At 71.8% G+C, this 52,874-nt stretch carries 67 protein-coding genes and 1 pseudogene; 33 read left to right on the forward strand and 35 right to left on the reverse strand.

Annotation, left to right across the window (positions count from 1 at the left end; all coding sequences use genetic code 11):
- Nucleotides 1-371 precede the first annotated feature (371 nt).
- The 7 genes from ABEB07_RS27460 to ABEB07_RS27490 all read right to left on the reverse strand — a co-directional run bounded on the left by ABEB07_RS27460 (nucleotide 372) and on the right by ABEB07_RS27490 (nucleotide 6,811).
- Nucleotides 372-2,075, reverse strand: coding sequence for a hypothetical protein (locus ABEB07_RS27460; RefSeq protein WP_345670760.1), 1,704 nt, complete (start codon nucleotides 2,073-2,075; stop codon nucleotides 372-374).
- 101 nt (nucleotides 2,076-2,176) lie between these two features.
- Complete coding sequence (locus tag ABEB07_RS27465; protein ID WP_345670761.1) at nucleotides 2,177-2,590, reverse strand: hypothetical protein; 414 nt, start codon at nucleotides 2,588-2,590, stop codon at nucleotides 2,177-2,179.
- Between the two features lie 78 nt (nucleotides 2,591-2,668).
- Complete coding sequence (locus ABEB07_RS27470; protein ID WP_345670762.1) at nucleotides 2,669-3,910, reverse strand: DUF2637 domain-containing protein; 1,242 nt, start codon at nucleotides 3,908-3,910, stop codon at nucleotides 2,669-2,671.
- Between the two features lie 139 nt (nucleotides 3,911-4,049).
- Complete coding sequence (locus tag ABEB07_RS27475) at nucleotides 4,050-4,823, reverse strand: ATP-binding protein (RefSeq protein WP_345670764.1); 774 nt, start codon at nucleotides 4,821-4,823, stop codon at nucleotides 4,050-4,052.
- 71 nt (nucleotides 4,824-4,894) lie between these two features.
- Nucleotides 4,895-5,887, reverse strand: a complete 993-nt coding sequence (locus ABEB07_RS27480) for a hypothetical protein (protein WP_345670766.1) — start codon at nucleotides 5,885-5,887, stop codon at nucleotides 4,895-4,897.
- A complete protein-coding gene (locus ABEB07_RS27485) occupies nucleotides 5,884-6,147 on the reverse strand; it encodes a hypothetical protein (protein ID WP_345670767.1) in 264 nt (87 codons plus the stop codon). The genes ABEB07_RS27480 and ABEB07_RS27485 overlap by 4 nt, the downstream gene beginning before the upstream one ends.
- 61 nt (nucleotides 6,148-6,208) lie before the next feature.
- Nucleotides 6,209-6,811, reverse strand: a complete 603-nt coding sequence (locus tag ABEB07_RS27490; protein WP_345670768.1) for a hypothetical protein — start codon at nucleotides 6,809-6,811, stop codon at nucleotides 6,209-6,211.
- Nucleotides 6,812-7,242: 431 nt separating this feature from the next.
- Between ABEB07_RS27490 and ABEB07_RS27495 the strand changes: the two genes are divergently transcribed.
- Nucleotides 7,243-7,875 (forward strand): ParB N-terminal domain-containing protein, encoded by a 633-nt coding sequence (locus tag ABEB07_RS27495; protein WP_345670769.1) that lies wholly within the window; start codon nucleotides 7,243-7,245, stop codon nucleotides 7,873-7,875.
- A gap of 24 nt (nucleotides 7,876-7,899) precedes the next feature.
- The gene (locus ABEB07_RS27500; RefSeq protein WP_345670770.1) at nucleotides 7,900-8,541 is read left to right on the forward strand and encodes a hypothetical protein; all 642 of its coding nucleotides are present in this window, start codon (nucleotides 7,900-7,902) and stop codon (nucleotides 8,539-8,541) included.
- Between the two features lie 125 nt (nucleotides 8,542-8,666).
- Here ABEB07_RS27500 and ABEB07_RS27505 read toward each other — a convergent pair whose 3' ends face one another.
- Nucleotides 8,667-9,158, reverse strand: coding sequence for a hypothetical protein (locus tag ABEB07_RS27505; RefSeq protein ID WP_345670771.1), 492 nt, complete (start codon nucleotides 9,156-9,158; stop codon nucleotides 8,667-8,669).
- 132 nt (nucleotides 9,159-9,290) lie between these two features.
- Between ABEB07_RS27505 and ABEB07_RS27510 the strand changes: the two are divergent.
- From ABEB07_RS27510 to ABEB07_RS27520, 3 genes and pseudogenes are all read left to right on the forward strand, one after another.
- Nucleotides 9,291-9,845 (forward strand): annotated as a pseudogene (locus ABEB07_RS27510) (glycoside hydrolase family 25 protein); the annotation flags it as partial.
- 21 nt (nucleotides 9,846-9,866) lie between these two features.
- The gene (locus ABEB07_RS27515; RefSeq protein ID WP_345670930.1) at nucleotides 9,867-10,172 is read left to right on the forward strand and encodes a peptidoglycan-binding protein; all 306 of its coding nucleotides are present in this window, start codon (nucleotides 9,867-9,869) and stop codon (nucleotides 10,170-10,172) included.
- A gap of 63 nt (nucleotides 10,173-10,235) precedes the next feature.
- Nucleotides 10,236-10,721, forward strand: coding sequence for a single-stranded DNA-binding protein (locus tag ABEB07_RS27520; protein ID WP_345670772.1), 486 nt, complete (start codon nucleotides 10,236-10,238; stop codon nucleotides 10,719-10,721).
- Between the two features lie 322 nt (nucleotides 10,722-11,043).
- Here the strand turns inward: ABEB07_RS27520 and ABEB07_RS27525 are convergent, their stop codons facing one another.
- From ABEB07_RS27525 to ABEB07_RS27535, 3 genes are read right to left on the reverse strand one after another with little or no spacing between them, the layout of a single operon-like run.
- On the reverse strand, nucleotides 11,044-12,651 hold the full coding sequence (locus ABEB07_RS27525; RefSeq protein WP_345670773.1) for a hypothetical protein: 1,608 nt from the start codon (nucleotides 12,649-12,651) through the stop codon (nucleotides 11,044-11,046).
- The gene (locus tag ABEB07_RS27530; RefSeq protein WP_345670774.1) at nucleotides 12,648-13,034 is read right to left on the reverse strand and encodes a hypothetical protein; all 387 of its coding nucleotides are present in this window, start codon (nucleotides 13,032-13,034) and stop codon (nucleotides 12,648-12,650) included. The genes ABEB07_RS27525 and ABEB07_RS27530 overlap by 4 nt, the downstream gene beginning before the upstream one ends.
- On the reverse strand, nucleotides 13,018-13,719 hold the full coding sequence (locus ABEB07_RS27535; protein WP_345670776.1) for an RNA polymerase sigma factor: 702 nt from the start codon (nucleotides 13,717-13,719) through the stop codon (nucleotides 13,018-13,020). Before ABEB07_RS27535 ends, ABEB07_RS27530 begins: the two co-directional genes overlap by 17 nt.
- A 238-nt stretch (nucleotides 13,720-13,957) precedes the next feature.
- Here ABEB07_RS27535 and ABEB07_RS27540 point away from each other — a divergent pair, with 238 nt between their 5' ends.
- Entirely contained in the window at nucleotides 13,958-14,221 is a 264-nt protein-coding gene (locus ABEB07_RS27540) for a hypothetical protein (protein WP_345670777.1), read from the forward strand.
- 212 nt (nucleotides 14,222-14,433) lie between these two features.
- Here the strand turns inward: ABEB07_RS27540 and ABEB07_RS27545 are convergent, their stop codons facing one another.
- Together ABEB07_RS27545 and ABEB07_RS27550 are read right to left on the reverse strand one after the other, a co-directional pair.
- Nucleotides 14,434-15,546 (reverse strand): helix-turn-helix domain-containing protein, encoded by a 1,113-nt coding sequence (locus tag ABEB07_RS27545; protein ID WP_345670778.1) that lies wholly within the window; start codon nucleotides 15,544-15,546, stop codon nucleotides 14,434-14,436.
- Nucleotides 15,543-15,818 (reverse strand): helix-turn-helix domain-containing protein, encoded by a 276-nt coding sequence (locus tag ABEB07_RS27550; protein WP_345670779.1) that lies wholly within the window; start codon nucleotides 15,816-15,818, stop codon nucleotides 15,543-15,545. The genes ABEB07_RS27545 and ABEB07_RS27550 overlap by 4 nt, the downstream gene beginning before the upstream one ends.
- Nucleotides 15,819-16,073: 255 nt before the next feature.
- Here ABEB07_RS27550 and ABEB07_RS27555 point away from each other — a divergent pair, with 255 nt between their 5' ends.
- Together ABEB07_RS27555 and ABEB07_RS27560 are read left to right on the forward strand one after the other, a co-directional pair.
- Nucleotides 16,074-16,301: a type II toxin-antitoxin system CcdA family antitoxin gene (locus ABEB07_RS27555; RefSeq protein WP_345670781.1), complete on the forward strand. Its 228-nt coding sequence runs from the start codon at nucleotides 16,074-16,076 to the stop codon at nucleotides 16,299-16,301.
- Entirely contained in the window at nucleotides 16,298-16,615 is a 318-nt protein-coding gene (locus ABEB07_RS27560) for a type II toxin-antitoxin system PemK/MazF family toxin (RefSeq protein ID WP_345670783.1), read from the forward strand. The genes ABEB07_RS27555 and ABEB07_RS27560 overlap by 4 nt, the downstream gene beginning before the upstream one ends.
- Nucleotides 16,616-16,662: 47 nt before the next feature.
- Here the strand turns inward: ABEB07_RS27560 and ABEB07_RS27565 are convergent, their stop codons facing one another.
- Nucleotides 16,663-17,121, reverse strand: coding sequence for a hypothetical protein (locus ABEB07_RS27565; protein WP_345670784.1), 459 nt, complete (start codon nucleotides 17,119-17,121; stop codon nucleotides 16,663-16,665).
- A 428-nt stretch (nucleotides 17,122-17,549) separates the two neighbouring features.
- Here ABEB07_RS27565 and ABEB07_RS27570 point away from each other — a divergent pair, with 428 nt between their 5' ends.
- From ABEB07_RS27570 to ABEB07_RS27595, 6 genes are all read left to right on the forward strand, one after another.
- Complete coding sequence (locus ABEB07_RS27570; RefSeq protein WP_345670785.1) at nucleotides 17,550-18,080, forward strand: hypothetical protein; 531 nt, start codon at nucleotides 17,550-17,552, stop codon at nucleotides 18,078-18,080.
- The gene (locus tag ABEB07_RS27575) at nucleotides 18,077-18,658 is read left to right on the forward strand and encodes a toxin-antitoxin system, toxin component (RefSeq protein ID WP_345670787.1); all 582 of its coding nucleotides are present in this window, start codon (nucleotides 18,077-18,079) and stop codon (nucleotides 18,656-18,658) included. The genes ABEB07_RS27570 and ABEB07_RS27575 overlap by 4 nt, the downstream gene beginning before the upstream one ends.
- 9 nt (nucleotides 18,659-18,667) lie before the next feature.
- The gene (locus ABEB07_RS27580; protein ID WP_345670788.1) at nucleotides 18,668-19,834 is read left to right on the forward strand and encodes a DUF6545 domain-containing protein; all 1,167 of its coding nucleotides are present in this window, start codon (nucleotides 18,668-18,670) and stop codon (nucleotides 19,832-19,834) included.
- The gene (locus ABEB07_RS27585) at nucleotides 19,831-21,237 is read left to right on the forward strand and encodes an FAD-dependent oxidoreductase (protein WP_345670789.1); all 1,407 of its coding nucleotides are present in this window, start codon (nucleotides 19,831-19,833) and stop codon (nucleotides 21,235-21,237) included. The genes ABEB07_RS27580 and ABEB07_RS27585 overlap by 4 nt, the downstream gene beginning before the upstream one ends.
- A 138-nt stretch (nucleotides 21,238-21,375) precedes the next feature.
- Complete coding sequence (locus ABEB07_RS27590; protein WP_345670790.1) at nucleotides 21,376-22,287, forward strand: ParA family protein; 912 nt, start codon at nucleotides 21,376-21,378, stop codon at nucleotides 22,285-22,287.
- Nucleotides 22,284-23,186, forward strand: a complete 903-nt coding sequence (locus ABEB07_RS27595; protein WP_345670791.1) for a hypothetical protein — start codon at nucleotides 22,284-22,286, stop codon at nucleotides 23,184-23,186. Before ABEB07_RS27590 ends, ABEB07_RS27595 begins: the two co-directional genes overlap by 4 nt.
- A gap of 84 nt (nucleotides 23,187-23,270) precedes the next feature.
- On the opposite strand, the gene ABEB07_RS27600 is transcribed toward ABEB07_RS27595, so the two are convergent.
- The 21 genes from ABEB07_RS27600 to ABEB07_RS27700 all read right to left on the reverse strand — a co-directional run bounded on the left by ABEB07_RS27600 (nucleotide 23,271) and on the right by ABEB07_RS27700 (nucleotide 40,339).
- Complete coding sequence (locus ABEB07_RS27600; RefSeq protein ID WP_345670792.1) at nucleotides 23,271-25,835, reverse strand: DEAD/DEAH box helicase; 2,565 nt, start codon at nucleotides 25,833-25,835, stop codon at nucleotides 23,271-23,273.
- Nucleotides 25,835-26,332, reverse strand: coding sequence for a hypothetical protein (locus tag ABEB07_RS27605; protein ID WP_345670793.1), 498 nt, complete (start codon nucleotides 26,330-26,332; stop codon nucleotides 25,835-25,837). The genes ABEB07_RS27600 and ABEB07_RS27605 overlap by 1 nt, the downstream gene beginning before the upstream one ends.
- 79 nt (nucleotides 26,333-26,411) lie before the next feature.
- On the reverse strand, nucleotides 26,412-27,149 hold the full coding sequence (locus ABEB07_RS27610) for a hypothetical protein (RefSeq protein WP_345670794.1): 738 nt from the start codon (nucleotides 27,147-27,149) through the stop codon (nucleotides 26,412-26,414).
- A gap of 189 nt (nucleotides 27,150-27,338) precedes the next feature.
- Nucleotides 27,339-27,647 (reverse strand): hypothetical protein, encoded by a 309-nt coding sequence (locus tag ABEB07_RS27615; RefSeq protein WP_345670795.1) that lies wholly within the window; start codon nucleotides 27,645-27,647, stop codon nucleotides 27,339-27,341.
- A complete protein-coding gene (locus ABEB07_RS27620; RefSeq protein WP_345670797.1) occupies nucleotides 27,637-27,891 on the reverse strand; it encodes a hypothetical protein in 255 nt (84 codons plus the stop codon). Before ABEB07_RS27620 ends, ABEB07_RS27615 begins: the two co-directional genes overlap by 11 nt.
- Nucleotides 27,888-28,421, reverse strand: coding sequence for an Lsr2 family DNA-binding protein (locus ABEB07_RS27625; RefSeq protein ID WP_345670798.1), 534 nt, complete (start codon nucleotides 28,419-28,421; stop codon nucleotides 27,888-27,890). Before ABEB07_RS27625 ends, ABEB07_RS27620 begins: the two co-directional genes overlap by 4 nt.
- A gap of 205 nt (nucleotides 28,422-28,626) precedes the next feature.
- The gene (locus ABEB07_RS27630) at nucleotides 28,627-28,902 is read right to left on the reverse strand and encodes a hypothetical protein (RefSeq protein WP_345670799.1); all 276 of its coding nucleotides are present in this window, start codon (nucleotides 28,900-28,902) and stop codon (nucleotides 28,627-28,629) included.
- A gap of 116 nt (nucleotides 28,903-29,018) precedes the next feature.
- Complete coding sequence (locus tag ABEB07_RS27635; RefSeq protein WP_345670800.1) at nucleotides 29,019-29,471, reverse strand: hypothetical protein; 453 nt, start codon at nucleotides 29,469-29,471, stop codon at nucleotides 29,019-29,021.
- A gap of 71 nt (nucleotides 29,472-29,542) precedes the next feature.
- Nucleotides 29,543-30,061 (reverse strand): hypothetical protein, encoded by a 519-nt coding sequence (locus ABEB07_RS27640; protein ID WP_345670801.1) that lies wholly within the window; start codon nucleotides 30,059-30,061, stop codon nucleotides 29,543-29,545.
- A gap of 66 nt (nucleotides 30,062-30,127) precedes the next feature.
- The gene (locus ABEB07_RS27645; RefSeq protein WP_345670802.1) at nucleotides 30,128-30,907 is read right to left on the reverse strand and encodes a deazapurine DNA modification protein DpdA family protein; all 780 of its coding nucleotides are present in this window, start codon (nucleotides 30,905-30,907) and stop codon (nucleotides 30,128-30,130) included.
- A 240-nt stretch (nucleotides 30,908-31,147) separates the two neighbouring features.
- Nucleotides 31,148-31,720 (reverse strand): hypothetical protein, encoded by a 573-nt coding sequence (locus ABEB07_RS27650; RefSeq protein ID WP_345670803.1) that lies wholly within the window; start codon nucleotides 31,718-31,720, stop codon nucleotides 31,148-31,150.
- Between the two features lie 98 nt (nucleotides 31,721-31,818).
- Nucleotides 31,819-32,547, reverse strand: coding sequence for a hypothetical protein (locus tag ABEB07_RS27655; RefSeq protein ID WP_345670804.1), 729 nt, complete (start codon nucleotides 32,545-32,547; stop codon nucleotides 31,819-31,821).
- 84 nt (nucleotides 32,548-32,631) lie between these two features.
- Nucleotides 32,632-33,081, reverse strand: a complete 450-nt coding sequence (locus ABEB07_RS27660; RefSeq protein ID WP_345670805.1) for a hypothetical protein — start codon at nucleotides 33,079-33,081, stop codon at nucleotides 32,632-32,634.
- 89 nt (nucleotides 33,082-33,170) lie between these two features.
- On the reverse strand, nucleotides 33,171-33,614 hold the full coding sequence (locus tag ABEB07_RS27665) for a hypothetical protein (protein ID WP_345670807.1): 444 nt from the start codon (nucleotides 33,612-33,614) through the stop codon (nucleotides 33,171-33,173).
- A gap of 82 nt (nucleotides 33,615-33,696) precedes the next feature.
- Complete coding sequence (locus tag ABEB07_RS27670; RefSeq protein WP_345670808.1) at nucleotides 33,697-34,641, reverse strand: hypothetical protein; 945 nt, start codon at nucleotides 34,639-34,641, stop codon at nucleotides 33,697-33,699.
- Between the two features lie 90 nt (nucleotides 34,642-34,731).
- Nucleotides 34,732-35,103 carry a hypothetical protein gene (locus ABEB07_RS27675; protein WP_345670809.1) on the reverse strand — a complete coding sequence of 124 codons (372 nt, stop codon included), beginning with the start codon at nucleotides 35,101-35,103 and terminating at the stop codon, nucleotides 34,732-34,734.
- Between the two features lie 105 nt (nucleotides 35,104-35,208).
- Nucleotides 35,209-35,634, reverse strand: a complete 426-nt coding sequence (locus ABEB07_RS27680; RefSeq protein ID WP_345670810.1) for a hypothetical protein — start codon at nucleotides 35,632-35,634, stop codon at nucleotides 35,209-35,211.
- A gap of 233 nt (nucleotides 35,635-35,867) precedes the next feature.
- A complete protein-coding gene (locus tag ABEB07_RS27685) occupies nucleotides 35,868-36,833 on the reverse strand; it encodes a hypothetical protein (protein WP_345670812.1) in 966 nt (321 codons plus the stop codon).
- Between the two features lie 312 nt (nucleotides 36,834-37,145).
- A complete protein-coding gene (locus ABEB07_RS27690; protein WP_345670813.1) occupies nucleotides 37,146-39,251 on the reverse strand; it encodes a hypothetical protein in 2,106 nt (701 codons plus the stop codon).
- A gap of 165 nt (nucleotides 39,252-39,416) precedes the next feature.
- The gene (locus ABEB07_RS27695) at nucleotides 39,417-39,869 is read right to left on the reverse strand and encodes a hypothetical protein (protein ID WP_345670815.1); all 453 of its coding nucleotides are present in this window, start codon (nucleotides 39,867-39,869) and stop codon (nucleotides 39,417-39,419) included.
- A gap of 140 nt (nucleotides 39,870-40,009) precedes the next feature.
- Complete coding sequence (locus ABEB07_RS27700) at nucleotides 40,010-40,339, reverse strand: hypothetical protein (RefSeq protein ID WP_345670816.1); 330 nt, start codon at nucleotides 40,337-40,339, stop codon at nucleotides 40,010-40,012.
- Nucleotides 40,340-40,705: 366 nt separating this feature from the next.
- Between ABEB07_RS27700 and ABEB07_RS27705 the strand changes: the two genes are divergently transcribed.
- The 19 genes from ABEB07_RS27705 to ABEB07_RS27795 all read left to right on the forward strand — a co-directional run bounded on the left by ABEB07_RS27705 (nucleotide 40,706) and on the right by ABEB07_RS27795 (nucleotide 52,872).
- A complete protein-coding gene (locus tag ABEB07_RS27705) occupies nucleotides 40,706-41,053 on the forward strand; it encodes a hypothetical protein (RefSeq protein WP_345670817.1) in 348 nt (115 codons plus the stop codon).
- 55 nt (nucleotides 41,054-41,108) lie between these two features.
- Nucleotides 41,109-41,345, forward strand: a complete 237-nt coding sequence (locus tag ABEB07_RS27710; RefSeq protein ID WP_345670818.1) for a hypothetical protein — start codon at nucleotides 41,109-41,111, stop codon at nucleotides 41,343-41,345.
- A 67-nt stretch (nucleotides 41,346-41,412) separates the two neighbouring features.
- On the forward strand, nucleotides 41,413-41,859 hold the full coding sequence (locus tag ABEB07_RS27715; protein ID WP_345670819.1) for a hypothetical protein: 447 nt from the start codon (nucleotides 41,413-41,415) through the stop codon (nucleotides 41,857-41,859).
- Between the two features lie 66 nt (nucleotides 41,860-41,925).
- The gene (locus ABEB07_RS27720; protein WP_345670820.1) at nucleotides 41,926-42,348 is read left to right on the forward strand and encodes a hypothetical protein; all 423 of its coding nucleotides are present in this window, start codon (nucleotides 41,926-41,928) and stop codon (nucleotides 42,346-42,348) included.
- Nucleotides 42,345-43,148, forward strand: a complete 804-nt coding sequence (locus ABEB07_RS27725) for a M48 family metallopeptidase (RefSeq protein ID WP_345670821.1) — start codon at nucleotides 42,345-42,347, stop codon at nucleotides 43,146-43,148. The genes ABEB07_RS27720 and ABEB07_RS27725 overlap by 4 nt, the downstream gene beginning before the upstream one ends.
- A 97-nt stretch (nucleotides 43,149-43,245) precedes the next feature.
- Nucleotides 43,246-43,479 (forward strand): hypothetical protein, encoded by a 234-nt coding sequence (locus tag ABEB07_RS27730; protein WP_345670822.1) that lies wholly within the window; start codon nucleotides 43,246-43,248, stop codon nucleotides 43,477-43,479.
- 192 nt (nucleotides 43,480-43,671) lie between these two features.
- Nucleotides 43,672-44,061 (forward strand): hypothetical protein, encoded by a 390-nt coding sequence (locus ABEB07_RS27735; protein WP_345670823.1) that lies wholly within the window; start codon nucleotides 43,672-43,674, stop codon nucleotides 44,059-44,061.
- A gap of 73 nt (nucleotides 44,062-44,134) precedes the next feature.
- Nucleotides 44,135-44,674, forward strand: coding sequence for a hypothetical protein (locus ABEB07_RS27740; RefSeq protein WP_345670824.1), 540 nt, complete (start codon nucleotides 44,135-44,137; stop codon nucleotides 44,672-44,674).
- A 94-nt stretch (nucleotides 44,675-44,768) separates the two neighbouring features.
- The gene (locus ABEB07_RS27745) at nucleotides 44,769-45,608 is read left to right on the forward strand and encodes a hypothetical protein (RefSeq protein ID WP_345670825.1); all 840 of its coding nucleotides are present in this window, start codon (nucleotides 44,769-44,771) and stop codon (nucleotides 45,606-45,608) included.
- A 100-nt stretch (nucleotides 45,609-45,708) separates the two neighbouring features.
- Nucleotides 45,709-45,879 carry a hypothetical protein gene (locus ABEB07_RS27750; RefSeq protein ID WP_345670826.1) on the forward strand — a complete coding sequence of 57 codons (171 nt, stop codon included), beginning with the start codon at nucleotides 45,709-45,711 and terminating at the stop codon, nucleotides 45,877-45,879.
- An 82-nt stretch (nucleotides 45,880-45,961) separates the two neighbouring features.
- The gene (locus ABEB07_RS27755) at nucleotides 45,962-46,369 is read left to right on the forward strand and encodes a hypothetical protein (RefSeq protein WP_345670827.1); all 408 of its coding nucleotides are present in this window, start codon (nucleotides 45,962-45,964) and stop codon (nucleotides 46,367-46,369) included.
- Nucleotides 46,370-46,501: 132 nt separating this feature from the next.
- Entirely contained in the window at nucleotides 46,502-47,332 is an 831-nt protein-coding gene (locus ABEB07_RS27760; RefSeq protein ID WP_345670829.1) for a hypothetical protein, read from the forward strand.
- An 86-nt stretch (nucleotides 47,333-47,418) separates the two neighbouring features.
- Nucleotides 47,419-48,237 (forward strand): hypothetical protein, encoded by an 819-nt coding sequence (locus tag ABEB07_RS27765; protein ID WP_345670830.1) that lies wholly within the window; start codon nucleotides 47,419-47,421, stop codon nucleotides 48,235-48,237.
- Nucleotides 48,238-48,300: 63 nt separating this feature from the next.
- The gene (locus tag ABEB07_RS27770) at nucleotides 48,301-48,792 is read left to right on the forward strand and encodes a hypothetical protein (protein WP_345670832.1); all 492 of its coding nucleotides are present in this window, start codon (nucleotides 48,301-48,303) and stop codon (nucleotides 48,790-48,792) included.
- 75 nt (nucleotides 48,793-48,867) lie between these two features.
- Entirely contained in the window at nucleotides 48,868-49,254 is a 387-nt protein-coding gene (locus ABEB07_RS27775; protein ID WP_345670833.1) for a hypothetical protein, read from the forward strand.
- Nucleotides 49,255-49,354: 100 nt separating this feature from the next.
- Nucleotides 49,355-49,549 carry a hypothetical protein gene (locus ABEB07_RS27780; protein WP_345670834.1) on the forward strand — a complete coding sequence of 65 codons (195 nt, stop codon included), beginning with the start codon at nucleotides 49,355-49,357 and terminating at the stop codon, nucleotides 49,547-49,549.
- 1,148 nt (nucleotides 49,550-50,697) lie between these two features.
- Entirely contained in the window at nucleotides 50,698-52,020 is a 1,323-nt protein-coding gene (locus tag ABEB07_RS27785; protein WP_345670835.1) for a DNA cytosine methyltransferase, read from the forward strand.
- A 92-nt stretch (nucleotides 52,021-52,112) separates the two neighbouring features.
- Nucleotides 52,113-52,448 (forward strand): hypothetical protein, encoded by a 336-nt coding sequence (locus tag ABEB07_RS27790; protein ID WP_345670836.1) that lies wholly within the window; start codon nucleotides 52,113-52,115, stop codon nucleotides 52,446-52,448.
- A 10-nt stretch (nucleotides 52,449-52,458) separates the two neighbouring features.
- Complete coding sequence (locus tag ABEB07_RS27795; RefSeq protein ID WP_345670837.1) at nucleotides 52,459-52,872, forward strand: hypothetical protein; 414 nt, start codon at nucleotides 52,459-52,461, stop codon at nucleotides 52,870-52,872.
- The last annotated feature ends 2 nt before the right edge of the window (nucleotides 52,873-52,874 follow it).

A 52,874-nucleotide genomic window follows, 5' to 3' on the forward strand; every position in this document is an offset into this window, starting at 1 on the left:
GGCGCGCGCGGGCGGGACCGCGCGCGGTTCGGCAGGGCGCGAGGCGCGGTGCGCGGGAAAGCTGATCGGGGTCGGATCGGCGCGCGCAGGGTCGGCGCGCGGTAGGGCGCGCGCTCCTGCGAAGGCGCGGCGCGCCCGGATCGGCGCGCGCCCGGGTCGGCGGGGCCCCTTGGGCGCGCGCCTGTATGAACGCGCCGTCGAGCGCGCGCCGATCCGGGCGCGCGCCTGGGCGCGGCGCGGGCGCGCCCGGAAGGCAGGGGGAGCGGCGCGCGCCGGCCGAGCGGGGCGCGCCGAGACGAGGTGAGGTGACGCGCGCGGGAAGGAGACCGCGCTCCGGGAAGCGCACCCGCAGGGGCCGGGCGCGCGTCACATCACTTCCCGGCAGGCGCCCCGTCGAAGTAGGCCGCGAACTTCTGCCGGATCTTGACGTCCGGCATCGGCGCGGTCCGGTACACCTCCGCCAGATCCTTGTGCCCCTCCTCGATGAGCTGCTGGATGAGGGGAGGTCGCTGCGCCTGGAGGTAGTCCCGAAGGCCCGTCAGGGGTGGTTCGCCCTCTTCGGTGATCGGCCCGAGGTGTTCACCGAGAGTCATCATCTTCAGGCGGGCCTGGACGTCGGCCTCGTCCATCAGGACCTGCCTGGCGATGACCTGCTTCCGGCTCGGCTGGGTCTTGTGGGGCGGCTGGGGCGTGGGCGGCGGAGTGGCTGCGGGAACGTCCTGCGGCTCCTCGGCGGCGCTGGTGTCCTCCGGGGACTCGTCCGGCGGCGGCTCCTCGTCCTGCGGGTCCGGCGGCGGGGGCGCGTCGTCGTCGTCCGGCGGCGGCTCCTCGTCGTGGGTCTGGTGCTCGCGGGCCTGCTCCGGCTTGGCCGGGGCCGGGGAGGGCCCGGGCCGGTCCGGCTGCTGCTTGTGCTGGGCGGGGCCCGGCTGCTCGGTGTTCCCCTCCCGCTTCTTCTTGGCGGCGCGGTCGCGGATGTCCTGGAGCGAGCGGGAGATCAACGCGTCGGCGCTCAGCTCTCCGAACCAGCTGACGGTCATGACCGCGCGCAAGGTATCGGTGCCCCACTGTTTGCGGATGTTCGCGAGAGCGGCCTCCGGGTCGGTCTGGTTGAGGGCCTGGGTGACCAGCTTGTACGCCATGTCCCCGGTGAGCCCCGGCCGCTGGTCCGGCTGCGGCTGCCGACGAGCCTGGTTCTGCTGCTGGGAGGGCTGCGGCCGCGGGCCCGGGAGGTTCTCGGTCAGGCACGCCTCAGGCCGGGACTCGATGACCTGGCGAGCGGGGGCGGCGTGCTCGTAGCCGATTCGCCGCAGGAGGTGGTCGAGCCCGGCGAACCGGTAGACACGCCCGGGCTGGACCTCGTACTCCATGGTGCGGACGCCGGTGACGTACGCCTCGCCGACGGCGTGGAACTCCACCACGGCGTCAACGGCAGCGCGGAGGTTCTTCTCCGCCTTGATCCGGCGGGTGGTGTGGCGGGTGGGCTTGTCGTTCTCGTAGGCGGTGACGATCTCCTGGCGGGCGATGATCACCGTGGGACCGGCGTGGCGGCGCAGCAGCCACAGGAACTCGCCCCACTGGTCCTTGGCCCAGTTCCACAGGTCGCGGTCCGTGTCGAGGTACGGGTCGTCGAGCCGGGCTCGCCGGCGGCCGTTGGCTTGGGCCCGGCGGTCGGCGCGGGCGCGGCTGATGCGGTTCACCGCGTCGCTGAGGAGATCCCACAGGGCCGTGACGTCGTCGACGACGATCATGTTGCGCTTGCCGTCGCGGGCGGGCTGCGCGAGCATCCAGCGCACCGCGTCACAGATGTCCGTGAACGTTCCGTCGTGGGGGACGATCTCGTACCGGGCGCCGGGGATGCGGCCGTAGTAGTCGGCGGTGCCGGACGTGCCCCCGATCTGAAGCCAGTAGGTCATGCCGATCAGGTCGGAGCCGGAGGCAACTGCCGCCTCGTGCCGCTTCCCCGTGTGCTCAAGGCCGGTGAGCAGGACGATGGGCGGGTTCGGGCGGTTGGTGGGCTTCCTGGATCTGCGCTCGCGCAGGGGCGCGGTGATGCCGGGCATCTGGGTGTTCCTCACTTCGTGGCTCCCCGGGTTGCTCTCCCGGAGAATGCGACGGCGGAGGCCTTAGCCTCTCGCCGTTCCCTTCGACTTACTATTCTACCCTGCGGGCGGCCGGATCAGTGCCGGTTCAGCAGATCGGTGACCGGGCTTGAGGACTCGGGATCGTGGTCCTCGCGGTGCCGGGAGTACCAGGCGTCCAGCGCCTCGGCTCCGGCGGCCGCGGCCTCCATTCGGTCCTCAGGCAGGGCTGCCCACTCGGCCACGGACTCGTCGTACTCCTCGCGCACCGTGGCCTCGTCGCGGCGGCGCAGGGCCTGCGTGATCTCTTCCCACGATGCGCCGGCCAGGCGTTCGGCGAGGACGACCAGGTCGACGACGTCCGCGGCCATCTTCCGCAGCAGGCGAGCCTGCTGGATACGTTCTGCCGGGCTGGCGGGTTCTGCGGTGGCCGCGACCGTCTGCCGGGCGAGGTCGGACAGGTCGCGGGCGGCGCGGGCGGCGGTGATCCGGGCCAGGATCTCCGGTGTCATGAAGGGGTCCGATCATGCAGGCGGCGGGCACCCCGGGGGCGCCCGCCGCTTCGGTAGTACAGGTAGAAGCAGGATGCCTTACGGGGTGCCTGCCGTCACCGGGTGGCCGAACGCGGCGAACACGTCGGCAGGGGTGGCCCTCGGCGGCAGGTCGACGCCGCGCTCGGCCGCGTACGTCTTGATGAGCCGCTGGCGCACCTTGCGCCCGTTGCCCTCGCTCTGCCCGAGGACGGCGGCGATCTCCTTGCCGGTCAGCGGGCCGTCCGGCTCGAACACCTCGCGGTACCCGTTGTCGAGCACGTCCTTGATGATCACGTACAGCTCATCCTCGGTGCTCCACGGCGGGATGGTCCGCTGCCCTTGTGGCTGCGGCTGCGGCTGCGGCTGCGGGGGCACGGTGGCCGTGACGTGCGGCCTGTGCACGCGCACCACCGCAGGAGAGGCGGCCGCGGGCGGCGTGGGCGGCGGCGGGAGCGAAGCCGGCGCCGCGACGACAGCGCCGATGGCAGGCGGAGCCTCGGCAGGCTCGACGGGCGGGGTGAAGATGCCCAGGTCGATCTCCGCCGCGCGGAGTCCGTCCGCGGCGGTCTCCGCGAGGGGGACGCCGGCGCTGACGAGTCGGAGCGGCAGCAGCGACTCCACCGGGGCCTTGCGGCGCCACGCCCGGCCGAACTTGCTGCGCAGCTTCGCCTGGTAGACCAGCCGCTCCTGCTCCAGCTTGAGGACCTGGTCGTACGACGCCAGATCCCACAGGTTCATGCGGCGCCACAGTAGGAAGGTGGGCAGCGGGGAGAGCAGCCAGCGCTTCCACCGGACCTTCTCCAGGCGGCGGCGCCGGCCGGTCGCGGCGCCGATCCGTACGGCGTATACGTGGGCGGCGATCTCGGAGACGCCGACCCACAGCAGCGACATCGCGCCGTGCGCCACCTTCGCCCACAGGGAGTGCCCGGCCGCGACGTTCAGCGCGCAGGTGATCAGGCTCAGTGCCCAGGGGACGAACCGCACCCAGGCGAGCGCCATGTCCAGCCGGATCAGGAAGAGGTTCGCCGCGGTGAAGACGGGGATGGCGGAGTCGATGGCGACGGGCAGCACCCAGGGCTTGGCGAAGTCCCAGGCGGCGGCGGCGTCCGACACGCCGTCGAAGGAGGCGTAGAAGCCGATCGCGCCGACAGTGATGCCGCCGAGAACGGTCAGGGCCGCCCCGAAGCGCTCCCAACGCGTGAGGGGCGGCACGCCGGAGGCGCCGAGTGGGTCCGGGCCGGGGAGCGGGCCCGGCGGGTGATGGCCCCGGCGGGCGTGGGAGAACGGCAGCAGCTTCAAGACCTTCCCTCTCGTTCGTGTCGCCCGGTCGGCTTATGCTCATGGCCTTCCGGGTCGATCAAACGATATAGCGTCTTCCGGCTGCCGCGCCGGAACCGTGCCTGCTCCCCCCCTCAGCGGCAGGCCGTACAGGGGTGCTTCACCAGTCGAGGGGTGTCGCCGGCTTCCGCCGGTCCGGGCCCAGGATCTTCGCGACGTGGGCGGAGGATTCGAGCCGGGACAGCAGCCGCTCCCCCAGGATGTCGACCACACCCAGCCCCGGATGGTCCTGCGTCCGGCGGCTGCGCAGGTTCGTGGTGTACGCCGTGGGCCGCCCGGCCGAGATCCGCGCGTCGATGAGGTCGACGGTCTCCCGCCGCGCGAACTCGGTGGCGGTCATGTCCATCTCGCCGCACAGCTCATCGAGGATGAGCAAGTCGCAGGTGACGAACATCTTGCGGACCTCCCAGGCCCTCAAGTTGCGCGGCGCGGAGTCCGGACGACGCCACGTCAGGTACGTCGAGTGCTTCACGACCAGGGTGTCGATCCCCCGCAGCACGGCCTCATTGCCCACCGCGAAGGCCGCGGCGGTCTTCCCGGTGCCGATGTTCCCCGGGATGATCATGTTGAGGGTCTCCGGCCGGGCGCCCGACCGCTTCGCCTCCAGCAGCGAGTCGACCCAGTTCCGCAGCGTGTTCGGCTTCTGGTTCGCGTCCAGCTTGAGCGGGCCGGTGAAGAACCGGAATCCCAGGTACTCCTGGTGGGCGGCGTCCTCAACGCTCCGCTCCCAGGCGAGCCGTCGCGCGCGGGCCTTCGGCACAGCTACGTCCTCCCAGAGTTCGACCTCCGACCTGTCGGTGCGCCGGTCGGGCACACCGAGCTTGGACATGTCGGCACCGCCGCGGCGCAGGATCGCGGCCACGTGATCGGTCACGGCGCCCGCTTGGTTCAGGCCGCGCTCAGGGGCAGGGACGATCGGGGCATCCGCAGTGAGAGACATCGACATCACGCTCCTTGCCGGCTGACCACGCCGAACGAAGCGTCGTCCGAGTCGTCACGGGGGCTGTCGGTCGTGGCGCCGTCCGGCGTGCCCCATGTGCCCTGGTCGCTGTACGGCACGCGTCCGGTGGGCCGGGTGGGGGTGATGTGGTTCGTGGCGATGCCGAGGGCCCTTTGCCACTGCTGCGCGCTGGGCAGGTGCTGCCGCGCTTCGCGCAGGGCGTCCGCGCACTGGCGCTGCGTGTAGCCGGCGCTGAGGGCCTTGCGGACCTGGCTGCGCATGGCGATGTACCCGTTGGTCTTGCCGACGTACTTGCCGAGGTGCTTCTCGGCGTCCTCCCACCACCACTTCGCGACGGCTTCGGCGGCCTTGTCCAGGGCGGCCTTCTCCTCGGCCTTCTTCTGGGCTGCGGCCTGCTTCTCTGCGTCGTCGGCGGCCTTCTGCGCGGAGGACCGCCGGGGGCGCCGGGCGGGAGTGGCTGGCGGCTCGTCCTCGGTGGCGGGCTCCTCGTCCGGCGCGGACTCCGGCGCGTCGGCCGGCTCCTCGTCGTCGGGGTCCGGGGGGAAGCCGTCGCTGCCGAGGGTGCCGTCGGGGTACTCGATCATGAACGAGCCGTCGTCCTGCTCGATCACGGGGACGGCGGGGTCCTTCTTGCTGCTGAAGATCTTGTGGTCGGTGACCCACTGCTCCACCGGCGTCGACGACACGGCCGTGCCCATGGCGCACTTCCCGTCACGCAGGCGGCGGCGCTCCAGCCGGTAGTAGCCTTTCGCGGCGAGTTCGCGCAGCGCGGTGCGGACGGCTTCGCGGCCCTCGCGGCCCTCGCCCTTGGTGAGTTGCTCGGAGCGGACCTGCCACCCCTCCTTCTGGTCCAGCAGATACGTGAGCAGGCCCAGCGCGCGGTAGCTGAGGCGGGTGTCCCTGACGGTGGACGAGGCCATGGTCACGAAGCGGCCCCGATTGATCCGGACGCCGCTGGGGTTGGGCAGGCGGGTCATGCGCGGGCCTCGCTGGTGGTGTCGATCAGGCGGAAGTACGTGTGCTTCACGCGCCGGCCGCCCGCGTCCCGCAGGATGCAGCGCTTGCGCTCGGCCATGCCCGCGGTGTGCAACTCGGTGATGGCGCGGCGCACCTGGTGGGAGTTCAGGCCGAGGCCGGCGCAGATGGACGCGACGTCGACCCAGCCGTCACCGCGGCGCAGGGCGAGCTGGAAGAGGACGCGGTGCGCGCGGTCGGAGAGGTGCGCGGTGGTGGTCATGGTGGTGTGGTCCCTGGGGAGAGGGGCCCGGCCGGGGCAGGCCGGGCCCGGGCGTTGGGTGCTAGTCGTCGCTCGCGCCGGGCTGCGCCCTGGGCAGCAGCTCCGGCGTCTCCCGCAGGTACTCGTCGAGCCGGTGATTCCTGTACGCCGCCAGCAGTACGCCCTTGCCGATCGGCTCGCCCTTGAACGTCTTCCACTTGAAGGTGACGGAGCCGGTGGGCTTCCCGCCGGGCACGAACCTGAGGCCGGGGATCTCCTCGCCGGTGCGCGAGTCGAAGATCGTGCCCGTCTCCGGGTTCCTCACCGCGTGCCTGAGCGCGGCCGTCACGAACGCCGGCTTCGCGGTGATGACGATGTCGATCTCGCCCTTCCTGTCCGCGTAGGCGTCGAACGCGGCCTGGTCGTCGACCTCGAAGCGGGCCCGGGTGGTGCTGACCTTGTAGGTGCCCACCTCCTCGCCGTCGATCTCGACGACGTAGTCCTTCTGCTGCCGCTCCCCGTACTGCGCGACGAGGCGGCCCTTCGGGTCGTCCTTGCGCGGGGTGATGACGCTCGCCTGGTGTTCCTCGATGGCCCGGGCGAGGGCGCCGATCAGGGCGGAGACCGACAGCGGATTCTCGCGGGTCTCGCCGGCCGGGGTCTCGTCGGCGACGTCGTTCGACATCTGGATGTTCCTCTCTTTCCCCGCGCACTGGTCCCGGGGATTCGTGGCATCCCGGACCGGGTGTCGCGGAGGCTTGCATAGAGGTACGACAGCCGCCGTTTTTTGTTACACCTAGGTCCAGGCAGCTGGGTTGCTCTCCCAGCCACCGCAATAATACTACGCCCCGGGGAATCTGTGGGAGGGGGCGACGTTAGCGGCCTGCCGTCCTACGTTCCCCGGCGGCTCTGCACTGCTCGGCGACGTCACCGGACGGTGCAGCGCCCCGGCTCCGCCCCATCCGGAAACAGGGGGCGGGACCGGCCCGGCGGCGGGCGAGGACCGGCCATGACGGCATGTCCCGCTTGCGAGGCGGGGCGCCGCGGTATGAGTCCGCGGGCTCGCAGTCCCACCCGCCGCCGGACACCGCCGCATGGGAGAGGACCGCACCAGCCGTGACCAGGACGACCGCCGCCCCGCGCTACGTCACCTACGTGCCGCTCGACACCCTGCCGCCTGCCCTGCGCAACCCGAAGCGGCACGAGCTGGAACTCATCATCGACTCCATCGCCATGCACGGCCTGGTCGAGATCCCCGTCGTCGACGAGCGCACGCAGCGCACCCTCCACGGCCACGGCCGCCGCGAGTCGCTGCTGGAGATGTGCTCGCGCGGCATGCCCCTGCCCAGCGGCCTCATGATCGACGAGGACGGAAGCTGGCTCGTGCCCGTCCTGCGCGGCTGGGCCTCCAAGACCGAGGCCGAGGCGGAGGCCCTCGCCATCAAGCTCAACCGCCTCCCCGGCGAAGGCGGCTGGGACCCGCGCGAGTTCGCCGCCGTCCTCGAGGACCTCGCCACCAACGAGGCGGAGCTGTTCGACTCGCTGGCGATCCCGCACGACGAGATCGACAAGATGCTCGGCCAGGTCGACCCCGAGACCCTGCCCGGCGCGTTCCGTGAGGATGAGCCGGCCACCCTCCACCTCCCCGACGACGGTGAGCGCGACGGCGCCCTCAGCCCCGACGACGAGGGCCGCGCCCCGCACACGACCTGCCCCGCCTGCGGGCACCTGTTCACCACCGGCCGCTGACCCACGACCGTTTGAGGCCCGCCCATGTCCCCCCGCCGCAAGGAGCGCCGCCCCCAGAGCCGCGCCGGCCGCCCGCGCCTGCTCTCCGAGGAGATCGAGGCGCGCCTTGTCGCGGCCTCCCGCACCGGCGTGGCCGTCGAGCTGGCCGCGGAACTGGCCGGGGTGTCCCGCTCCAGCTTCCTGGCGTGGATGGCGCGCGGCCGCGCCGAGGCCGAGGCCCGGGAGGCAGGCGAGGACCCGGACCCCGAACTGGACGAGTACGCGGCCCTGTACGAGAAGGTGCGCACCGCGCGGGCCACGGCGGCCGCGCGCGCCATGGCGAACATCCGCCGGGTCGCCGACGGCGGGATCGTCACCAAGGTCACCACCCGCCGCTTCCGGGACTCCGTGACCGGCGACATCGTCGAGGAGACCGTGGAGGACCGCACTCCCCCGGACTGGCGCGCGGACGCCTGGTACTTGGAGCGGCAGCACCGCGACCACTACGGCAAGGACGCTCTGGTGGCGGTCGAGATCACCGGCCTGGGCGACATCCCGGCTGGCGCCGACGACCAGCCCGTGGACCTGTCCGCGATCGCCGACCGCCTGGACCGCACTCTGTTCGCGGTCGAGTACCCGCCCGAACTGGAGTCCGGCGACGTCGTCGACGCCGAAGTCATCGACTGACCGCTACTGTGTGAGGCACAGTGTCGCGCGTGCCGGCACGGTGCTCTTGAGCGCCCAAGGAGCGTTGTACTGCACCAGTACGCAGAAGGCCCCGGCCCCCGCGCCGGGGCCGTTCTCTTCTCGGGCTAGCCCGGGTGGCCCTTGTCTCGCAGGTTGGCCATCGTGGGGTCGGCGTTGATCTTCTGCGCGTTGCGCACGGAGCCGAGCACCACGGCGGGCAGTTCGTCCAGCCAGTCGCTGGGCTCCACCATGTGGTGCTGTCCTGCCGTGAACAGGGTCGCCAGCACGCCCATCGCCACCGTCTGCTGGATCGTCTCGCGCGTCCCACCGTCTTGGGGCGTCATGCCGGCCGCCTCGCGGATGGCGTTCCGGGCGTCCTGGGCGGCATACGGATGTCCGGGGCCGGACAGCTTGAGCATCAAGCCCATCGCCTTGCGGCCGAGTCCGTCACCGATCTGGTTCCAGGTAGCGCGGTCCCGTCCGCCCGCCGAGTAGTACTCGGTCGCGAGGTTGAAGCCGTCCACCAGCTCTTTCATCGTGTCGGCGACCTCGCGTAGGAGGCTCTCCACCTGCTTGTCGGTCAGGTCGGGCAACGGCGGCCGCTCTGGGATCTGCATGGCTGTGACGCTACCGATCTCCGCACCGCCTGCGGGCGGCTTTCCCCGACTCCGCCCCCACGGCGCGACGTTAGCCCCTGGCGTCCTGCACGGTGCTGCCTCCTTGCTCACCAGCACCGGAGGCAGCACACCATGACCGTCAAGGGCATCGACATCTCGTCGTACCAGAACACCACGTTCGACACGAAGGACCTCGCGTTCGTCTTCGTGAAGGCGACCCAGTCCACCAGCTACGTCAACCCCAGGATGGCCGCGCAGGCCAAGCACGCGCGGAACGCCGGCGTCGTCGTCGGCTTCTACCACTTCCTCGTCGCGGGGAACATCCAGGCGCAGGCCGAGTACTTCGTGCAGCGCTGCGCCAGCCAGCCCGGCGACATCCTCGCGTGCGACTGGGAGACCGACCCGTCCACCGGCAAGCACCCCTCGACCGCGGAGAAGGACCAGTTCCTCAAGGCCGTGAAGAAGCTGCGGCCGGACCACCGGGTGATCCTGTACTGCAACACGTCGTCCTGGAAGACGATCGACACCACCTCGTACGCGGGTGATGGCCTGTGGATCGCCGACTACGTCACCGCCGGCAAGCCGCGCATCAAGGCGGCGTGGCTGTTCCACCAGTACACCGACGATCCGGTCGACACGAACGTGGCCAGCTTCGGCAGCGCGACCGACCTGCGGGTGTGGGCGCAGGGCCCGCGCACGGCCAACCGTGTGCCGCTGCCCGCCGACAAGGAGCCGAAGCCGAAGCCGACCCCCCAGCCGAAGCCGAAGCCGACGCCGCCGCCGTTCCCGGGCCGCGGCTACTTCGGCCCCGGCAAGAAGAACGCGTACGTCAAGCAGTGGGGCCAGCAGCTCGTGAAGAAGGGATTCGGCAAGCACTACCGCGTCGGCCCGTCCGAGCAGTGGTCCGACGCGGACCAGCTCAACACGAGGGACCTGCAACTGGCCCACAAGGAGCTGAAGGGCGACGCGGACGGCCTGCCCGGCCCGCTCACCTGGCGGATCGCGTTCTCCTGACCCACCTGACACCCCCGGCCGGCCCGCGCACGCGGGCCGGCCCCGTCCCTGAAAGGCCGCCACGTGGCAGGCGAGACCGTCATCACCGTCATCGGCAACCTGGTCGACGACCCCGAACTCCGCTTCACCCCCTCCGGCGCGGCCGTCGCCAAGTTCCGCGTCGCCTCCACCCCGCGCACCTTCGACCGGCAGACCAACGAATGGCAGGACGGCGAGAGCCTGTTCCTGACCTGCTCGGTGTGGCGGCAGGCGGCGGAGAACGCCGCCGAGTCCCTCGCACGGGGCATGCGTGTCATCGTGCAGGGCCGCCTCAAGCAGCGCTCCTACGAGGACCGTGAGGGCGTCAAGCGCACCGTGTACGAGCTGGACGTCGAGGAGGTCGGCGCGAGCCTGCGCAACGCCACCGCGAAGCTCACCAAGACCGGCGGCGGCGCGCAGCGGCAGGCCGGTGCGGCGCCCGGCCGTTCCGCCGCTGGCGACCCGTGGGCGTCCTCAAGGGCGGACGGGCCGTGGGCGAGCGCCGGCGCGACCGACGAGCCGCCGTTCTGACCCGCTACCGTCTCGGCTCGGCCGGTGGGCACAGCTGGTAGTCCGGGCACCGGGTAGGGGATCCTCCCGGCGTGGTGTGAGCCTGTGCGCTTCCGCACCAGGGGCAGGGAAGTACGGGGTCGCTCTGGCCGCCCTCGTGGTCGCAGTACCCGGCGTCGCCGAACCTGGCGTTGCTGAAGACGACGACAGCCGGGCGGCCGCAGGTACACAGTTCGCCGGGCGCGGCTCTACGTTCGGTGGAAACGCTCACGCGCTGAGTGTGTCAGATCAGATGGCGCCAGGCCCCCGGATCATGCGGTCCGGGGGCCCTCGCACGGGTGGATCAGGCGGCGACGGTCCAGGCCGAATCCAGGATGAGCAGGTCGTCGTCCTGGTCCGCGCTGTCGGACGGCACAGCCGTCCCGTCCGCGGTCCGTACGGGCGTCTCCTCGCCGGGCGGGGCCGGTGTCTGCTCGGCCGGCTCCTCGTCCGGTGCGGGCGTCGCCGGCGGCGCGGGGTTTTCCTGCGCGGGCGGCGCGGGTGTCTCCTCGCCGGGCGGCGCCGGGGTCCCCTGGGCGGGCGGTGGCGTCTCGGGCGGGCTCGGCGCCGGAGAGGCCGGCGGCGTCGGCTGCGCGGGCGGGGACGCTATCGGCGTCTCCGGCTGGCTCGGCGCCGGGGCGGGCGTCGACGGCTCGGACGTCGGCGTCGTGGTCGGCGCCGGGCGCGGCGCGGGGTCCGGGCTGCTCGGCTGCGCCGGGGCCGGACTGCTCGGCGAAGGCGACGCCGGGGGCGCCGGGTCCGGGCGGGGCGCCGTCGTCTTCGTGTCGGCCGGCTCCATGGCCGGCACGACGGCCGGGGCGGTCTGGCCCGGCGGCAAGGACGGGCCGATGCCCGCGGCGAGCGCCACGATGTCGTCCTGCTGTTCGCTCCACGTCGTCGCCGTGTCCAAACCCAGGACGAGCCGGGCCGCCACGATGGCGGGAGCGTCGTTGCTCATCGCCACGGCCGGGCGGGCGATCAGCTGGTGGACCTGCTGACTGTCCAGGCCCAGGGTGCCCAGGGTCAGCGCGGCCAGCCGCGGGGGCAGGGGCGTCGCCGCGCCCATCGCGGTCATCCGCCCGCTCTTGACGCGGTCCGCCTCCACCAGCAGCTTCGCGTAGTCCTCGATCCGCTGGTGGTCGGTGCCCCACAGCGCGTACCGGCCGTGCAGGTGCAGGTCCGGGTAGAGCTGCTGTGTCCCGTCCTGCCGGGCCCAGGTGCGGGCGTACGCGGCGTCGTAGAAGATCCGCAGGCCGATGCGCTCGCTGCCGTAGCTGAACAGGAAGATGGTGCTGTCGGGGCCGGTGGCGGCCTTGGTGGACATCACCACGCCGTCCGAGTCGGTGCACTCCGCGGCGAGGGTGCTCGTCGTCTCGCAGTCGATGTTGCTGGAGCCGGTGAACGTCTCGAACCGGGAGTCGGCGAACGGCGCCTTGGGGCTCACGTCGTCCGTACCGGCATCCGGCGTGCTCGCGCGGGCCTGGCCCACGTTCGCCGTGTCCACGACGTTCGTGTACCGGCCCAGGGCCCAGCTCGCGGCGAGCGCGGGAAGCAGCGCGGTGGCCAGGACGGCCCGGCGCCGCCTGCGCCGGGACATCACCTTGCCGCTCTCCTCGGCCGGCTCCGGCTGCGGCGTTGGGGCGGGCGGGTGCTCCACGCTCGGCGGGGCGGGCTCGGTCAGCCCGAGCAGGTCGTCAAAGTCGCGGAGCTCCGGGCACTGCTCGCGGATCATCCGTTCCGCGGCCTCGTGGGGCAGGCCGGGCATCACGTTGAGCAGGTTGCGCACGGCGCTGCTGAACGTCTGGGGCCGCAGGCACAGCGTCCGCGTGCCCTCGTGGGTGATCAGCAGCGCGTCGGTGAGGTACTTCTCGCTGACGTCGATGGCGATCTTGTGGGCGGGCGGGGTGCTCAACTGCGCAGGTCCTTCGAGCGGTGCGCGAGTATCTCGGCCGCCTGCCGGGTCGCCGCTTCGAGCCGCTCGGGGGTGATCTCCTCGAGGTCGGACACGACGAGCTGGCCGCCGTCGGGCAGCGCGACCTCTTCGCGGTGCAGTTCGACGTCCAGGCCGTCGTCGGCCCCGGCGCCTTCACGGGTCTGGAGCGGGTTCAGGGTCCGCAGGAACATGGCCATCATGGCGTCGTGGGTCTGCTGGATGCGCGCCGGGTCGCGCCGGTAGCCGGGCGCCAGCGCGCCGGCGGCGGCCAGGGCCCGCCGTGTCTCGGGGTCGTGGGGGATCGGTCCGCCCTCAAGAGCACGCTCAAGACGCTCGGATGCCTGATCAGCGCGTCGCAACATGCTGCGCCCTCTCCCTTGTGCTGTTCTCAACCCGGACACCGACGACGTTCCCTCTACCCACTGCGATGGTCAGTAGCTCCTCCACGAGTTCGGCGGAAGAGTCCCCCTGCGGGAGGATCTGCGCCAGCCGGCGCAGCGACCGTGAGGTCAGGGTACGGACCGCGCCCGGGCTCTTGCCCATGATCTCGGCGGTGTCCGCGGGGCTGCATCCGTCGAAGAAGCGCAGCCGCAGGCAGGTGCGCTGATCGGGCTTCAGCTTGTTCAGGTGTTCGGCGAAGGCCTCGGCGAGGTGGCGGCGTTCGGCCTGCTGGTGCACGCTCAGCCCGGGGTGGGGGCGGTGGAGCTGGAGGTTCTCGGCGACCTGGAGGTGGTCGGCGTCCAGGACTTCGGTTGGGCGGCGCTGCGTGGTGCGTATGTAGTCGAGGGCGGTGTTGCGGGTGATGGTGTTGAGCCAGCCCAGCAGGTTCGTCCCCGGCCGGTAGCGCCTCGCGTTTTGAGCCACCTTGAACCAAACTTCCTGGGTCAGGTCCTCGGCGATGTGCGGGTCCCGGATGTACTGGCGGACCCAGTTGTAGACGGTCCCGTTGAGGCGGCCGTACAGGGCGCTCAGCGCCGCGGGGGCGTCGCTGCCGCCCGCGGCCGCGAGGGTGATGAGCTGGTCGATCGTTGCTGGAGTGTCGGTCACGGCGCGGTGTCCCCCCTGTGCCGGCTGGGCGCCCGGGTGCGGGGCGGACGGGCCGGGGCCCCGGGGGCTGGGAGGATCGTCTTCCGCTGTGGCGCCCACGCAGCATATCCGGCCACGGGGGGCTGGTCACCGTACGGTCAACCAGTGCTAGATTCCCCTCGCCTTACTATTGTGTACCGTCTCAGGGCGTCGTCGGGAGAGCGACCCGGCGCGCCTCGCCACGAACAAGGAGCACCCGGTGTTGTTCTCGCCCGCGCCCGTGCCCGCCCCGGGGATCGACGGGGCCCTGATGCGCTTCCCCTATCAGCAGTGGATCGTGATGCCGGCCGCGGCCGCGCACGTGCGCGCGGCCGGCCTGCCGCGGGAGAGCCTGACCACGGTGGTGCGCGCCGGCCGCCGCCGCGGCGTGCTGCGCACCCGCCGGGACCAGGGCGACACGTACGTGATGCGCATCGCCGAGGCCCCCCACCGCTCCCCCGCGGCGCCTCGGCCTCTTCCCTGATCGTTTGGATAACGGGCCAAGGCTCCCCCTCCTCCTTACCAGCCCGCGCCGCAAGGCGCGGAGGTCGCGCGCGCGAAAAGCCTCTGACAAGAGGAAGAGCCCTGGCCCGTTATCCAAACGATCACGTGTAGACGGGGCCGCGGCCGAGGAGCGGGCGGGACCTTTGCCAGAGGCCTCGCCCGCTCCGGCGGGGATCGTCCGGGGGGACATCATCAGACGTGCACCGTCGTGCGCTTGCACCCGGCGCACAGCTCCCCCGGGGCAGGTACCGGCCGGCCGCAGGAGCCGAGTTGCCCCTCGCACTCGTAGTGCGGCTCGATGGCGGGTGCCGGGGATCTCCTCGGCGGCGCGGCGGGGAGATCCTCCTCGCCGTCGTCCCACCCGCGGCGCGGGCCGGGTACGGGTGTGACGAGCAGTTCGCGCAGTCGCCCCGCGATCACGGCGCCGACCGACTTTTCCAACGGGGAGGGCAGCGGCCGGGCCAGCCAGGGCCACAGGTTTTCGACCTGCCAACCGAGGAGGAACAGCTCGTCGACGACCATGCCCTGGTCGGCCAGAACCTTGCCAGCAAGCACCATCTCGGGACGCTCCTGCCCGAGAGCCTGCAACAGCCGCACTCCTTCAGTGAGCTGGACTTTCTTCGGGGCGGGCTTGGTGCCGTCCGTCCTTCCCTCCATCGATGGGAACTCTGGGGAACCTACGGAGGGATGGACGGGTGTTTGAGGTTTCGGTGAGGGGTGGCTGAGGTTTAGTGGCTCAACTTGACCCGGGGCCGGGGTCAAGTTGAGGGGGAGGTCGGGCTCATCTTGAGCCGGGGCCGGGCTCATCTTGACCTGAGGGTCGGGCTCATCTTGACCCATCAGCAGGTCAGGGGGGGTGCCTGGGCTATCCACAAGGCTGGGCTCATCTTGAGCCATCAGCTGGTCAGTGCCCTTCCCGGAGCCCTTCGGCGCCTTCTTCTTCTTGGTCGGCAGGGGGACGCTCGCGTTGAACGTCAGCTTCTCGATGACGTTGTCGTCGTAGTCCGTGCGCTTGCGCTTCATCGCGGCCAGAAGCGCGATGTTCACGCGTGTGAGGTTGCTGATGGGGTCGCCTGTGCGGGGGTGGAAGCGTCGCTCGGAGATGATGAGGTTCTTCTCGACCAGCTTCTTCTTGACGCGCTTGACGGTGGCCGGAGAGGTGCCGCAGTCGTCGGCAAGGCGCTGCTGCCCAGGCCAGCAGTAGCCGTGATCGTCTGTTCTGTTGCAGTAGGCGAGAAGGAGCAGTTTCTCCGGGCCTTCCAGCCCCTCGGCGTCAAGCACCATCGCCATGTGCTTGACGGTCACGCTCGGCCCCCGGTCGCTCGGTAGGCCTTCCGCGCGGCCGCGTTGGGCTTCTGGGGGGCGGCATGCTCGACCAGCCCGAGTTCCAGCAGCTTGCGCAGCACGCACGAGACGGTGGAGCGGGAGACGTTCGCCGCCGCGGCGAGTCGGTCGACGTCCGGGAAGGTGAGGCCGTCCGGTCCGGCGGAGTGCGCGAGATGGACCAGGACCAGGCGCTCGACAGCGCGGAGGTTGGCGTGGACGCCAAGGGCTCTGCGGGTGTAGGTGGTGCTCATATGAACTCTCTTCGTGGGGCAGAGAGCAGGAACTGTGCATCGCGAATCGCACAGGCTGGCGTGGAACAAGGGCTTCCGCGCGGAGCTGCCTGTATGCTCGGTGCAAAGCAGTCCCTACCCCCCTTGCTGGGGACCGGGTAGGAAGTTGGGGCGTCGACCGGGCCAGGTTGGCGCCCCTTCTGCATGTGTGCCGCTACCGTCGGTGTCGGCGATCACACCTTACACCGGCGTATGCCGACCGGTAGGATGGTTCGTATGACGACACGGAACAGCACTCGAGAGCGGACCAGCATCACCCTGCCGCCCGATTTGATGCGGCGGGCGAAGCTGGCCGGCGGAGACAATCTCTCGGCCTACGTCGAGATAGCTCTACGAGAGAAGCTGCTCAGCGACGCCATGCGCGAGGTGGCCCGCCTGCACGCCATGGACCCGATGGACGACGTTCTCGACGCCGCCGAAGCCGACACCGAGGCCGCCGCGTGAGCGAAATTCTCAGGGGAAGCGTGTGGCGCGTGCCCACGGTGGGCCGCGAGCGGACGGTCCTGGTCGTTCACCACGATGCCGTGATCAAGCTGCACCCGGGCGGGATCGCCTGCCTGATCATCCAGGAAGTCGAGAACGCCCGGGACACGCTGCTCACGGTGCCGATCAAGCACCCGGTTCGCGGCGTCGTCATGGGCTCCGATATCCATCAGTTCCGGCCCCTGCGGTTCGAGCAGGGGAAGTGCCTGGGGTATCTCGGCCCCGAAGACATAGAGGGCGTGGACCGTGCGCTCCGCGCCGCCCTTGACCTGTAGCCCGCCGTCGTCTGCCCGCCCCCGCGTCGTGCCGGCCGGGGGCGGCGTCATGACCGCACCGCGACCGCGGCCCAGGTGACCCGGCCGCCGTGGTCGCCGGCGTACTGCCCGACGTCGGTGGCCAGTCCGCGCACCAGGTACAGGCCCGGTTCGACCTCCGGCGCGGGCAGCGGGCAGTCCATATCCCCCACCGACACCGTGACGTGAGCGCCGTCGTAGGTGATCGAACCGACCAGATCACCAGCACGGTGTCGGGCCGTGATGTCGACCAGTTCGGTAAGGACGGCCTGGACGTCGGCGCAGACGTTCGCCGCGTCGGCGAGGCCTTCGAGGATCAGGGGCAGGGCGGCCGACGTCACGCCCGCGGCCTGGCCCATCGCCTCGATGGGAGTGCAGTGGGGGCCGATGACGAAGTGCATGGCGCTCACCGGCGAGGTGAGGCTGGCGATGTCCGCGGCCGGTGGACCGGCCGTCAGGTTGTGGGGTGTTGCGTCGGAGATCGTCACGGTGCATTCCGTCCCATGAGCCGCATCATGCGAATGTCAGTTCGAGTACTGGCTTCCCCGCACAGTGGCGGGAACTAAACGTCTGAGGACGGTCATGAGGTAACTCTCTGTAGGTCGAGCGTTGCGGATGGGCAGGTGGGCGCGAAATTGATCACGCCACGTGTCCGGATGGTTCGATTCCGCAGTCCGGATCTTGCTATGTACATGTAGCATCTGTCAACGAACGTTCCGTTGCGAGCAACATTCGTTCGTTTCCTCTGGGCATTATGGGGGGCCGCCCGTAACTTGGGCTGGAAGATCCCCCGATCTGTCACGCCTCCCCTAGGAAGAGACCTGTGAGTGACCCCTGCCCTCCGCTTGCGGAGACGCTGAACAGCATCAGAACCCTGTGCGCGAAGAGTGGAAGGCCTCTGGACGAGGTGCTCGACGTGCCCGCCCTGTCCCGAGCCAGTGGCCTGCCCGAGGAGGACGTCGAAACGCTGCTGGCCGGTGGCACGCCGCCCGACGTCGAGCCTGACGTGAGGGTCCGCCAGCGTGTGCGCTTCCTGTACGAGAGCCACGTCAACTCCGACGGCCAGCCCAAGGAGATCCGGGACCTCGCCGACGTCATCGGCCAGACCACAACGTGGACACGCAAGCTCGTCGCGGGCGAGGCCAAGCCGAATCTGATGGTCGGCCACTTGCTCACCAAGTACTACAACGTCGCCCCGACGTACCTTGCCGACCCACCGGACGAGGCCCTCAACCGCGAACTCCAGCGCCCTCTGCGCGACCTCGAGATCGAAGTCGACCCGTCGCAGGCCCTGAAGAACCTGGGCGTGGTGCACGTAGCCGGCAGGAGCGCCGACTTGACCAACCCTGACCTGACCGCCCTTGCGCGGATGGTCGCGTCCATCGCCGAAGACCTCGCAGAGGTCAAGTTCCGCCTCGGCGGCGAAGGTCAGGAGGGTTCCCGGTGAGCGGGACCGAACCATCCCCACGCGCGATAGCCAAGGCGCAGCGCAAGCTCATGGCCGAACTGGTCAAGGGCGTGACGAAGACCGTCCACGTGCCGGCCGAGCCGACGGTCGTCTTCGGCGCCATCTGCCAGGCGATGAGCCGGCGGCGCAACGACCGCCCCATCAACCTGACGATCCGCGAGTTCCCCGAGGAAATGGGCACCATCACGGGCCTGTGGCTGGACCTCAAGGACCAGGACGTCATCGTGATCGAGAAGCGGCTCGCCCCCGATCACCAGGCCGTGGTCCTCGGCCACGAGCTGTGGCACATGGAAGCCGGGCACTGCGGGCATGACTTCGGCGCCGCGACCGTCGCCGCGCGGGCCGCGCTGAGCGATCACGTGGACTGGCCCGAACTGGCCCGGCACGTCGCCGCGCGTTCCCACTCCCACCAGGCGGACGAGGTCGCCGCCGAAGGGTTCGGGCTGCTCCTCGGCAGCCGCATGACGTCGCTCCTGGCCACGCCCGGCGCCCCCCAGCTCGACGACGTCGCCCGCCGGATCAGCGCGGCCCTGGGCTACTCGGGACAGCAGGGCTGAACCATGCTGATGAGTGTCACCTTCTGGCTGATCGCCGTGGCCCTGGGCGTCGGCCTCTGCTACAAGATGCCCGCCCTCCTTCGTGCGAGCCGCAACCCGATGGCACGCCAGGTCGCCGGCCTCCTGGCCGCCGGCGGCGCCGTGTTCTTCTTCGCCGCGCCCTCGAACATCGTCCGGCTCAACCACCTCACCGGCGTCCCGAACTTCTCGGCGCCCTGGGTCTACAGCCTGCTCACAGGGTTCTGCGCCTCCTGCCTCATGCTGATCGTCAAGTGGCGCGGCGGCACCACCGAGAGCCTGCGGCGCACCACCTGGTGGGTGTACGGCAGCTACGGTGCGCTGCTCGTTGCCCTGTGGATCTGCTTCTCGCTCGGCGACCACCACGTCGTGCGGACCAGGGACCTGGACACCTACTACGCGACCACGCCGTGGATGCGCGAGATGATCGTGCTCTACCTGCTCGGGCACACCGTCGCGGTCGTCATCACCTCGGCGCTGCTGTGGTCCTGGGAGAGCCGTGTCCGCGGGACGGGCTGGCTGCGCGCCGGCGTCGTCGTCCTCGGCGTCGGCTACGCCGCGAACCTGGGGTACGACGTCACCAAGCTCACGCCCGTCATCGCCCGGTGGAACGGACGGACGGATCTCGACTGGATGAGCACCACCCTGGCGCCGCCCGTCGCCGCCCTGGTCGGCCTGCTGATCGCCCTCGGGTTCATCCTCCCGCACGCCGGAGAGACGGCGAGCCGGCGCCTGGCCGCCCGCCGCGAGTACTGGACGCTCGGCCCCCTCGCCCGCGCTCTGCGGACGGTCCCCGCCGCGTCCTCACCGGTCGCGCTCAGCCGCTTCGCGCCGCTGCAACTGCGCCTCACCCACCGGCGCACGTTCGTGCGGGACGCCCTGCGGCACCTCCAGCCCCTCATCGACACTGCCCAGCGCGACCGCGACGTCCAGGCCCGCATCGCCGCGGGCGTCAAGCCGGCCCGGGCCGAAGCGCTCGCGGACGCGGCCGCCGTCTCGGCCGCCGTCGAGCGGCTCCAGGCCGGGAAGACCACCGTCGTCGACTCCGCGTCCGCCGGCACCGTCAGCGACCCCATCACCATCTCCCGAGCCCTGCGCAAGCTCCACACCGCCCCGGCCCGCCAGCCCCGCCGCGAAGGAAGCGTGACCACCTCATGAGCGCCCAGCCCGCCCTCGCGCGGCCCCGACGCGCCATCGTCATCGGCGGCGGCCTCACCGCCATGCTCACCGCGCACGTCCTGGCCCGGGCCGTCGACGTGATCGTGATCGAGCGCGACACGCTGCCCGAGCAGCCCGAGCCCCGCAAGGGCCTCCCCCAGGCCCACCACACGCACGTGCTGTGGTCCGGCGGCGCCGAGGCGATCGAGACCCTGCTGCCCGGCACCCTCAAGGAACTCGACGCGGCCGGCGCGCACCGCATACCGCTCACCACCGGCATGGTCGCCTACAGCCCTGCGGGCTGGTTCCGCCGCTGGAACGAGAGCCACTACGCGATCACGTGCAGCCGTGACCTCCTCGACTGGACCGTCCGCCGGCAGGTCCTCGCGGACGCCGACAGCCGCATCACTGTCATGCAGTCCACCCGCGTCCTCGGACTCACCGGCAGCGCCGAGACGGTCACCGGCGTCACCATCCGCAAGGACGACGGGGAGGAGGACACCCTCCTGGCGGACCTGGTCGTCGACGCCAGCGGGAAGGGCTCCCGCACCCCGTCCTGGCTCGAAGCCCTCGGCGCGCCGGCGCCCGCGGTCCGCGAGGTCGACTCCGGCCTCGTGTACGCCAGCCGCGTCTACCGGGCCCCGGCCGGACTCCCCGACAGCTGGCCCATCATCAACGTCCAGCCCGACCCGCGCGCGGGCGGCCCCGGCCAGAACGGCATCATCCTCCCCATCGAGGGAGGACGCTGGCTCGTCACGCTCTCCGGCACCCGCGGCGGCGAACCCACCGACGACCCCGACAGGTTCGAGGAGTTCGCCCTCGGCCTGCGGCACCCGCTCGTCGGGGAGCTGCTCGGCAAAGCGACCCCGCTCACCCCCGTCAGCGTCACCCGCATGACGGCCAACCGGCGCCGCTACTACGAGAAGACCGGCCTGCCGGAGGGTTTCCTCGTCCTCGGCGACGCCCTGGCCGCCTACAACCCCACCTACGGCCACGGCATGAGCGTCGCCGCGCTCAGCGCCACGACCCTGGACCGCGCCGTCCAGCGGCACGGCTGGAACTCCCCCGGCCTGGCCCGCCGCGTACAGAAAGCCGTCGCCCAGCACGTCAACACCGCCTGGGCGTTCGCCACCGGCACGGACGTCTTCTACCCCGGCGCCACCGAGAGCGGCCCCACCCTCGGCGAGCGGCTCTCCGCGAAGTTCGTCGACCGGCTCACCCACACCGCCACCGGCTCCGGCCGCATCGCCCGCGCCCTCACCGACGTCATGACCCTCCAGGACGGCCCCCAGACCCTGCTGCGCCCCGCCAACCTCGTCGCCGCCGCCCGCGGCCCGCTGAAACCGCCCCTGACCCAACCGCCCCTCACCGCCGAGGAACGCCGCGCCGCCGACTACTCCTGACCAAGAGGGCACTTCCACAATTGTGGAAGCCCCTCCGGCCCCGTACGAGTGACGTACGGGGCCGGGCATGAGCGGTGATCGGTCCCGATCCGGGCTCGGTGGCAGTATCGGGCCGACGGTCTGGCTATCGTCGCTCCCATGACAGAAACCACCGCGGCGCCCACGATCGGCACCCAGCTCTCCGGCAGCCCCCAGCCGCCCGGCGAGGAAACAGAACAGGAACGACAGGAACGCGTCCGCGCGGACCTCGAGCAGGACCGCCCCGACCAGTGCCGCGTCATCGCGATGTGCAACCAGAAGGGAGGCGTCGGCAAGACGACGACGACCATCCAACTGGCCGGCTCCCTCGCCGAGTACGGCCGCCGCGTCCTGGTCCTCGACGGCGATCCGCAGGGCAACGCGACGACCGGTTTCAGGGTCGGCCGGCCCGGCCCTAACGATCTGACACAGGCGAAGGTCGTCCTCGACGTCCTGGACCCGCTGCCCCTGATCCGCGAGACGCGGGTACCCGGCATCTACGCCCTCCCGGCCAGCATCGACATGTCCGGCCTGTCGACCGCCCTGCGCGACACCGGCGCCGGCCTCTCCCTCTACCGGATCATGGTCGACAAGCTGCGGCCCTTCTTCGACGACATCCTGCTCGACCAGCGCCCTGCCCTCGACATGGACACCGACTCGCAACTGGTCGCGTGCGACAGCGCCATCATCATGACGGACGTCGACGAGTGGTCCATGGACGGGCTCAAGATGCAGCTCGCCCAGCAGGCCCGGGCCATGAAGCGCGCCGAACGCGACGACTTCGACGTCATCGGCCTGATCATCGGCCGCGTGCAGAAGCCGATGGGCAAGTTCGACACCGAGGTCTACAAGCTGTTGCAGAACCACCGTCGGGTGCGCTGCCTCGGCGAGGTACCGGTCCGCGCGGCAGACCTCAAGGAAGCCCGGAACAAGGGGCTGCCCGTGACCCACTACAAGAAGACGGCGCGTACCGACACCGCCGAGTTCTTCCGCGACATCGCCCAGAACGCGGGGCTGGTGAAGGCGGCATGAGCAGCGAGTTCGACCTCGGATGGGGCGACGATGACGAGCCGGAGGTGACTGCGGAGACCCTCACCGTTGTCGACACCGGCCGGGACAAGAAGCGCGAGCAGGGCCAGGCCGAGCTGGTCGCGGCCGCCGTCGAGGCGGCCCGGCCCGGCCTGGACAAGATCCCTGACCCGGTCGAGCCCGACGGCGACGGAGACCTCACTGCCGAGGAGAAGGAGCGTCTGGACACCTGCATCGGCGGTGTAGAGCTGCTGTCGACCGCGTTCTGGATCGCCGGCAAGTCCCTCGACACGATGGCAAAGGGCCACCTCATCCGGCGCATCCCCCACAAGCTCGAACCAGAGCGCTACTACGAGACGATCGAGGAGTGGGCCTGGCTGGAGTACGGCATCAAGCGGTCCCGCTGCGCGCAGCTCCGCGCGGCCTGGGCGCTCGGCGAAGTCCTCGCGGCGCGCGGCTACCACGCCCCCGAGGGCCAGGTGCGCGAGCTGGTCCCGCTCAAGAGGAAGTACGGCCTCAACGCGGGCGTGGCCATGTACGAGATCGCCGTCGAGCAGCACGGCGCCGACAAGGTTACCGCGCAGCGGCTGCGGGACCTGGTGAAGCTTCTGCCCGAGGACCTGGCGCTCAAGGACAACGACGACGCCGACCAGATCGCCCGGATGTTCGGCGGGGTCCTGGAGCACGCCGAGCCGAAGGCGCTGTCGGCAGGCGGTGCCATCCCCACAGACGTACGCCGCGGCGTCGACCGCCGCGCGCTGGACCTGGCGAACGTCCTCAACCGTCGCCGCATCCCGCGCACCGAGGTTGAGCGCCACCTGCTGGAGGCCTTCGCCGACGAGGAGGACACCACCGTCTTCGACGCGGTCCTCGCCCGCATGAAGGAGAACAAGGGCAAGTAGCCCCCGCACACACCGAAGGCCCGGACATAGGAGGTGTCCGGGCCTTCGTGCATGAACTCCCAGCGCAGCATACGGCAGTTGCCCTCAGGCCGGGGCAGGGGCCGCAGACTTCTTCCCGCCGGCGCGCGTACGGGGCACGCCGGTCTCCCACCGGATCCCGATACGGTCCAGCGCCTCCACCTTCGCGGCGGGGAGCCGGCCCTCGCGGAAGGCGAGCCGCTGTCGGCCGAGCCACGCGTCCAGGCGCAGCCCGTCGTCGGACCGGCAGCCCTGCGGGACGCGCAGATGACCGTGCTCGCGGAAGAACGCCTCGGCGGCGCCGTATCCGCGGCCCCACGCGGCGTCGGACCGTTTCCGCGCGGTGGCGGAGGGGTCGGGGACCCTCCGGGGGCGGGGGCTCCAGTCCATACCGAGCGGGGTGAGGGCTTCGGCGATGTGCGGGGAGAGTTCGCCGGCGGCTCGTAGTTTGCGCTGTTGGCTCAGCCACGCACCCAGCCGGACATCTTGGTGACGGGCGTCGTGCGGCGGGTTCAAGCTGCCGTGGGTGCGGGCCCAGTCGGCTGCGGCGGCCAGCGCGCGCTGAGTCTGCGGGTGTTCGGTCACGCGCCAGACCATGCCGGCCTTCTCCAGGTCGCTGACCCGTTGGGCGGGGAGCTGCCCTGCCGCGTGCTTGGCGCGCATCTGTGACACCCAGGCGCCCAGCCGGAGTCCCTGTGCCTCGTAGCGCTGAGGGACCAGCGTGTCGCCGTGCTGGGCCTTGTACGCCGCCAGGGCAGCCAGGTTCTTCCGCCATGCGGCGTCGCGGTGCTCCCAGATCATGCCGATGGCGTCGAGCCGGCGGATACGGTCCTTGGAGAGTTTGCCCGCGCGCCGGTACTGCCGCTGACGCACGATCCACTGCCCCAGCGGGTCATGCGTGCCGTCGGCCCCGGTGTGGGGGATGTCCAGGTGCCCGTGCTCGCGGTGCCAGTCGGCGGCGAGCTGGTAGACGGCCATCCAGCGCGCGTCGCTCGGGTCCCAGACGATCCCGGCCTTCTCCAGGGCGGCGACCCTGTCGGAGGGCAGCCAGCCCTTGCGGTAGTGCTGGCGCTGCTTGACCAGCCACTGGCCGAGGCGGAACCCGTCGGGAGCGTGATGGCGCAGCGGGATGTCCAGGTGGTGGTGCGCTTCGCGGTACGCCATGGCCGCGGCGTATCCCTCCCACCACGGCGAAGTCGTCTGGCGGACGAGCATCAGCTCCACCTGGAGGGCTACCTCGTGAGCGGTGCCCGGCGGGAGAGACACCGTGATCTTGGACGGAAGTCGGACGACGTCGCTGTGCAGGTTGGCGCGGTTCTCGTCCAGCGCCATCCCCAGCGGCTCGTCATGGGCGCGCAGGGCGCGGACGACGTTCCAGAGTGTCGCGTAGTCGCCGGGGTCGAGGTCTCCGATCTCGCCGTCCTCCTCGGGGATCACCAAGGGGATGATGACCGTGGAGGGGCCTTGGGCGTCGGGGTGGGGGCGTAGGGCGCGGCCGACGGCCTGCACGATGTCGACCGCGCTGGACTTGGGATGCGCGAAGAGGACGGCGTCGATGGCCGGAACGTCGACGCCTTCACCCAGGCAGCGGGAGTTGGACACCACCGTCCACCCCTCCCCTGGCGGGTCGCGCAGATCGTCGAGGACCAGCTCGCGGAGGAAGTGCGGCATGTCGCCGTGCACGTGGTTGGCCACGGGGGCGGGCAGGCCGGGAGCCAGGCTCTGGGCCAGGCGCGGAAGGGTTCTGGCGAACTCCGCGGCGTGCTCCACGCGGTGATGGAAGGTGAGCGCGCGGCGCGTGCCGAACTTCTGGGCTGCTCGGACGAGGGCGGCCTGGGCGATCACGGTTGTCAGGGAAGGGCCGCCCGGCTCGTCAACGTAGTCGTGGGCCGGATCGTTCAGCATGGCGCGCGCCTCGGCGGCGCGGATGCCGACGACGAACAGCCGGTAGTCCTTCAAGTACCCCTCGGCGATGCCCCGGCTGAAGGGGTAGGAGTACAGCACCGGCCCGAACAGGGTCTCGTCGTCCATGGAGATGGTTCCGCCGGACTCGGCTGCGGCCCGGTCCCTGCGGGGGGTGGCGGTCATGGCGAGCCGCCGCGCCGCCGGCAGAACCGCCCGGTTGACCAGGATCCGGGTCGATAGCTCGACGCGGCCGGTGAGGTGATGCGCCTCGTCCAGGATCAGCAGATCCAGACGCGTGCCCGTGTCCTCGAGGGCGCCGTGCAGTCGTCCCGCGGACAGGTATGTGCAGACGATGAGCCGCAGGCCGGAGGCCGGCGCCCGGAGCCACTGCCTGATCGCGGCCGGGGAGGTGGTGACTGGGGAGTGCAGATCCTGCACGTGCACGGGCGCATCGGTGACCGTGTCATCCGAGCAGACGGCCAGGATGTGCAGACCCCGACCCTCCGGGTGCAGCGCCTGCCAGGCCGCGATGGTCTGCGCCACCAGCGCCAGCGACGGCACAATCACGGCCACCAGGCCGTCACCGGGCACGATCCGCACAGCCGCCTGCTGGCTCATCAGCGTCTTGCCGGAGCCGCAGGCGGCATACAGTTTCCCCAGCCCGCCATCACGCAGGCCGGCCGTCACTGCCGCGACGGCTTCCTGCTGGTAGGGGCGCAGCTGCATCAGCTCACCGCCTGGGCGCTGCCGTCGCCGACGGTGAGACCGACGGCGGCCCATCCCTCGACCGTCGGTTCCGCGTCGGTCTGCCACCAGCGGGAGATCGCGTCGTGCAAGGCGTGGTCGGCCGTGGGCCCCAGCCGCTGGAGGTACTCCAGCAGCTCCTTCTCGTCGATGTCCCACTTCGTCCCGTACGACGACTCGCCGGGCAGCGGGGTCTGGCGGGCGAGGTGGAACGCGTCGGCCGCGTTGTAGAAGACGATGCCCGCGCTGCCGGCGAGAGCGGCGTCGATGATGGTGCCGTTCATGACGTCGGCGAGACAGTTGATCTGCCCCAGCGTGAGCCGGATGCGGCGCAGCTCTCCGGCGAGGGCGCCGCGCCACATGCCGAGTTCCTGCCGGGCCTGTATGTCGAGGCTGCCGGTCATCATCCGGTCCGTGCGGTCGCTCAGCCACTCGGCGAGGGCTTCGGGGAGGCGGGTGGAGATACGGTCGCCAGCCACGGGGGTGCTCCTTCAAGGCGAAAGGGGGGGGCGGCGCGGCCGGGCGGCCGCGCCGCAGGGGAAGAGGGGGGAAGGCCGGTCAGTCGCCGTTGCCGCGGGCGCCGGAGCGTCCCATCTCGTACGCGGACTGAACGACGAACCGGACGGGGTAGGGCAGGCGCAGCGGGCGGTGCTTACGGCCGTCGGCGGGCCGGTGCAGAAGGTAGCGGGTGCTGGACCGCCACACGTGTCCGTCGGGCAAAAGCGCGGCACCGGTGCCGTCGCGACGGTCAGTGGTCTCGATGGCGTACACGTCGCCCTGTCGGCGGACGCGCAGACCCTTGTCCAGGGCCTTCACGACGTCGTTCGGGGTGAGCCAGGCCAGGGCCTCGGCGACGGTGTTCATCGTGCCGGGGACGCGGACCGCCCACGGGCCGGCGTCGTCGGTGCCGTACAGGTAGGCGAGTTCGACGTACCGCTGCGGGGTCCGGGAGGAGTAGTAGCGCCAGCCCTCGGCCGAGACGAGGATGAGGCGCTGCGCGCGGTCACGGTCGACCAGGTGCAAGGTCCCGGTGACCTTGTTGTTCTTGCCGTAGATGGCGACCTCGCCGCCGCGGCGGCGGATCTCGCTCCGGGCCTGGGTGACGAGGTGGTCGGTGAAGCGGGTGGTCAGGGCCTTGTGCACGGGCGCGGCCGGCTGGCTCTTGGCCCGGGTGCGGCGTAGCTGGGTGATGGCGATCATGCTGCGCTGTCCGGGCAGGCCGTTGTCGGCGAGCCACTGGGCGAGGGCCTGTTCGTCTCGCACGTTGGGCCTGGCCTGTACGGTGGCGGTGGTCATCGTGGGTGTGCTCCTTCGGTGGCCGGGGCGGTTGGCTACGGGTCGCATCGTGGGCCAACCGCCCGCGTCGTTCTTGGGCGTGGAACTACGCTCTCACAAGTTGTCGCCACTTGTCGCCAGTTGGCGACAAGTGGCGAACGGTCTTCCGCTTCTGGGGGCTGCAAGCTCACACCCCGCTTACAGGCAGCGCTACGGCCGCCCGTACCCGCGCTCGGCCAGGCCCGCGGCGGCCTTCATGATGGCGATCCCGTCCGGGTGGTCGTAGACGGCCCGCACGATCGCGTCGTGCCACGCCTGCTGACCACGCAGCACCCGCCCGGCCGCCGCTTCCCGGCGGCGCGCGGCCTGGAGCCGCTCCTCGACCGTGGGGCAGTGGCAGACCTCGAGATCGGGATTCTCCACGCGGGCATGACAACCGGGGATCAGGTAGCGGCCGCCACGCCCGTCGTCCCACCAGTGGCACACCAGGGCGCGGCCCTCCCCGGCCTCACCGGGCACGCTGCGGCGTCCGTCCGGCAGTACGGACGAAGACGACCACGGCGTCGGCCGGCTGCGGACCCCGGCCCGAGCACGCGGCACAGTAGTCCCGCCCGTCCGGCCCGCCGTCCGGCACATGCCGCCACCCGCGCGTACGGGCGGCCGCCCGCGCCTCGGGCACCGTCAGGGCGTCCGTCATGATCTGCGCGGCACACGCGCCGTACTGCCACGTGGTGTTGCAGTGCAGCGTGATGCGGGCGCTCATCCGGTCACCCGGCCGGTCGCGGCACGCCACCGGTCGACGACGTCCCGCGGCACGCGCCCGAACTCGGCGCACGGCACGCCGTTCAGCCTCGCCCACGCGCGGACCACCGCGGGCTCGTAGTCCAGGGGGACGACGCGTCGACGCGCCTTGGCCGGCGCGATCTCCTCCCTGCGGGCGCGGACCTCGTCCAGGCGCCGCTGGAGCCGCTCCTCCTCCGTCTCCAGGGCGGACAGCTCCGCGTCGGCGTGGAACCGCTTGCGCAGGCCGGCAAGGGCGATGCGGGCGCGCACGCCCTGGTCCTGGGTCTCACTGTCGGCATGGCCCTCGGCCCAGACGAGCAACTCGTCCACCGACGGCTCGGCGGCCGCCTCGGCGTCGGCCAGTTCGCGGACAGGGAGAGCGGGCGCAGCGGTGGCGGGCATGGGGGTCTCCTTGGCGGTGAAGCGTTGACGGGACAGCCGCGGCGCCGGGTACCGGACAACGTCGGGGAGTTCGGCGTCCAGCAGGGCGCGCAGAGCAGCGATGGTCACGGCATGGGCCCGATCTGCGATGAACGGGTGGGCAGTTGGTGAAACGCCGACCGGCCGGAAGCTGTTACAGCCACGCGGCGGCCACGAGGGCCCGCCGGTATACGCCCTCGTCGCGGGAGACGGCCCAACGGCGGCTGTTCGGCTTGCGACGGCGGGGCGAGATGTTCGAGTGCATGACGGGTGCCTTCCTGGGGCGGGTGGTGGTTCAGGCGGCGCGGTCGTCGGTCGGGTCGAGCACAAGGCGCAGGTGGCGCGGCCGGGCAGCGCGCTTGCGCTCAGCGCTGCGCTCGCGGTTCTTCTTCGACCGCTCGTCCGGCAGGCGCCAACCGTGCTGCGCCATCGTCAGCAGGGCGCGCCGCACGGCCTGCTGCTGTGGCGTCGACGGCGCGGTCGGCCCGGGGCCGGCCGGCTGGTCGACGGCCGGGCGGCCGAACCGGCCGGTCGGGTTGGCTTCGGCCATGAGGCGCTCGTACGGCGTCATCTCGCTCTCCTGCCGGGCGGAACGGGTCGGTGGCCGGGGCCGGGCGCACGGGGCGCCCGGCCCCGGCGCCCACCCACCGGACTGCCTGGGGGAACGTCACGGCACGGAGGTCTGTGTCAGAACAGGCCGGACTGCCCGGCGACCTCGAGGGCAAGGCGCTCCGCCTCGGCGGCCTGCTCCGCCTCCTGGCGGCGCAGCGCGGCCTTCAGCGGGGCCTGTTGCGCCTCAATGGCCGCCTTGCGGGCCCGGAGCTCCGCGGACGTCGCCCAGCGCACCAACACCTCGTTGTCGGCAAGCTCGGGCGCGTCACTGCTGACGTGGCACCGTACGTAGGGCTGTTCCAGCCGGTGCCGTATCTCGCGCATCGTCGCGAACCAGTCCGGGCCGAACGCCGCGGCGATGACGACGAGCGTCCCGGCCTCGTCGACGTGCTGGCGCAGGGAGAAGCCGTCGGTCTCATGGCGGGCGGGGGCGCCGGCCTTCTGCGTCGCGATGTTGAGCCGGAGGTCGGTCAGACCGCCTTCGACCAGGTGCCGGCGGATCGTGTCGGTGCGCGTGGAGCGGGGCATGGCGGGTTCCTCGTTTCGGGGTTGGCGGGGGCCGGTGCTCTCCGGCCCCCTTGGGGCGCTGAGGGCTGCTGCTAGCGGTCGCCGAGGGCGTCCGGGTGGACGGGGCACGGCCCGTACACGCCGGGACGGCCGGGGATCTCCGGGTGGACGTGCCGCTGACCGGACAGGCCGCACGCGGTCGCCGGGTCCTCGTCGCAGCTCGTGACGCACAGGCACGTCCAGTCGCGGGTGATCCACTCGACCAGCGCGGCCCGGTATCGCTGATCGGCCAGGGCCGCCACTTCGCTCAGAGCGCGGATGGACGGTTCGTGCAGGGAGATCGCCTCGGCGACCCACGGCACGGCGGCGACCTCCTCGGGCTCGCGGAGGTGCAGGGCGCCCTCCACGGTCGTCACGAGCCGCTCCAGCGCCATGGGCTGCCGGTCTTGGCGGGGAGCGGGCTCGATGACGCTGCGGATCACTGCGATGGCGTCGACGAGGTTCTGCATCGCCGACAGGGGGGCGCCGTCCTCGGCGTAGGTCTCGGCGACGTCCACCAGTTCGCGGACCTTGCCGAACCGCTCGGCGAGCTTGCTGGGTACGAAGGCCACGGGTTCTCCTTGCAGGGAGGCGGGCCGGGGCGCCCACGGCGGACGCCCCGGAAGACTTCAGGGACGTCAGGCGGCGAGCAGGAGCTGAGGGTCGTCCGGCAGGCCGTTCAGGAGCCGGTTACGCCAGGCCAGGGCGTACTTCGGGCAGTTCCCGCAGTGCACGTGCTTGCCGACGCACTCCGGCATCGGGGCCCGGTGGACCGCGTTGTACGACCAGGCGAGCGAGTCGGAGCTGTAGAGCAGGTGGGCGACGCGCCGCAGGCCGGTCGTCTTGAACCCGAACCCGTGCAGCCGGATGCCCATGGCCCAGATCGTCTCGATGATCCGGGCGGCCTCGTCGGTCTGCTGAAGACGGCACACGGAGCCGATGCCGACGACCGGTTCGAGCGTGAGGTTCACGCCGACCTGGTCGTACAGGTCGATGCACCGAAGGTAGTCATCCAGGGTGCGGCCCTGGATCACCGGCATCCACGGCAGTTCGGCGTCCAGCGTCATCAGGTTGAGGAACGACGCGACGGTCTTGAGCTGGTGAGCGGCGATGGTGAGCCCGGTCTTCGCGAGGATCTCGTCCTCGCACATCCAGTCCTGAATCGCGCAGGCGTCCAGCATGCCGGTCTCGTCGTAGTACCGGCGCGCCGCCGCCGCGTACGCGTACGGGGACTTCGTCCACCGGCCGTACTTGGACAGCTCCGTGAAACCGCCGGAGTCGAGCATCCACGGAGTCACGGCGCGCGGCAGGGTCTTCCTGCCGTCGAGCCGCTGATGGGCGACGCACAGCGGGACACAGTCGGTGGCGAACTCCTCGCGCGCCAGCCACGACGGCTGATGCGCGCCGAGGTACGTCACGCGGTCGACGTCGGCGAACCAACGGCGCTCGACGTGGACAGGAGCGGGACGCTTTCCCCTAGACGTAGCAATCGTTTCAGGGGCGGAAATGTCGAATATGGTGGCAGCGATCATTGGTGTTCCTCGCTTCGTGGCTTGTTGGCGGTGCTCTCCACCAACGAAAAAAATAGTACACCATGGGGAATATTGAGGGTAGGGAGCGGTGACGCCGGAAGCGACGGCCCCCGCAGCGAGGCCGGCTCAGCCCTCCGGAGTCAGAAGGACTGGGCGCCGACCGCCTTCGTAGCGCACCCGCAGCGTTCGCCCGTCCGCGTGCCGATCCAGCCTCACCCCCTCCTCGGCGAGCGCCTCGGCCACTCTGCGCGCCACCAGCTCCCCCGGCATGGCTTGCGCCGCGGTGACGTCCCCGACCGTCACCCGATACGCCGCGCCCAGATCGACGATCCGGGCTGCCATACCAGTGCGCTGGTGCTCCGCGTACCCCGGCAGCCCTACGGCCTCCCGGACCCACTCCCGCGGCGGCAGGGCGGGCAGGCCCAGGATCTCCGGCCAGTCGTCCAGCAGACATATGACGACGCCCGTGACGGGGCCGCCCTTGCGGATGGCGGGCGTGCCGTCCATCCGCAACCGGTCTCCCGTCACGTGCACGATGTTCGACGCCGGGTCGGGCGTCATCTGAACCTCGGTGATCCGGAACAGATACGGCCGGCTGTTCGGGATTCCCGACAGGGCCTCCGTCACCCGGATGGTCCGCCCCGCCAGGGCGCGCACCGCCTCCGGCTGCTCGTCCAGGTCCTTGTACTGCTGGGTCATCGTCGTCTCTCCATCGGGAAGGGAGCGGAGGTTCTCAACGGGCGTAGCGCGGGGCCCGGGCACAGGGAGGGTGCTGTGCCCAGCCGGGACACGAGCGGTCAGAGGGTGCGGGCGAAGTTGGCGGTGGCGGCTTGGCGGTGCCTGCGCGCCGCGTCGAGGGCGAACATGCGCTGCTCGAACGTGCCCGTCCACTCGCGGCACGTGCAGCTCGCCGCGCTGGAGCCGTCGTAGATCAAGCCTCCGCGGCGGCCGCCCTTGTTCAGGCCGGCCGTGATCCCGCCCATGCCGACGTCCGCAGGTCTCACATAGCCGAGCGGCTCGCTGGTGCGCGTGCGATGGGCCTGCGCGTGCAGCGCCAGACGGGCGGCCAGGGACACCCGGACCGGAGTGCGCGTCTCGGGCATGTAGCCGTTGGACGTCGCCTCGTACGGCTCGCCGAGCACGACCAGGCCCCGGCCGATGAGCCGCTTCGCCGCGGCGGGCGGGATGCCGTGCAGACCGGCGGCGATGCGGCCGTTGCGGCCCATGAACGTGCCCTCGGCGCCGGTGACCAGGTAGGCGTCACGGGCGGCGATGACGTCCAGGTCGCCGCGGATGGTCGGCGTGATGTTCCCCAGCGGCGTGACCGGCTCCAGCGCGACGGTGCGCTTCTTCGGGATGCGGCTGCCGTCCCACACGTCCCGTTCGATGATCACGCCGCCGGTGCGGGTGGCCTCGACCCGGTACCCGCGGCGTACGGCCGTGCGGAGCAGCGCGCGGGCATGGGCCTCGGTCGCGGTCCCGGTGGCGGTGCTGCCGTCGGCGCTGGTGATGGTCTCGCGGAACACGGCGGGTCTCCTTGCGTGGCGTTCGGGAGGGGAGCGGAGCGGCCGGGAGTGAGGTGCGGGCTGCGCCCCCGGCTGGTGGGGCGGTCAGGGGTACCAGTGGCCGAACTGGTTGCGGCGGGTGACGTACATCTCCGCGTGGGTGTCGGTGGCCCACGGGGACGGCGGCAGCGCGTACCGGACGACCGCGCCGAACCGGCAGGTGGACACGACGGACGCGGTGACGTCGTCCAAGACGGTGATCTCGTCGCCGGGCTCCAGCCCCAGGAAGTCCGGCGTCGGCACGCTGGCCTGCTCCCGCCACCACGCCGCCCACCGCTTCGGCTCCTGCGGGACCGCCGGGAGCGGGGCGAACAGGTCGCCGGGCCGGTGGTCGATAAGCTCGATGTTCTGGGCACTGGGGCTGTAGAGGTGCTCTCGGTCGTAGGCGGCCGGCACGCTCGAGGTGGGCAGCTCCCCCAGCGCGAGCGGCGCGCGCCGCTGCGTGGCGGCCGGCGCCGGGGCGATCGGGAGGTCGAACAGGGCGGTGGTCTGCACGGCGTTGCTCCTGGAAGAGGGGGAAGGCGGGCGGCGTGGGCCGGGGCGCAGCACGGCGGCGCGCCCCGGCCGGTGAGGCGAGGGGACTGTTACGCGGCGCGGGGCGGGGCCATCCCCAGCGCCCAGAGAACGGCGTGCAGGACCGTCGCGGGGTCGGCCCCCTCTTCACCCGCCGCGCCCTCAACGGCGTGCCACGCGGCGTTGTACTGGCTCTCGGTGATCCGTACGGGCTCCTCCACGGTCCACGCCGGTGCCAGGTCGTTGCCCTGGATGCTCCAGCGGTTGTTCTGGACGAGGTACGGGCCTTCCCAGTGGCGCAGGAAGGACGCGGGCACGTGGCCGGCCTTGAGCACCTCGTCGAGGTTCAGGACGGTCCCCTGCCAGGCGAACACCTGGCACTCGGACTCGCCCGTGCGGGAGATCAGCCGGTCCAGGCGGACGCGCATCCCGTGCGTGTGCACGATGTCGCCCCTTTCCAGCTGGCTGGACTTCTTCTTGGTCAGGGTGGGAGCGGTGGTGGCCTGCGTGGGCACGGTGCCTCCTCGGCGGGATGATGAGGAACGGGGCGGGGATGCCGGGGCGCAGCGTGGGCCGCGCCCCGGCCGGAACGGGCGGCTACAGGGCGGCGTCGGGCAGCTCCCAGGACGAGAAACGCAGGTAGAAGAGTTTGCCGTCGCGCTTCAGCGCCTGTCGGGCGGCCGGGATCTTCACGGCGGCGGCTGCCGCCTTTTCGAGGGTCTCGCCGGGGACCTTGACGATGAACTGGCCCGACTTGTCGAGGACGCGCCACCAATCGGTGGGCTCGCCCCTCAAAGGATCTTCCGTCCGGCGCGGCTGCAACTTGTCCACAGGAACCCGGATGATCTTGCGGTGTCGAGCGCTGAGGGCTTCCACGGTGGCCCCCTCGGGCTGCGACTGGATGATCACCAAGTCCCGGTAGTCCTCGTCCGGGTCGGGCACGTAGACGGCGATCGAGTTAACGGGGAACGGGACAGGCGGGGGCGAGAGGATGAGCCGCGTCAGACGCTCCCGGCCGGTGCGGTCGCGCTCCCGGAACAGCTGCACGGTCCAGCCGGCCATGCCGAACAGGTCGGCGTACTCGTTGACGGTCCGCTCCTCCTCGGCCTCATCGACCGTGGTAGCGCGGTCCTCGCGGCGGAACCCGAGCACCACTTCGCCGGTCTCGCGGCGCGGGTCCAGGTGTGCGCCGGAGCTGATGCAGTGGTGCCTGGCGCTGAACGCGGCGAGCGGCTGTCCGTCGTGGGTGAGCAGACGGCGAGCGGCCTTCACCTGGGGGACGTCGGCGCTCTCCGGGAGACACCCCAGGGCGACGGCGCGCAGGTCTGCCAGAAGAGGCGCGGCGCTGGTTCCGTCCTCGCGCTCGACTCGCGCCACGACCGGCCCGTCGGCGGCCCACACGTCTCGCAGCCGGCCGTGCCCGCCCGGTACGGTCTGCGGCCCGTCGGGGAGCTGCGCGGTGCGGCTGTCGTACTTGACCAGGTCGTCCAGCTTGAGGCCAGACGTCTCGACGGCTGCGCGGACGTCGGTGTTCTTGGGCATGGTGATGCTTCTCCTCGGCGGCACGGTGTCGTTCGGGGGAGGGTGCCGGGGCGCGGCGGGTAGGGTCGCGCCCCGGCGGCGGGGAGTTGGTCAGGCGGCGACGGGCCCAGAAACCCTGTCGGCGATGAACGCGGCGCACTCGGCGGTTCCGGCCGGGCCGGACGCCTTTCCGTAGAAAACGACGTCCTCACGGGTGCCGCTGCTGTAGCTCACGCGCCACCGGCCGGCGTAGTGCTCTGCGGGGGCGTCGACGGACAGCGAGTCACCGCTCAAGAAGTCGTAGACGAAGGCCACCAGTTGGGGCATGCCCACGCCGGGGTGGGTGTTGCTGGCGTCCGTGTTCACGAGGAGCCAGGAGTCACCGGCGTCGCCGTCGCGGTGGGCGGTGACGCCGTACTCGGCGAGAGCCTCGGAGAGGGCCAGGCCGGCGGTTTGGGCGGTGGCGGTGGTGGAGACGGGCACAGGTGTGGCCTTTCAGAGGGGGCGGGAAGCGCGGGGTGGCCGAGTGGCCGAAGGGGTGCCGGGGTGCGCCGCGATGCGCCCCCCGGCGGGATGACCGGCCGTCGGTCAGATGACGTCGGTGACGTCGTAGAAGCTGGCCAGGCCGCGCGTGAACCGGTCGCGGTCGAGCGTGAGCGTCGGGCGGGCGAACTCGCCGCGCACGGCCTCCTCGTAGGCCGCTTCGGCCACGGTGCACATGTTGTGGTCAGCGGTCCAGTAGGCGCGGATCGACCAGTAGTCGACGGCGTACCGGATGGTGAGGGTGACCGGCTCGATGTACTCGACCGCCCGGATGATCAGGTCCGCGTTGCCGTCGGCCCCGGTGATGACCGACTCCCGCAGCTTGCGGCCGCCCGCGATGTTGAAGGCGTACGCCTCCCGCTGCTCGCGGAGGACGGCGAAGCTGCGGGCCGCGTGGTGGTCGATGAGGCGCATGGGGCCGTGCTGCACCTCCAGCTCCTCCAAGGGGCGCAGCGTCATGGCAAGCGTCATGAGGGTGTCCTCTCTTCGTGGCCTGGCGGGTTGCTCTCCCGCCAACACGAATAATAGTACACCATGGGGAATCTGAGAAGGCGTTTCGCCGGTGAATCTGCCTCTCAGGTCTCCAAGATTCCCCGCAACGTACTATTCGGTGGAGTTTGGGAGTCTCGCCGGCCCAAGGGGCGGCCAGACCGCGGAGACCTACCTCCAACCGCCCGCGCCCCCCTCCGGCCACAAGACGGCCGCTACGCCCGCAGGTTGAACGCCTCCACCTGCCCCCGAGTGACAGCGACGTGCGTGGCCCCGGCGGAGAACCGCGCCGCTACCGGCCCGCGCTTCCCGGGCGCCCGGCGCGGCGTCGACGGTCGCGGCGGCACCACCGCGACCGGGCGCCGCGCCTCCGGCGCCGGGAACAGACCCCACTGGCCGCCCCGCACACACCCCTCGGTCTCCACCCCGGCGAACTCCCGCTCCACAGCGGCGACGACCACCCGGGACACCTCCGCCCACTCCGCTTCGACCTGCGCGGCCTCGGCGACGACCAGGCGCTCAGCCGCGGCGACAACCGCACGGCCGGACTCCGACCCCGGGACCATCCGCAGCACCAGCGCCGTCACGGCCTGCTCAACGGCCCGCGCCAGGTCGACACCGCCCACCGCGGCCCACACCTCCCCCGCGACAGCCCCGTACTGCTCCCACAGCGGCCGGGAACCGTCCCGCACCCCCGCCGACCGCCCACCGACCCCAAGACCCTGAACCAAGGCGTGCAGCACGTCCGCCCGGAACTCCCGCGCCCGGACGCGCATCGTGGACGAGTCCTCGTACGCGAGGAACGGCTCCGCCGGGATGGACCGCTTCCACGCCCCGAACACACGCACCGCCCGGGTCGCCAGGGCCTCCACCTCGTCCAAGACCCGCCCCAGGACCACCAGGTACCGGGCCAGAGCACGGGCCGGCCCCTCCACGCGCAGCCGGCGCACGTCCAGCCACCCGTGCCGCTCCCCGTTCCCCCAGCTCTCCTCATAGACGGACCACCGCGGATTCACCCTGTACGGCGTCGCCACGTCCAGGCCGTGCACGCCGGCCAGAACGAACGCCGCGTCGTGGTGCTGCTCCGCCCGCCGCTTCGACGGCGACGGGAACACCAGCTCCACCGTGAACCGGCCCGGGGCCGACTCGTACGGGAGCGGGATCTCAACATGCGCGCTCATGCGCTGCTACCTCTCTTCGTGGAGCGGCGGTGCTCTCCGCCGCGAAGGGGGGCCGGGCCTCCGAAACCACGGAGACCCGGCAGGCGGTCAGACACCGTCGCCGTGATCGGGAAACGCCCGCGGGGGCACGGAGTCGTGGTTGGGTCCGGCGTGCTCACGCCGGGCAGACGGCCGCACGGGCGCGGCCTGCGTCGACCAAGACCGGTGACGCGGGTTTCTGGACTTTCTGGACCGTTCACACGCGCGCGGGCGCGTGGGGGCCCCGGGGCGCGCCGCCCGACCCGATCGGCCGGGCGGCGCCACAGGGGCGGCTCAGGGGCGGTGGTCGGTGTACTCGACGGGAACCCCTACGAGGAACCGTCGGCCGATCGCCCGATAGGCGTTGACGCGGGCGTTCTCCCGGTCATCCGTCTTGCGGAACGTCAGGACGATGGGCGGGTGCGCGGGGATGTGGCCCAAGGGCGAGTCGACACCGGCCGTGATCTCGGCCGTGACGTTCCCGCCGGTTCCGGAGTCGCTGGCGCAGCGGACGAGCACCTTGGGCGTGCCGGTCACGATGGCGGACCGCTCGTCGGGCGTGCCGCCGACGGCGGTGTACGCCAGGGCCGCGGCGCGGATCTCATCGGCCGTGGCCGGCATGTCCGTGCCGTGCATCCGGCTGGCGTGCGGCTGGACGGCCAGGATGGCGGCGCGTGCCCGCACGATGGCGTCCTTCGCGGCGCTGCGGGCGGCGGTCTTGGCGGGCAGGTTACGAGCGGCCCGCAGGGACTCCCACGCACCTTCGGCGGTGTCCCGGGCCGCGCGCAGCCTCACGTGCCGCGCGGGGGGCGCAGCGAGCGGCAGAGCCTCCAGGTGGTTGACGAGCCGGTGAAGGCTGGCCGGTGCCAAGTCGGTGGCCTTCTCAGCGGCTTCACGGGCGGCATGGGCGGCGAACAGGGGTGCGGCGGCGGCCGGGGGCGTGAGCGCGGTGATGGCCTCGCGGATGAGCGGGTATGCCTCCTGCTTCGGCGGCTTCACCGTGTGGGCGAACACGGCGGCCAGAGCGGCGTTCGTGGGCTCGCCGGTGTTCTGCTCGGCCCACCACTTCGCGGCGAACCCCTCGGCCCAATGGCGGGTCTTCTCGTCGACCGGCGCGGCGGGGTCGGCGTCCTCGACGGGGGCCGGGCCGAACACGGTATCCAGGGAAGCGCGGGTGACCATCAGGTGCATCTCCGGCGGGAAGGTGCTGCCGGTGGTGCTCTCGTCGTGGCTGCGGAACGTCCAGGTGGGGCGAACCCAGGGCGCGCCGGGGCCGACGTAGGACGTGACAGCGTTGATGGTGCGGGTCTCGTCCATGTGCGCGTGGATGACGTCCATGCCGGGCTGGATCATGTCGGCGCGGACGGGGAGCGCGGAACCGTCGGCGACGGCCTGGAAGGTCTCGGCGTAGTACGCGGCCAGCTCCGCATCGATCTCGCCGGTGAGTTCGGCGTCCGTGGGCCGCTCCGTCGGGGTGGGGAAGACGTCGTCAGGGGTCGCGGGGCGCAGGTACACGGTCCGGCCGTCGCGGTAGACGATGTGGGCAGTCGACTTGCTGGCGGACATGCGCTTGACGGTGCGCTTCACCTCCGGCTGCATCTTCGCGGCGTTGATCTCGTCCAGGGCCTGACGGGTCGGGATGATCTCGGCGGGGCCGTCGTTGGTGATCCGGACGTGCTGGCGCTCGTCGGCGGCCGGGGCCGGGGTCTCCTCGGTTGTCTCCGTGCGGCGTCGGAAGGTGTGAACGATCTCGCCGGGTCCTCCTTCGACTCCGCGCCAGTCCACGGTGAACAGGTCGGCGTCACCCTCGGTGCGGGCACCCATGCCGTGCTTAATTCCGACCGCGAGCGCCAGCCGCTTGCCCTCCTGCGCCGGGCAGCCGCTTACAGCATCCCCCTTGGTCGCTGTGACGTCGTAGACAGCGCTGCTCATGTCGGCGGCGCTCAGGGAGGATTGGAGCGCGTTGTACGGGTCCGCGGCGGGGGCCGGCTGCACCGGGAACGGGGCGTCGATGACGTCCTCGGGCAGGGGCGCCGCCTCCCGGGCGTACTTCGCGGCTTCGCGGCCCATGAAGTCCACGGCGTTCGTCACCGCGCGCAGCGTGCGCAGCTTGCGGCTGCCGTCGACGCTGTAGGTGGTGGCGTCGTCCAGGCGGCCGCGGGTGCCCTTCCGGGTCGGCTTCGTCCACAACAGGGTGAGGGTCTCGGCGGCGATGGTGCGCCCCAGCTCGGTTCCCTTGTGGGCGGCCGGTACGGGGATGGCGATGTTCACCACGTGGCTGGTCAGGCTCTCGCCCTGCTTCGTGTCGATGGTGACGGTCAGGTTGTAGGCGCGGGCCAGGGTGAGAAGTTCGTCGGCGTTCTTGATGCCGGTCTGGGGCTGCTGGGGGGCAGTGGCCATCGGGGGTTCCTCCGGTTCGTGGTCGGCGTGCTGTCGCCGGGGAGTGGAGCTGCGCGGCACGGGTTGTGTCGCGTAGGGGCGGTGCGCCCTGCGCCCGTTCCGGCGGGGCCGGCCTGGGGGCGGGGCGCACCGCCCGCCGGGTCGGGGCGGGCGGTGCGGTGCGGGTCAGAAGGTGCAGGTTCCTGCGAGGTGGCGGCGGGAGCGGGGGGCGATGGTGGCGCAGCCCCGGACGTGCAGATCACCGGTCGTTTCGTAGTTGCGCCACCAGCGGGTGTCCGCGTTCCATCCGGACTCGCCGACGATGAAGCCGTAGAAGGTACCGCCGTCCCAGGTGAGGTATTGGCCCAACCCGCGCTCGCGGACGTCGGCGGCGGAGACGGGGGAGGCGAGCAGGGCGGCGAAGATCGTGCGGACGGTCGCGGCGACCCAGGAGCCAGCCGGGTGCGCGGTCGACTCCTGGGAGAAGTAGCCGCGCGCCTGGGGGTCGATGCCGGCGTGGGAGGCGACGGCGAGCGGCCGGGCGACGTGGTCGGGGATCACGGCGTACAGGCGGCCCATGTGGTCGGTGGTCACGGTGACGTCGGCGGCGGTGAGCGTCGGGGTGGTGGCAGTGCTCATCGGGGTGTTCCTCCGGTCTGTGGCGGCCCCGGTTGCTCTCCGGGGCGGTGAGGGGGCGGTGCGCCCTGCGCCCGCGCCGGCCGGGCCGGTTCGGGGGCGGGGCGCACCGCCCGCCGGGTGGGGCGGGCGGTGCGGGTCTGTCAGGAGATGAGGCTGAGGAAGAGGCGGGCCTGTCCGGCGGCGTCGGCGGCGCTGATGGCGGTCAGTTCGAGGCAGGAGAAGCCCGGGGTCTCAAGGCAGAAGATGTGCCCGTCAATGCGCTGGAGTTCGCGCTCGACGTCGTTGGTGGCGGCTCGCTCGACGGACAGGACGTCGATGCGGTCGTCGGGGGTGCGGGGGGTCCACTGGCCCACGGTGTCGACGTAGACGAAGAACCCGGCGGTGAGCTTGCGGAGTTCGGCGCGGTAGGCGGGGGCGCGGTCCATGTCTTCGGGGCGCGGCTCGGGGGTCTTGTCGAGGGAAACGGGCATGGGGTGCTCCTCGGTTTGTGGTGGCCCCGGTTGCTCTCCGGGGCAGCGGCTTCAACCGCTGAGATCTATAGTACGTCATGGGGAATCTGACGCAAGTCTTTCGGTCGAGAAATTGAGAACACCCAGCTAGAAGGCACCTTTGGGGATTGCCTGCCCCTGAAAGATTCCCCATGGTTTACTTTTCTCAGCCGGTTGGGTACCTTCGAGTCACACCACCCGGCCGGAGGCAATGAGCCCCGCCGGACACGGCGTCGCAGTCCGCAGCACCGCACAGCTCATCGCCCGCGAACTCGGCCGCGACTACCTCCCGAGCCGTCACCCCCCTGACCCGCCAACAGACCGACCTCGCCGCCTAAAAGGAACCCCATGCAGAACACCGACATGCCCTACGAAGTCCGTATCGGAGGGGCCGGCTTCTCCCAGGTCGCCAGGTTCGCCACCGTGGAAGAGGCATACGCCGAAGCCCACCGCGTCCGGAAGACCGCCGAAACCGGCGAACGCGTCGCCTTCACCAACCTGATCGGGCGGACCGGCATGTTCCTCGTCCTCGGCATCCGCATCAACGGCTGGAACCCGAGCACTAACACCTGGCTCTCCCACGCCGGACCTTGGACCGCGAAAAAGACCCCGGCCGACGCCCTCACCCCGATCCCCGCAGACTGGCACGGCGTCCCACTGCCCGACGACTGGTACGGACAGACGACAGCCGCCTGACCCCAGACACGTTCGGAGAGAGCACTCCGGACACCACGAACAGAGGAAGCACCCCATGCGCATCCGCCACTTCCTGGCCCGCCGCCCCCGCCCCGCCGCGATCCTCGCGGCCGGCCTGACCGTCGCCCTCCTCGGCCTCGCGTCCCTCACGCACACCTACAGCGGCCGCAACGCCGGTATGACCGTCGGCACCCCCGGATGCTCCGTCGGCGTCGAGTGGCGCGGCGAGCCGGGCGTCTTCACCTCCTGCACCGGCACCGACCCCGACGCCGCCCCCCTCACCACCCGCTGACCCCGCCCCACCCACACCGGGGCGCACCGCCGTGCTGCGCCCCGGCCCCGACCGGAGGAGACACCCCATGGGCCGCCACATGAGCGCCACCGAACGCGCCGCCCGCGACGTCGTCAACAAGTACGTCCGCGACGGCCTGATGCAGCGGGGGGAGGCCAACCGCGCGATCCGCAACGGACTGCACATCGCGGAGACGACCGTCCGCACGGAGTACGTGAAGAACGGGTGGGGCTCCGCCCTGTACTACGGTCAGAAGGTCGCGGCGGCCCGCGAGGAGTTCGACGCCACCCGGCCCGGCTCGGTCGCCCGCAGCATGAAGGGCGCGCGCCTGCTGGCCACCGAGATTTACGCGGCCGTGTTCGCCGTCGTGGAGGCCGAGGAAGGCCGCCGCGAAGACGCGGAGCAGCTCACGCCGGCCCAGGCCGAGGACGTCATGGCCACCGTCCGCGACACCTCCCGCGAACTCCGCGAAGAGGCCGCCAAGCCGCACACCCGGCTCACCATCGCCGCGTAACAGCCCCCTCTGGCCGGGGCGCGACCCTATCCGCCGCGCCCCGGCACCCCGACCAAAAGGACCCCTGTGTTCGTCGACCTCGACCCGTCCGTGCGCCCGGTACTGATGAGCGCCCGCCCCGCCAACACCCAGCCCTACGACTTCGACCCGGCCGCCGTCCGCATCGTCCGCGCGGACCGCGTGCAGCACGGTGACGTGGTCCTCGGAGAGGTGTACGGCCACGACCCCGGCCACACCGCCACGGTCAGCTACCTGCCGTACGGCTGCACCCCGTACGCCGCCCGGCCGCGCCCCGTTGACCCCACGTGCCCGTGCGAGCTGTGCCGCCAGCACCGCACCGACCCGTACACCTACCTCACCGACCCGATCGCGCTCACCGTGTGGCCGCGCCCGGAGCTGGACCTCGACCCGGTGTGCCAGCTCAACAACGCCGACGAACTCTTGTTGGTCATCCCCGCCCACCGGCTCCCCGAGCCGGCCGCCCGGTGAACACCCCCGGGCAGGAGACCGCCCTCGTGCTCACCGCCGAGCAGATAACCGCCGCCGTGACCGCTGACGGCGTCCTGGACGGCTTCACGCTCACCGTCCGCGTCAGCGGCCGCCGCCGCTCCCTCGGCGTGACCGTCGAGCCCGGAGGGGACACCCTCACCCTGGCCGTGCCGGCCTCCGCCGAACTCGACGCCGTGGTCAGTGCGCTGCACAAGATGCGGGCCCGGATCGCCGGGGGCGTCAACCGGGCCCGCGAGCACGCCCCCGACCACCCCGTGCCCGCCCTGGTCGACGGCGCGGGGTTCGTGTGGCTCGGCAAGTCCCTCCGGCTGCGCACCCTCGACGGCCGCACGCCCGCGCAGCGCGCTGACGGGGAGCGCCTTCACGTCGGCCGTGACCTCCTGGCCCGCGACGGGGCGAAGCCGCTCATCCGCTGGTACTGCGAGCAGGGCACCGTGTGGGCGCGGCAGGCCGCCCCGGAGCTGTGGGCGCGTGCCACGCCCCCGGGGACGCCGCTGCCGGAACTGCGCGTCGCCGACATCGGCCGGAAGCGGTGGGGGAAGTACGAGCCGGCCCGGCACCGGGTCACCCTGGCGTGGCAGACGCTCCAGCTCCCCCCGTCCCTCGTCCGCTACGTCCTCGGCCACGAGCTGGCCCACGCCACCCGGCCCGCCGGGGCCGCGCACGGCCCGCAGTTCTGGAGGATGACCGAACGCATCATCCCCCTGGCCCGGGCGGAGGAACGGCGGCTCGCCCGAGAGGGCTGCACGGTGTGGATGGGCGACGTCCGCCCCCACTGACCCCTTCCCCTTCCGTCACCCCCCGGGGGCGCGCCGCCGCCGCTGCGCCCCCCGGGGGGCGTACGGCCGTACCACCCCGAGACAGGAGAACTCCCTCGTGAGCACTGCCCCCGACGCCCAGGGCCGCGACTGGACCGCGATGCACCGCGCCGACTTCGACCCGACGGCACCCCTGGCGCTGGTGGACCACCGCAGCGTCAGCCGTCGGCTGGAGGCCGTGACGCACTCGAACGGCACGGAGGCGCTGTTCGGTGAGGCCCCGAAGGCTGGCCGGACGCCCAGGCCCAGCAGGCCGGCTGCCACCGACCCGGACACCGAAACCCTGTTCTAGCAGGGGTGAAAGGTAAGCCGTGGGTACTGAATGGCGCGGTCTGATGGTGAGATGGTCGGGCCGCTTGGGGTGCTGAGCAGCAATGATCTAGTTTTTTCGGCGGATGGGTACCGCAGGAGATTCCCCATGGTGTAGTATTTTCCTTGTTGGCGGAGAGCAACCGCCAACGCCACGAAGAGAGGGACACCCACCATGACTTCTGCCCGCACCCGCCGCGCCGACCTCCTCCGGACCCGTGCCCGCGCCAACCGCGCCGCCTCCGCCGAACGCCGCGCCACCGCCCGCGCTGCCCGCCGCGTCCGCGCCGGTGCCCGCTCCCTGACCACCCACGTGATCGCCCTCGGTGTCAGCCGCGAGACCGTGAAGGGCGTCGCCAAGGCCCTTCAGGGCGTCGCCAAGAAGGAGCGCAGCAACGGCCTGAAGGGCAAGCGCGCCCGCATCCGCCGCACCGCCCGGGGCTTCAAGCGCCACGCCGTCACGGTCTACCGCTACACCCGCGCCCAGGTCGCGCAGATCGCCGCGCAGTACAAGCCGCGTAAGCCCGAGTACAAGGCCGTCCGCGCCGCGCTGATCGCCGCCTGAGCCACCCAGACCGCCGGGGCGCGGCAGCAACCCCCCCTGCCGCGCCCCGGCCCCCCGGAGACGGAGACACCCCATGGCCATCCCTCAGACCGCCCTCAACGCCGCCCACTGCGCCCGCGCCATCGCCACCATCGCCCGCACCCGCCTCCCCGCGCTGAACGCCCCCAGCCGCGCCGCCCTTGTCCAGATCGCCGAACGCCTCGACGCCGCCGCCCTTGCGCTGGAGACCGAAGACCCCGGCACCCTCGACGGCATCACCATTACGAACACACTGCCCTGGGACGCGTACGCCGCCCTGTCCCACGCCGACGACATCGCCGCCAACAACCCCACGATCGGCTTCCCGGCCGATCTCGGCCGGTACGTCACCGCCCCGATCTTCGGCGACGACGCGCCCATGCCCGCCCCGCTCCAACCGCGCAGCGCCGTACTGGCCGGGCAGGCCGCCGACCTGATCGCCCGGCTCCACGCCACCCACGCCCACCTCAAGACGGCGACCACCCCCGACGTCACCACGGCGCTCCTGGAGACGGCGTTCACCCTGCACCGCAAGCACGCCCGCCTCGCCGCCGCCGCCGCCTTCGACAACGCCCGCCCCTGCAACCAGCACTGACCGCCCCACCGCCGGGCAGGCCGCGACACAAGCCGCGCCCGCCCGGCGTACTTCCCGGCGACAGCACGCCGACCACGAACCGGAGGAACACCTGATGACCACTGCCCCCCAGCCCACCCCCAGCCCGACCACCACGCGCCCGTTCAGCATCAGCGACATCGCCCGCGCCGCCGCGCGCGTGCTCGGCGACAGCTGGGCCGCCGGAAAGAGCAACTGGGAAACGGCCGGCTACCTCCGGGGCCCGTTCCACACCCAGTTCGTCCTGGAGACGGACGAGCGCCAGCCCGACGAGGGCGGCGACCTGCGCCTCACCTACACGCCCCACCCGGCCGACAGGTTCACGACCGCACCCGTCCTGCCGGACGAGGTCGCCGAGGACGAGGAGGGGGTGCACTTCGAGCACGCGTCGCCCGTCGACGGGATCGACTCGTTGGCCGAGCTGACCGCCGCCACGATCCGCGCCATCACCACCCCCGCGCTCCCGGAGCCGTACAACCCCGCGCCCGGCAGCGAGTACCCGTTCAGCGTCAGCGACATCGCGCGCGCCGCCGCTCACCAGCTCGGCGACGGCTGGAGCGCCGAGTCCGGCCCCTGGGGCGTGACCGGCACCGTAAGCGGCCCCTACAACGCCAAGTTCACGATGGCCGTGGACTACGACAACGACCTGTGCATCTCGTGGGACCGGTTCGTGGGCGACGGCTTCCCGGAGCATCCTGAGCTGCCCGAGTCCGTGTGCGACTACGACGACGGCGTGTACCTGGAGCTGGCCGCCGCCTGTGACGGCCTGGAGTACCTGGCCGACCGGTCCGCCGCCGCGATCCGCGCCGTCACCGGCTACAACCCCGACGACTACGACTTCGAGTCGTCCGCGTCCCGGCAGCACCACGCCGACACCGGCCGCTACCTGCGCAAGGGCGAAGCCGAGTCCGCCTAGCGCTCACCCGCCGCCGCACCCCGGGGCCTGGCCGCCGAGCCGCCCCGGGGCGCGGCCCCAACACCCCCCTCCAGCCACCACCCCCGTGAAAGGGCCCCACATGTCCGCGCAGCTCACCCCCTCGGACAAGGCCGCCATCGAGGACGTGCTCACCCGCTGGAACGCCACCAACGACAGCGACGACGACACCAGCGACGAGGAACACGAGATCGCCGTCGACATGGCGGAACTGCTGTGGCAGCTCCACGGCAGCCTTCCCGTCAGCGGCTGACCACCCACCGCGCCCGGGGCTGGCCGCCGCGCCCCGGGCGCACCCCCCAGATCCCCTCCCGACCCACACGAAGGACCCGCACATGACCACCGCGCCTACGCCACTCATCGACCTTGAGGCGCTCGACGACCACGAGTTGGACAGCCTCTACAGCAAGGCCGGGCAGATCCTCCAGGTCCGCAGCGAGGCCGCGTTGCCCGCCGTGGTCCTGGAAGCCGTCCGGGAGACGCTTGCCGAGGACGGCGACACCCGCCGCCCCCTGCGCGCCGTGTTCTCCACCAGCAAGTGGGACAACGGGTACTTCTGGTACGCGGCCGAGGTACGAGTCACGTTGTTCGACGGGCGTACCGAGGAGATCGAGACTGTCGACCTGGACGACACCGACGCGGAAACGGCCCTGACGGACCACGTGTCGTACTTGGCGGAGCCCCTCGACAGCTGCGACACCCTGACCGTCACCTTCCAGCCGCCCACCGTGGCAATGACCTGACAGTCCTCCCGGTCCGGGGAAGCGCCCTTCCGCGTGGCCCCGGACCGGGCGACGTAAGCACCTCCCACCTGACTGCATACCCCGGCCGGAGAGCACCGCGCCGGACCCGCCACGAACCAGAGGAACACCCCAGTGCCCATTGCCCCTGTCGTCCACGCCCAGTCCGCCGCGCCGCTCGCCGCTCTCCTGCCCGACCGCCGGGGCCGGGCCTGGCAGGTCGGGCCCGCCCCGTACTGCATCCGCCCCAACGCGGCCACGTCCAGCATCACCAACCTGGGCCGCTCCCTGATCGTCGCCGAGGAGGGCGGCCGCATCGAGGTGTTCCACAATCGGCCGGACAAGTTCGCCACCGCCCCGGCCGCCGTCGCCGACGCTTCCGACCGAGACGCCGTTCCCCAGCTCGCCGCGCGCATCCTGCACGGCGTGCTGCCCGCGCTGGAGCGGGAGAGCGCCCGGGACACCGCCCGGGAACGCGGCTGGCGTGGTGTCGTCGCCGACAAGGCCGACGACATGACCGAGGTTGGCTACGCCCTCATCGCGCACGGCGCGCACCCGATGGCCGTTGCGGACCTGAACGGGCCCGCCCTGATCTGGGTGTCCGACAGCGGCGCGCAGTGGCGGCTGGGCATGTGGGGGACCGCCGGAAACCTCACCCTCACCTACGACGGTCCCGTGAGCGGCCTGTACGCGGTTCTGCCGTCCCTGCTGCTCCTGGATGACGGGCAAGGCCAGGAGGACGCCGGTAGCGCGTTCACGCGGCACCTGGCGGGCCGGTTCCCGCAGCTGCGGCCCCTCACCCCGGGCGAGGTCGAGTTCAGCCGACTCGGTGATGTCGGCGGGTACATCGCGCTGCCCGCCGCAGACGAGCCGACCGACTACGCGGACGACGTCCGCCGGGTCGTCGCCGAGTTCAGCGGCTTGGGCGCGGACCTGCTCCTCACCCTCGTCCCGCACCTGATCTGACCCCTGCTCGCCTGTCCCGCGCCCTGGCCTGCCCGGCCGGGGCGCGGGACGCCCCTGGAAGGCCGCCCACCGTGACTCCGCCCACCGTGACTCCGCCCGCCGTCGACTGCCCCGCCCAGACCCTCGCCGCCCGCGTGGCCGCACTCCTGCCCGCCCGGGCCGGCACCCCGTGGACCGTCGAGCCGGCCTCCGCCTGGTGGTCGACGAAGCCGACCGCCCGCCTCGCCCAGAACGGGCGCGCACTGATCCTTGTGGCGCACCCGTGGCATACCGAGATCGCCTGGCAGCTCCCCGGCCGCGAGCCGTACGAGCCGGATCTCCGCATAGACGCCCTGGCCCCCGACCAGGTCGCCCGCGAGGTGCTGCGCCTGGTCCTGCCCGTCCTGGACGACGAGACGGGCGCCCGCGGCCTCGGCCCGTCCCGGATCGAGCTGCTCGCCGAGATCGGACACGCCATGCGCGCGCAGGGCGCGGCGACGTACGAGCGGGGCGGCCTGCTGGTGGACACGGTCACCGTCACGTGGGCGTCGGGCGGGGTGCGCTGCTCGGCGTCCCTGCACGGCCGCAACCCGGTGTGCGACGTGCAGATCGAGGGGCCGGTGCGCGCCGTGGAGCGGGCGGTGACCCGCTTCCTGCCCGGCGCCGCTCCCGGTCGGCCGGTGCCGGGGGTCCGCGGTCGGCTCCCGCGCCGCCTGGCCGCCGCTCTGGCCCGGCATGTCGACGTCGAGCAGACGGCCGCCGGGGGGCTGGCCTTCGGCACGGGGCCCGGCCCGGGCCCGTACGGGTACGCGGCGCCCGCCGCCGACCCGGCCGCCCGGGCGCACGACACCGTGCCCGCCTCCGTCGACCTCCACGCCGTCGGCGTCGACTTCCTCGTCTCCCTCGCCCCCCAGCTCGCCCGCTGAACCTGCTGCGCCCCCACCGGCTCACGGGGGCGCCCCGCTTCCCTGGAAAGGACAACCCTGATCGTGACCACCAGCAACCTTTCGCCGGTCTCCGAGGTCAGCGCCGCCGAAGCCGCCCTGTGCGCTCTGGCAAAGCGGATGCTGGCGCTCGTCGCCGCCACGCTGCACCACCAGTTCCCCACCGGCGCCTACCTCGTCCTGACCCGCCCGGTCGACGGCAGCGATGACGACTCCGTGCGTCTGGACTCCGTCCGCGCTGCCCGGGGCGAGATCGTGTGGTCGTTCACGGAGAAGCCGCACGAGGAGCACTTGCTCCCGGCCGTGTCCGAGGAGATCGAGGCCCTGTGGGGGGACTCCAACCCCCGCAATACCGACGACGTGCTGAACCTGATCCAGCGGGTTGACCGGCTCGCCCTGTACGAGTTCCTCCAGTTCCTGCCCGAGGAGTGCCAGACGGAGGACGAGATCGAGGACGCGGAGGGCTGGGGCCGCACGCCGCTCGGTATCGCCCTCGGGCCGGCCAGCGAGCCGACCGCCCCCGGCGCAAGCGCCTGATCCACCGCCCTCACCCGTGCGCCCGGGCCGTGCGGCCCGGGCGCACGCCCTCTCCCTGTGAACTGGAGCCACCCCATGCTGACCCCCGCCACACCCGACCAGCTCGCCGCCGTGGAGGCGCTGCTCCCGCCGGACCGGGCGCCCGTGGCCATCGCGGTCGTCCTGGACACCGCCGAGGTGCACGCCGAGACCCGTCGGGGCAGTCACACCACCGAGGCGTTCGGCCGGTACTGCCGCACCGCCGTGCCGATGCTGCTGCGCCGGCTGCTGGCCGCCGAGTCTGAGCTTGACGTCCTGCGCGCCCAGGTGGCCCGGTATGTGGCCGCGGCCGACCAGGGCCAGGACCCGGCGCCCGGTGAACTTGTCGAGGACTGCAAGCGGGCGGGGATCGACCTGCGGGACGAGGTCGCCGCGGCGGCCGCCGTCCTCGAGGCCGAGGGCCGGTTCGCCGCGTTCGGCTGACCAGCGGCTGTAACAGCTCCCGTCCAACGGCCGTTCCCTGTCGCATCGGGGAGCGGCCGTTTCCCGTTTTCCCCGCCCGCCCGCGCTCCTGGAGACCATCGTGAGCAGTGAGCTGCCGCCCCTCGTCCCGTGCACCGACCCGGACCACACCGGGCCGCGCCGCGAACTCCTCGGCTGCGTCGGCCCGGAGCCGGCCCCGCCCGCGCTCACCTCCGGTGTGACCGGCGCCGCGCTCCAGTGGACCGGGTTCAGCGTAGCCAGCAGCCCAGGTGCGGCGGGCCGGAGTGGTTCGTAGGCCTTGGGTCAGGAGGAGGTGAATGGACGTTGACCCGATTGCTCACGCTTCGCCTACGATGGGTATACTCACGGTGATGCATGTGAGCCCAACTCTTTGCATCCGGCACCGCCGAGGCTTTCCACGACGACCGTCCGGCGGTGCCCCAATCCAGCTCTAGGCGCATGAGAGCACGGTGGCGGGCCGTGATGTCGACCGGCTCGGTAAGGACGGCCTGGACGAAGCACCTAGACGTGCTGCGCCGGCGTGCTGTGGCCGAGGCCATCGACGTGGGCGCGGACACGCCCTGGCCGTCGCTGGTCGATCGCATCGGCGCCACGCACCGGGTGGCGCGCCGTGCCGCCTGGGCGCAGCACGCGGCCGCCGGGTCGTGCCCCCCACGTCGCTCCGGTCATCGGCGGGCGGTGCGGCCGCTGCACCCGGTACTCGGCCGTGCGGCGCACGGTGGCGGAGACTGACCAGGAGGTGCGACGCCTGGCTCGGCGGCGGTCCGCTCTCTGGCTCCTCGACCGGCTGAGCGAGGGCCTGATCACCCCGGAGTAGGGGGAGGATCTGCGGCGACACTTCGAGGCGGAGGTGCGAGAGGGGAATGGGCTGGCCTCCACCGTCCGGGAGCTGTCTCCGCAAATCCGCGCAGCCGCGGCGGCTCTCGAGGAGGCGCGCGACAAGGCGAAGCGGGACGTGGCCCGGGTGTCCGCGGCGGGCGCCGAGCATGCGGGGAAGGCCCGGACCGTGCTCGCCGAGTTGCTGAAGGGGTTCTCTCCGCGGTGGGTCGACGGGCAGGTGGCGTTCTATCGGCCCATCTTGACGGCGGTCCCCGTGGAGTCCTTCGAACGGTGGCGCCGCGCCGCCGGCGGCGATGCTGGCGTGGCGTCGGAAGGGGTCTGGTGTATGAGCCGGACCGGGTGCGATGGCGGTTGTTGCGCGCGGGCGGCCGACGACGTTGCCCCGGCCGAGTACGCGGGTGGGTGACCGCTGCTGCGCCCGGTCGCTGGGCGGATCGGGCGCAATAGACCTGGTGATGGTACGTCAAGGGGACCAAATGGCTAGTTTTGCCTGACCGAAAGCCGAAATATTCCCCATGGTGTACCATTCAGAGTGTTGGTGGAGAGCAACCTCCGACACCGCCACGAACAGAGGAACACCAGATGCGGATCCTGCCCCCAGCGGTCGCCACCGCCGTCCACGTCGCCACCCTCGCCCGCCGGAACGGCCGCCCCATCCCCCCGAAGGCGCTCGCCGTCCTCGACGCCTACGCCGCCCCGTTCCCCGGCCGCTGGCTCGTCGCCCCCATGCCCGGCGACCCGGTCCGCATCATCGAGTTGTTCGCGGGCCCCGGCGGATGGTCGGAGGGCATCGCGACCGTCCTCGGCGTCCTCGTCGACGCCGTCGGCATCGACGTCTCCAAGGACGCGTGCGCCACCGCCACCGCCGCCGGGCACATCCGCATCTGCGCCGACATCACCACGCTCGACCCCGAGCACCCCGCCTTGCGGTACACGGTCGGCCTGATCGTGTCCCCGCCGTGCCCCTCGTTCTCCCCGGCCGGGAAGCACACCGGGCTGGAAGAGGCCAACATCCTCACCCTGTGCCGCGTCCTGGCCCAGTGCTCGGAGGCGGGCGGGTTCCTCCCCGGCAACGAGCTGGACGACTGGTGCGAGGGCTGCGCCACCTGCGACCAGCTCGGCTACCACGACGGCTACGCCCCGCGCTCCGGCCTCACCTGGGACGACCTGCGCGCCCAGCTCGCCCCGCTCACCGACCCCCGCATCGGCCTCATGGCCGAGATTCTGTTCTGGGGGTTCGGCCTTCAGGCCGCCGGTGCGCCGCTCCAGTTCATCGCCATGGAGCAGTCAGCCCGCCTGCCTCAGCAGATCCTCGACGACATCCGGCTGGAGCTGCGCGGCGGCCAGGAAGAGGGCGAGTGGTACTGGACCACCCACGGCATCCTCGAAGCCTCCCGGTTCGGGCTGGCCTCCCGCCGCGAGCGGGTGTTCTTCCTGGCCTCACGCGGCTTGTCGTACCTACCCACGCCCACCGCGAGCGTCCGCCAGACCACCATGGCGCAGGCCCTCGGCTGGAAGGAGGGCGAGCGCATCAACACCCGTGGCGTCCGCCCGATCGACCCGAAGACCGGCCGCCCCAAGGGCGGCAACGAGTTCTCCGCCGACAAGCCGTCGAACTGCCTCACCGGCAAGGCCCGCACCTGGAAGCGCGTCAGCGACGGTCTTCGCCTCACCACGAACGAGGCCGGTGTCCTGGTCGGCTTCCGCCGCTCGTACCCGGGCGAGGGTTCCCGCACGAGCGTGTTCCAGCAGCTCGCCGACGTCGTCCCCCCGATCATGGCGGCGCGGCTGCTCGCCCAGTTCTTCGGCGTCGACGGCGAGGGCTTGACCGCCGACTACCTCGACCAGCTCTACCGGATGGACGAACTGATCCACAGCGCCGACGACTACGGCCCGGCCGCCTGATACCACCCCCGACCGGCCCCCGCCCGCCCGGCGGGGGCCGCCGTCGTTCCCCGCCCTGTAACAGCCGCCCCCGGCCCGACGTTCCCCCGGACATGAGCGAACTCCTCCCCTCCCCGGCCTGCCCCGCCGCTCCGTCCCCGGCCACGTCCTGGGCACAGATGCTCGACCCGCAGGACCCGCCCGTCGTCCTGGCCACCACGCTCACCGTCGACGGCATGGAGTTCGCCTATGGGGTATCCGTTGACCCGCGCGCGTGGGAACGCATCAGCAGGGACCCGGCGATCCGCGCCGGCTACGAGCACAGTCTCCGACTCAAGCTCGCGGAATCCATCGTGGAGCGCCTCGCCCCGCCCGTCACCGTGCAGATGCCGCCAGCGCTCGACGAGACGGGGGCGCGCACCGGCCAGAACACCGCCCACCCGAACTAGGCTCGAAAGCATGAGCACCGCCCCCGCCCCCGACCCGGCCCCGTTCGACCCGCACGCCTTCCCCGCCGACCTGGTCGCCGCGCAGCGCCAGGCCGCCGAGCTGCACGCCGCCCTGCACGCCCACCAGACCAGCCTTCCGTGGTCACGGGAACCACACCCCGGATGGCCGGAGGTCGCCGAACGGGGCAGAGAGCACCCAGGGCGGGCCGCGTCGCCCGGCTGGACGCCGCAGGAGGCCACCCGGTTCGACCAGTTGCTTGTGGCACTGCGGGACGCCAGGGCGGCCGTACAGGGGCACCCGTGGTGGGCGCGCTGCCGGGCGGAGGGAATCGAAGGCGCGGACCTGGTCGCCGCCCGGCAGGCCCTCAAGCACGCCCCAGGCGCCGTGCCTGTGGCCCGCGGGGACGTCGACGCAGCGGCATGACC

Origin of the sequence: Streptomyces similanensis (assembly GCF_039543625.1) — a bacterium.
Lineage (GTDB): Bacteria > Actinomycetota > Actinomycetes > Streptomycetales > Streptomycetaceae > Streptomyces > Streptomyces similanensis.

What these genes read in the sequence shown, in the direction of transcription:
- ABEB07_RS27595 (WP_345670791.1), top strand. Translation starts at nt 22,284, where the DNA reads ATGAGCAGCGAGTTCGACCTCGGATGGGGCGACGATGACGAGCCGGAG.
- ABEB07_RS27490 (WP_345670768.1), bottom strand. Translation starts at nt 6,811, where the DNA reads ATGTCGAACGACGTCGCCGACGAGACCCCGGCCGGCGAGACCCGCGAG.
- ABEB07_RS27690 (WP_345670813.1), bottom strand. Translation starts at nt 39,251, where the DNA reads ATGGCCACTGCCCCCCAGCAGCCCCAGACCGGCATCAAGAACGCCGAC.
- ABEB07_RS27685 (WP_345670812.1), bottom strand. Translation starts at nt 36,833, where the DNA reads ATGAGCGCGCATGTTGAGATCCCGCTCCCGTACGAGTCGGCCCCGGGC.
- ABEB07_RS27750 (WP_345670826.1), top strand. Translation starts at nt 45,709, where the DNA reads ATGTCCGCGCAGCTCACCCCCTCGGACAAGGCCGCCATCGAGGACGTG.
- ABEB07_RS27670 (WP_345670808.1), bottom strand. Translation starts at nt 34,641, where the DNA reads ATGCCCAAGAACACCGACGTCCGCGCAGCCGTCGAGACGTCTGGCCTC.
- ABEB07_RS27795 (WP_345670837.1), top strand. Translation starts at nt 52,459, where the DNA reads ATGAGCACCGCCCCCGCCCCCGACCCGGCCCCGTTCGACCCGCACGCC.
- ABEB07_RS27590 (WP_345670790.1), top strand. Translation starts at nt 21,376, where the DNA reads ATGACAGAAACCACCGCGGCGCCCACGATCGGCACCCAGCTCTCCGGC.
- ABEB07_RS27600 (WP_345670792.1), bottom strand. Translation starts at nt 25,835, where the DNA reads ATGCAGCTGCGCCCCTACCAGCAGGAAGCCGTCGCGGCAGTGACGGCC.
- ABEB07_RS27705 (WP_345670817.1), top strand. Translation starts at nt 40,706, where the DNA reads ATGCAGAACACCGACATGCCCTACGAAGTCCGTATCGGAGGGGCCGGC.
- ABEB07_RS27715 (WP_345670819.1), top strand. Translation starts at nt 41,413, where the DNA reads ATGGGCCGCCACATGAGCGCCACCGAACGCGCCGCCCGCGACGTCGTC.
- ABEB07_RS27680 (WP_345670810.1), bottom strand. Translation starts at nt 35,634, where the DNA reads ATGACGCTTGCCATGACGCTGCGCCCCTTGGAGGAGCTGGAGGTGCAG.
- ABEB07_RS27745 (WP_345670825.1), top strand. Translation starts at nt 44,769, where the DNA reads ATGACCACTGCCCCCCAGCCCACCCCCAGCCCGACCACCACGCGCCCG.
- ABEB07_RS27740 (WP_345670824.1), top strand. Translation starts at nt 44,135, where the DNA reads ATGGCCATCCCTCAGACCGCCCTCAACGCCGCCCACTGCGCCCGCGCC.
- ABEB07_RS27710 (WP_345670818.1), top strand. Translation starts at nt 41,109, where the DNA reads ATGCGCATCCGCCACTTCCTGGCCCGCCGCCCCCGCCCCGCCGCGATC.
- ABEB07_RS27555 (WP_345670781.1), top strand. Translation starts at nt 16,074, where the DNA reads ATGACGACACGGAACAGCACTCGAGAGCGGACCAGCATCACCCTGCCG.
- ABEB07_RS27610 (WP_345670794.1), bottom strand. Translation starts at nt 27,149, where the DNA reads ATGACCACCGCCACCGTACAGGCCAGGCCCAACGTGCGAGACGAACAG.
- ABEB07_RS27500 (WP_345670770.1), top strand. Translation starts at nt 7,900, where the DNA reads ATGTCCCCCCGCCGCAAGGAGCGCCGCCCCCAGAGCCGCGCCGGCCGC.
- ABEB07_RS27465 (WP_345670761.1), bottom strand. Translation starts at nt 2,590, where the DNA reads ATGACACCGGAGATCCTGGCCCGGATCACCGCCGCCCGCGCCGCCCGC.
- ABEB07_RS27550 (WP_345670779.1), bottom strand. Translation starts at nt 15,818, where the DNA reads ATGAGCACCACCTACACCCGCAGAGCCCTTGGCGTCCACGCCAACCTC.
- ABEB07_RS27775 (WP_345670833.1), top strand. Translation starts at nt 48,868, where the DNA reads ATGCTGACCCCCGCCACACCCGACCAGCTCGCCGCCGTGGAGGCGCTG.
- ABEB07_RS27735 (WP_345670823.1), top strand. Translation starts at nt 43,672, where the DNA reads ATGACTTCTGCCCGCACCCGCCGCGCCGACCTCCTCCGGACCCGTGCC.
- ABEB07_RS27700 (WP_345670816.1), bottom strand. Translation starts at nt 40,339, where the DNA reads ATGCCCGTTTCCCTCGACAAGACCCCCGAGCCGCGCCCCGAAGACATG.
- ABEB07_RS27585 (WP_345670789.1), top strand. Translation starts at nt 19,831, where the DNA reads ATGAGCGCCCAGCCCGCCCTCGCGCGGCCCCGACGCGCCATCGTCATC.
- ABEB07_RS27485 (WP_345670767.1), bottom strand. Translation starts at nt 6,147, where the DNA reads ATGACCACCACCGCGCACCTCTCCGACCGCGCGCACCGCGTCCTCTTC.
- ABEB07_RS27630 (WP_345670799.1), bottom strand. Translation starts at nt 28,902, where the DNA reads ATGACGCCGTACGAGCGCCTCATGGCCGAAGCCAACCCGACCGGCCGG.
- ABEB07_RS27650 (WP_345670803.1), bottom strand. Translation starts at nt 31,720, where the DNA reads ATGACCCAGCAGTACAAGGACCTGGACGAGCAGCCGGAGGCGGTGCGC.
- ABEB07_RS27480 (WP_345670766.1), bottom strand. Translation starts at nt 5,887, where the DNA reads ATGACCCGCCTGCCCAACCCCAGCGGCGTCCGGATCAATCGGGGCCGC.
- ABEB07_RS27785 (WP_345670835.1), top strand. Translation starts at nt 50,698, where the DNA reads ATGCGGATCCTGCCCCCAGCGGTCGCCACCGCCGTCCACGTCGCCACC.
- ABEB07_RS27505 (WP_345670771.1), bottom strand. Translation starts at nt 9,158, where the DNA reads ATGCAGATCCCAGAGCGGCCGCCGTTGCCCGACCTGACCGACAAGCAG.
- ABEB07_RS27790 (WP_345670836.1), top strand. Translation starts at nt 52,113, where the DNA reads ATGAGCGAACTCCTCCCCTCCCCGGCCTGCCCCGCCGCTCCGTCCCCG.
- ABEB07_RS27695 (WP_345670815.1), bottom strand. Translation starts at nt 39,869, where the DNA reads ATGAGCACTGCCACCACCCCGACGCTCACCGCCGCCGACGTCACCGTG.
- ABEB07_RS27635 (WP_345670800.1), bottom strand. Translation starts at nt 29,471, where the DNA reads ATGCCCCGCTCCACGCGCACCGACACGATCCGCCGGCACCTGGTCGAA.
- ABEB07_RS27755 (WP_345670827.1), top strand. Translation starts at nt 45,962, where the DNA reads ATGACCACCGCGCCTACGCCACTCATCGACCTTGAGGCGCTCGACGAC.
- ABEB07_RS27580 (WP_345670788.1), top strand. Translation starts at nt 18,668, where the DNA reads ATGAGTGTCACCTTCTGGCTGATCGCCGTGGCCCTGGGCGTCGGCCTC.
- ABEB07_RS27620 (WP_345670797.1), bottom strand. Translation starts at nt 27,891, where the DNA reads ATGAGCGCCCGCATCACGCTGCACTGCAACACCACGTGGCAGTACGGC.
- ABEB07_RS27530 (WP_345670774.1), bottom strand. Translation starts at nt 13,034, where the DNA reads ATGTTGCGACGCGCTGATCAGGCATCCGAGCGTCTTGAGCGTGCTCTT.